We start from the raw sequence: 57671 nt of genomic DNA, 5'->3' as shown, positions 1-57671 counted from the left end.
GCCAGCGCCCTGGCCGAGGCCGGTGTTGACGTCCTTGTCGTCGACACTGCCAACGGCGGCGCCCGCCTCGCCCTCGACATGATCTCCCGGATCAAGAACGACTCCGGCTTCGTCGGCATCGAGGTCATCGGCGGCAACATCGCCACCCGCGAGGGCGCCCAAGCGCTCATCGACGCCGGTGTCGACGCCGTCAAGGTCGGGGTCGGCCCGGGCTCGATCTGTACCACCCGCGTCGTCGCCGGCGTCGGCGTCCCCCAGGTCACCGCCGTCTACGAGGCCGCCCGCGCCTGCACCCCCGCCGGGGTGCCCCTCATCGCCGACGGCGGCCTGCAGTACTCCGGCGACATCGCCAAGGCCATGGTCGCCGGGGCGGACGCGGTGATGCTCGGCTCGCTGCTCGCCGGCTGCACCGAGTCCCCCGGGGACCTCGTCTTCGTCAACGGCAAGCAGTGGAAGCGCTACCGCGGCATGGGGTCACTGGGCGCCATGAGCTCGCGCGGACGCCGCTCCTACTCCAAGGACCGCTACTTCCAGGCGGACGTGTCCAGCGACTCCAAGATCGTGCCCGAGGGCATCGAGGGGCAGGTCCCCTTCTCCGGCTCGCTGGCCGACGTCGTCTACCAGCTCGTCGGCGGCCTGCACCAGTCGATGTTCTACGTCGGCGCCCGCACCATCGGCGAGCTCAAGACCAACGGCCAGTTCGTGCGCATCACGGCGGCGGGCCTCAAGGAGTCCCACCCTCACGACGTGCAGATGACGGTCGAGGCCCCGAACTACTCGGGCCGCGGATGACCACGCCGCCGGTGGGCGACGCCGGGGCCCCGAGCGACGCCGACGCCTTGGACGGGCCGGAGTGCCCTGCTGCCCCCGCCCGTCCACTGCCCGCCAACCACCTGCGCACCGACGCGATCGCCGCCGCCGGGCTGGCGCTGCTCGGCGCCCTGATGTCCTGGCTGTCCCTCACGGGCGGGGCCAGTTTCTTCAAGCAGGAGATGCACCTGCAGGTGCTGGGCAGCGTGCTGCTGGCGGTGCCGCTCATCTGGCGTCGGCGGTGGCCGCTGAGCGTCGGGCTGATCCACGCACTGGTCTACGGGGTGCTCAGCTACCTCACAGGATTCGAACCCAACACCTCTCAGGTGCTGCTGTTCATGTCCTTTTTCTCGATCGGCGCCTGGTCCGCGCAGCGTGAGTGGGCCACGCGCGTGCGCGTGATCATCTGCGTGGGCATGGGGGTGTGGCTGGCCGCCGTCGGCGTCTGGCTGTACTTCGAGGCCGTGGGCTCGACGGAGGCCTTCGCCGTCCGCTCGCTCCTGGCGGTCTTGGCGTATCGGCTATTCATCAACGTCGCCTTCTTCACCGGGGCCTGGTACTTCGGTAACCGGGAGTGGGCGCGGGCCGTGGCGCTCGCCGAGCTCGAGCACGCCTACGCGGACATCCGCGAGCTGCGCGCCGAGCTCGTGGACGCCGCCGTCGGGCAGGAGCGGCTGCGCATCGCCCGCGAGCTGCACGACGTCGTCGCCCACCACGTCACCACCATGTCCGTCCAGGCCGCAGCGGCCAGACGTCTGCTGGAGCGCAGCCCCCAGGCGCATGAGCCCCACCAGGCGGTCGACTCTCTCAAGCAGATCGAGTCCGCCGCCCGCCAGGCCGTGGCCGAGCTGCGCACCCTGGTGCTCACCCTGCGCAGCGACGGCCAGGAGGGGACACCGCCCACCGTCGACGACATCCCGGACCTGGTGGAGCAGTCCCGCCTGGCCGGTACCCGCACCACCTTCGAGCAGATCGGCGGCGAGGTGCAGGTCAGTCCCGTCATCGGGCTGGTCCTCTACCGGGTGGCGCAGGAGGGCCTGACCAACGCGGCCAAGCACGCGGGTCCCAGGGCCAGTGTGGCGGTGCGCCTGCGGGTGCGTCCCGACCTCGTGGAGCTGGAGGTCTCCGACGACGGCTACGGTGGTCCCAGCCCCGTACCCGGCACCGGCACGGGCCTGGTCGGCATGCGCGAGCGGGTCGTCGCCGTCGGCGGCACCCTGGAGGCGGGCGCCAAGCCCCGCGGCGGATTCCGCGTGCGCGCCCGGATCCCGGTGGGAGAATCCCAGACCCCGATGGGAGCGGCCGCATGACCCGGGTGCTGCTCGTGGACGACCAGATGCTCATCCGGGCCGGCTTCCGCACCATTCTGGAGAGCGAGCCGGGCCTGGAGGTCGTGGGGGAGGCGGCCAACGGGGCCGAGGCCCTGGAGCAGGCGATGCGGCTGGAGCCTGACGTCATCTGCATGGACGTGCAGATGCCGGTCATGGACGGCATTGCCGCCACCCGTGAGCTCGTCGCACGCAGCTGCCGGGCCGCCGTGCTCATCCTCACCACCTTCGACAGTGACGACTTCCTCTTCGAGACCCTGGACGCCGGGGCCAGCGGCTTCCTGCTCAAGACGGCTGAGGCGGAGAAGCTCATCGAGGCCGTGCAGGTGCTGGGGCGCGGTGACGCCCTGCTCATGCCCGAGGTCACCCGCCGGGTCCTCACCCGCTACGCCGGCACCCAGGGGGCGGGTGCGGGCCGGGGTGCGCCGACGCCGTCGGAACTGACGCAACGGGAGGTTGAGACTCTGCGGTGCCTGGCACGAGGCCTGACCAACGCGGAGATCGCGGCCGAGCTGTACGTGAGCACCGAGACCGTCAAGACGCACGTGTCCAACATCCTGGCCAAGCTCGGCCTGCGCGACCGGGTGGCCGCCGTCATCTGGGCCTTCACGCACGGCATTGCGGCCTGATCCCCCGCACGGGGGAGGGGAGTTTTCACCTTGCTGCGGGAGGTGGCGGGGCAGGGCCCCACCTAGCCTGATGCCATGATCAGCGTACGTAACGTTCACCGGTATTACGGTGACAAGCACGTCCTCAAGGACGTGTCCTTCGATGTCCACCCCGGGATGATGACCGGCTTCGTCGGCGGCAATGGCGCAGGCAAGACCACCGCCATGCGCATCATCCTGGGTGTGCTGGCGGCTCAGAGCGGGCAGGTGCTCGTCGACGGGGCGCCCATCACCGCGGATCAGCGCGCCGCCATCGGCTACATGCCCGAGGAGCGGGGCCTGTACCCCAAGATGAAGGTCATCGACCAGCTCGTCTACCTCGCGCGCCTGCACGGGCTGGAGGCCGCGGATGCCCGCAGCCACGCCCTGGACCTGCTCGAGCGCCTCCAGCTCAAGGGTGATCCGACCGACACCCTGGAGTCCCTGTCCCTGGGCAACCAGCAGCGCGTGCAGATCGCGGCGGCCCTCGTCCACCGGCCCGCAGCCCTCATCCTCGACGAGCCCTTCTCCGGGCTCGACCCCGAGTCCGTGGACGCCACCGTCCAGGTGCTGCGCGAGTACGCCGCCGCCGGTGCCCCCGTGCTCTTCTCCTCCCACCAGCTCGACGTCGTCGAGCGCCTGTGCGACCGGCTCATCATCATCCGCGAGGGCGAGATCCGGGCCATGGGCACCCGTGCCGAGCTGCTGGAGGCCGCCACCACGAATGAGTGGGAGATGGAGACCGGCTCGGACACCGGGTGGGTGCGCGCCGCCGGCGTCGAGGTGCTCGAGTACGACGGCGGTTACGCCCGCTTCCGGGCCGCCGACGTCGCCGCCGCCAACCGGGTCCTGGCAGACGCGCTCGGGCGCGGCTCCGTCACGGTCTTCCGCCGCGTGACCCGTTCTCTGCACGAGATCTACAAGGAGATGACCAAGTGAGCACCCGACCCAGTTTCCGCACCACCGTTGCCGTCATCGCACGCCGCGAGATCACGGCCAGGTTCCTGTCCAAAGCCTTCATCATCTCCACCGTCATCACCGTGCTGCTCATGCTCCTGGGGGTGGTGCTGGGCCCGCGGATCGGCGACCTCATCGTCGGCGGGTCGACCACTGTCGCGGCGGCACCCAGTGAGGCTGCCGTGCTGCAGCACCTGCCGGATGTGGAGGTCCTGGCGGTGGACGACGCCGAGGCCGCCCGCCAGGCCGTCCTGGATGAGAGCGCCGAGGCCGCCGTCGTGCCCGAGGCGGACACCCCCGTGGGCCTGAGGATCCTCGCGCTCAGCGAGCCGCCGAGCGCGCTGGTTCGGGGGCTGTCAGTCTCCCCGGCGGTGGAGCTGCTCGATCCCGACGCCCCGAACCCGGCGATCCGCTACCTGCTGCCGCTGGGCTTCGCCCTGGTGTGGATGAGCGCCTCCCTGGGCTTCGGCATGACCATCGCGCAGTCGGTGGTGGAGGAGAAGGAGACGCGCATCGTCGAGATCCTGCTGGCCTCCATCAGCTCCACGGCCCTGCTCACCGGCAAGATCCTGGGCAACTCTTTGGCGGCGCTGGTGCAGATCCTCCTCATTGCGGGGGCCGTGCTGCTGGGCTTGGCCATCAATGACGAGGTCCTGCCCGCGGGTGACCTGGTGGGGCCGGTGCTGTGGTTCATCCCGCTGTTCATCATCGGCTTCGTCATGATCGCCTCCATGTTCGCCGCGGGCGCGGCCCTGGTCTCGCGCAACGAGGACCTGCAGAGCGTCTTGCAGCCGATGATCTGGCTGATCATGCTGCCCTACTTCGGGGTTGTCGGCGGCGGCTCGAATGCGACCTTCATGACGGTGCTCAGCTACATCCCCTTCAGCTCGCCCATCGCGCTACCCGTGCGGATGTACCTGGACGACTCCGTCGCCTGGTGGGAGCCGGTTGTGTCCGTGGCGCTACTGATCGCCACGACGATTGCCATCATCATCCTGGGCGCACGCGTCTACGACCGCGGCCTGCTCCACACCGGCAAAGCAATGGCCTGGAAGGAGGCCCTGGCCAAGGCGTCCTGAGCCAGGGGAGTCCCGAGCGACGGGTCGGTCAAGCCTCCGGGCGTGGCCGACCCGTCAGTTTCTGCCCGAGGGTCTGCCCGGCCAGAGGCCGGAGGGGTGGCGTCGTGGGGTGTTGGTGCCGTCTGCCGTGTCGTCGTCGGGTGTTGGTGCCGTCTGCCGTGTCGTCGTCGGGGTGGGCGGGGGTGCTAGCGCGGAGTACGGCCGGCATGTGTGGGGCGGGCGGGCTGACGGCGGGGCTGCGGTCTGGCTGGGTGTCGACGGCGGCCCCGCTGCCGTCCTCTTGCGGGAGTGGGGTGCTGGTTGTCGGGTTGTTGTTGGTGTCGTCGATATCGGGGGCTTGGTGGTCGGACCGGCTGGCCTCGGCGGCCTGGTTTGCCTGGAATTGCTGTGTTTGTGGGGTTTCGTGGGTGGCGTCCACGTTGTATACTGTACATATGTTCGATGAGTGGTTAGGTGGGGGTGAGGCCCCGGCGGGTGCGGAGCCCGTGCCGCCTGCCGCGCATGGTGCGCCTGCCGGGCCTGGTGCGTCTGGTGGGTTGGATGAGGCGGTGGCTGCTGTTGATCGTCGTGACGCGCTTGTCGAGCGGCTGGCTTGCATGAGCCCGGGTGGGGACCTGGCCCTCATGCTGGAGAGGGTGGTCTCCCAGCTGCTGGTGGCGGCCAGCCCGCACGAGGACTGCCCGAACAGGCACTGCCCGCACGGGGCGGGCTCGCACGAGGGTTGCCCGAGCGGGGGTTGCCGGGGCGGGGGCTGCCCGGCTGGCGATGTCTCGGATGGGGCGGGTGTGGGGGTGTTGTTGTCTGGTGTGTGCCACCCTGGGGAGCGGTGCCTGGTTGAGGCGGCCTCTTGCCTGCGGCTGGACGGCTGTGGCGAGGGTGCGGGCCTGGTGGCGGGTTTGGATGCTGTGGTGGTCAGCGAGCTGCTTGCGGCCGCTTACAGGCTTAAGGCGTGGGCCAGCTGGGCTGAGGCTGTGCTCGCAGGGTTGTTGGTGCGAAGTGCTGGCATGTCTGCCCGGGCTGAGGGGTGGAGTGCTGCGGCGCCGCGTGCGGGTCGTGATGAGCGGGTGTTTAACGCCTGTGGTGAGATCGCCTGCCAGCTCGGTGTGTCGCGTGCCCGGGCCATGCAGGTCATTGAGCGTGGCGAGGCGCTGCTCGACAGCAGGCTGGCTGGGGTTGAGTGCTTGAGCCGTGCGGGTCTGGTTGATGAGGCCAAGACGTCCCTGATTGCTCGTCGTCTGCGCTGTGAGGATGCCGGTGTCGCTCGGGCGGTGCAGGAGCGGGTGCTGCCTGGTGCGGTGCACCGCACGCACTGTCAGCTGGCCAAGGACATTGACCGTGCCTTGGCGGCCCTGGATCCTGAGGGTTCGGGGGCACGCAGGCAGCGCAACCAGGCCGGCCGGCACGTGTCGCGTCCCCGCCCCGCCGGGCAGGGGGTCAGCCGGATGATGCTCCTGCTGCCCACACCCGACGCCTTCCTGCTTGACGCCACCCTCGACGCCATCGGTGCCTCGGCCCGCAGCGCCGGTGATGAGCGCAGCCTTGGCCAGCTGCGCGCGGACGCGCTGACCACGATGGTCCTTGCCACCCTGCGCACCAGCCAGGCAGCCGCGGCCGCCACCGCAGCCCGCGCAACAGCCAGGCCCATCACCAAACCCGCCACCCAGCCCGACACCCGGCGTGACACCCAGTCGGTGGAGCGGTGGGGTGCTGGGTCCGCTGCCAAGTCCGCGGTGCTCTCCGCTGCCCGGTCAACGGACGAGCCTGCCGCCCAGCCCGCCGCCAACTCCACGACCCAGCCCGCGCACCTCACGGGCGCCGCGAGTACCACAGGCGCTGTGGACGGCGTGGGCTCGGCTGACCCGTGGGGCGCGTTTGGCTCGTGGGCCTCGGTGGACGCGGTGGGCTCAGCAGGTGCTGCGGGTGGTGCTGAGGTGGGCGCTGTTGTTGGTGCGGGTGTGGCCGAGGCGTGGTCGGGTGGCTGTCGTGAGGCTGGGTTCTTGCCTGATGGTGTGCCGCTTGAGGGTCTGCTGGCCACGCTCAGCGGCCTGATGAGCTCAACAGGGCCGTGGTGGAGCCCGTCGGGCAACGACCCGGTCTTCCCACCACCAGGCCTGAGCGTCAACGTCGACGTCACCGTCTCCCTTGACCAGCTTGTCAGCCTGCTCGACGACCCCGACCCCACCGGCCCTGGCAGCAGTGCGCCCACCAGCCGGGGCGGCAGCGCGCCCACTGGCGCTGGCGGCAGTGTGTTCACTGGTGCTGGCGGCAGTGTGTTCTCAGGTCCGGACCCGGGCGCCCCGGCGGCCGGTGCTTCGGCTGCCAGTAATTCGGTGGTCAGTGGCTTGGTGGCCGGTGCTTCGGCGTCCGTCGGCTTGGGCGCCATGGGCTCGGCAGCCGGTGGTTCGGCGGCGTCCTTGGCCATGGGTAGGTGCTGTGCACCGGTGCCGGCTGTGGTGGCGCGTGCGCTGGCTGCTGGGGGCAGCTGGCGGCGGCTGGTGACCGACCCTCTTAGCGGCACGGTCGTTGATGTGGGGCGTTCTCGTTACCGGCCTCCAGCCGGCCTGGCGGACCTGGTGCGTGCTCGGGACGCCTCGTGCACCTACCCGGGTTGCCAGGTGCCTGCGGTGCGCTGCGACATCGACCATGTGCGCCCCTGGGCTGAGGGTGGGACCACCTCGTGGCAGAACCTGGCCTGCTTGTGCCAGGCCCACCACCGTCTCAAGCACACCCCCGGCTGGTTGCTGACCCGCACCCCTGAGGGCTCGTTGACCTGGCGCACCCCCACCGGGGCTCGCTATGAGCGCCGTGCCGACGGCAGCGTGCGACGCCTGGCCCAGCGTGTGGGGCCCAGGGGCATGACCCGCCCCGGCGGGCGCGTGCCCGCCTGGCTCGAGCGCGCCGTGACCGCCCCCGTCATCGCCCGCCTGGACAAAGGGCTAAAGGACGCAGCCGAACACACCCGGACCCAGACCCAAGCCCAGGGCTGGGCCCAGACCCAGACGCCGACCGGCGCCCAGGCCTGGACCGAGAGCCAAGGCGAGCCCCAGCCCCAGCACGGGCCCCAGACGCAGAGCTCACCCCAGTACCAGTCCGAGGGCGGGCCCCAGACGCAGGTGCAGGTGCAGCCGGTTCTGGAGTCCCGCGGCCCGCGCCCCGGCGAGTGGGCCGGAGCCTTCGAGACCGTGCCCTACGACCGGGCCCTGCACATCCTGGGACTGGCACCCCTGCTCGACGAAGTCATCCCCTACTGACCCCCAACAGACCCCCAGAACCCCCAGCTATCCGCTGCCCTCTCCCATCCCGCCCGGTGCAATGAACAGACAAGAACGCCCCAACCACACCGCCGGGGAGCACCAGGGCCGGTGGTCAATGCGCGAAGAGGTCCTACCTTTCTGCCTCCTACTGGCCCCCACCTCCCGGGCCCACCGACAGAGCTGGCATCTTCACCAACCGTGACGCTATGAACCGCGACCGGAAAACGCCATCAGAGGTCCACGTCAGATCGGAAGGCCTTGCCCCCTACCCGGTCAAATGGGAAGAGCCAAGAAAGACCGTTCACCTCATACCTGCTCCGTAGAGGACGTGGGCAGCGTCGTAGCGCTCCACGGCGACCCAAACTGTGCAGCACGTCGCCTGCGTTGAGCAGGCAGCCGGCTCGCTCGCGCTGGGTGCCGTCGAGAGTGGTGTAGAGGGTGTGTGCGGCGTCGTAGTACTCGAGCGCAGGGGCGTACTGTTCCATGGCTGCCAGTACATCGCCTTCGTTGAGCAGGCTGTCGGCCCGCAGGCGCTGAGCGCCTGGTTCGCGGGTAGTCCGGATGCCGGCGCCCATCGCTGTCGGCCCGCAGGCGCTGAGCGCCTGGGCCGATGACATGTCGTTGGGGACACGGAAGACGTCATCAGCCGTCGTCTGCTCCTGTCGGTGATGGCCGGTTGGTGAGAGCTGGAGCCGGCCTGCTGGGAGGGTGAGGGACACCCACCGCCACGATACCGGCCTGGCGGCTCCTCAGCGAGAAAGGCCTCCACTTGTGAGAAGAACTAGTCTTTCGACCCGAGTACGTGTGCAACGCGCGCCTTGTGCTTCTCGAAATCCGATTGAACGCTGCGATCAACACCCCATATGACGAACGCGGCGATCGGGAACCCAAGTATGAGTAACAAACTCAACCATGCCACCACACTGAAGAAGGCGTAGGGTGTCGCCCAGGCTAAAAACCCGGTCGCCAGCAACGTGGAAAAGAGTGCACCGTAGGAGTCCAGAAATCTCCATTCTCGAATCCAACGAATAATGAAATTCTCGTTCTCTTGCTCCGGCAGGCGGGTTCGGGCGACAGCCTCCTCGACGAGGGCCTCGCCTAGATTCGGCGGACAGTTTGCCGATAGAGCGGCCCTTCTTACCTGTGCCGGGTTCAGATTCTTTGCGGCGCGTTCGTATAATTCAGACACGTCCACAGAACCGGGGAGGTGAGGTGAGGTGGCCATGAGGAAGTAACGAGCCGCGTCGTACGAACTCGATCGAAGAAATTCCTCGCCGACTTTCAGGTAAGCCACCTTAGTGAACGCGCCACCTTCCGCCTCTGGGAAGTCGGCTTGGTACTCGGCAAGGAGCTTGGAGTCCCATCTCTGCATAGTGTCGGAGTACGCCCGAAGGAGTTCAGCGCGAGCCTCGTTCTGCTCCTCGCCCGAGAGAAACTCGATGGCCTCACGAAAATAGGCCAGCTTCTGGTCGAACTCCCAACTTTCAGTGAGCATGCGGCCCTGAAGCCAGGCGAGTCGCCCACGCCAAGCGCCACCTTCATTGAGCAGTCGCGCCTGCCCAACATACGTCCCTGTCCCGTAGAGGTCGCCCCGCCCGTCGCCGTAGGCCACCCAGGCCGACACCACGTAGGCGCCGGGCTCACTGGGGTCCACACTCCGGGCTTTGGCCGCTGCCTGACCTGCCGCATCGGTCTCTCCACGAGCGAAATACTGCCAGGCCTCATCAATCCAGTACGAGACAGTCTGCTGCGGGTCTGCCGCTGGCGGCTCGCCCGCCGCCGCGTGGCCCTCAGGCTGCATGGGCTTGGAGACCGGGGACTCTGAGGATGGGGAGTCCGCGGCCGGGGACTCCGAAGACAGTGGCGTTGGGGACAATAAGGCATCATACTCAGTACGCTCCTCGTCAGATGAGAAGACGTCTAGGGCTGTAAGCACCAGCTCGAAGCGGCGTTCCAGCTCTGGGTCCTCGTGTGCCTCGAGGCGATCCTGGTACTCCAGCATCTGCTTTTCAAGCGTCGAAAGAATTTCTCCTCGAGAGGAATCGCGGTCAAGTCGCAGCTCCGCATAATAGTCGACAACACCGTCTGGATTCTTACTCATGTTCTCCACCTTACTGGGAGTGATGTAGGTCGGCTGCGACATCAAGATATCTGCGTGCTGTTTCAGGATCACGCTCGGCCAACTTTGTCCCAAGAGACTCAAGTGCGCTCCCCATTCCGTAAGCAGTCCAATCGCCTGCCAGTCTCCGCTGCTCCACAGATAGCTCAAGCAAGCTAATCGCACCGCCGGGATCGTTGAGTTTCTCGGACGCCGTGGCTGCGGAGTGAAAGCTGCGCGCAGCCTCATAGCTGAACCCCGGTTGGGAGGCGTACAACTGTGCAGCATCGAGATGGCTGGCAAGGCTCTCGCTGTAAGCACCCTCCTCGGCCTGGATGTCTCCGATCTGCGCGAGATAAGTAGCCCGTGTCACCTCAGTGCTGCCCTCAGACTCACAGATACTGAGGGCAGCCTGCAGCGTTTCGATCGCGCCCGCGAGGTCCCCGGCTCGACGCTCCTGGCTCGCATAGCCGGCGAGTTCTTCGGCAACAACGGAAACCTCCTGACGTCGCGCATCTTTCTCATGTTCCTCCTGCGCCGTCCGCTGGCACAGATGCGCGCGGAACAGAAGCGCGGCCTGCTCCACCCGTTGTCTCAGAAGGACACGATTGGCAGAGACAACGTGTGTCTCTGGCTTAGTGCGGCTCCTCACCCCTATCGTCTCCATTAAAGCCGAATGTCTTTGCGACTCAGCCCCCACAGGATCGGGTCGAGGGCACGGAAGGGCGAGATACCGCGCTCGGTCAGCTGGTTCGCGTGCTGGGGTGTCTCTCCGATCGCGGAGACGGCGAAGCGGCGTGTAGCCGCCACCTGCCCCGACTCCGCCGCCTGCGTGGCCTGGACGGCCACAGAGTCCTGTCCGAGAATCTGGTAGATCGACGACAGTTCGGCGTCGAGGAGCTGGAGGTCGCGTTCCAGGTCCTTAGCCGCGTCAGCCGGGCTGAGATGCTGTCGCGCCATCGTGTCGTCCTGGTTGAGCCGAGCACCGGGGTTGGCGAATGCCTGGGCCAGTGGGCTACGCACCTTGGTCACCTGGTGCAGCGTGTCGAACTTCGAGATTGTGAGAGCCAGCGGGGTGTGTCCGCCCCCGACCTGCCCGAGTACCTTGGCCAGCACCTGGTCGGCGGGCAAACCAAGCCGGCTCTCGTCGGGGTCCGGGATGACGCCCGACAGCAACTGTTTGATGCTGTCGAGCTGCATCGGGTCGAACAGGAATATGAGCAAGTCCGCCTGACTGAGATAGGCGAAATGCTTCGGGTTACCGGCGATACGCTCAACGTCCTCGCCCGCGACGTCGCGGATCACCACGAAGACCGTGCCGATATGCTGCCCCGAGAGCTGCCAGATGAGCGGGTCCTTCTGGTAGGAGCCGCCGGAGCTCACTTCCGGGGTGCCGTCGACGACCATGTTCTGCTGGTACAGAGGGTGGTAATAGTACTTGTTGTAGTTGTCGATCGTGCCCTGGGTGTAGGGGCGCAAGGTGCATTCACGCTTCTGTGCATAGCGCATGAGCTGTTGAAGTGCGACGGCGATGTAGACCGACTTGCCAGCGCCTCGCGCACCGGTCACTGCAATCGTGAACACGGTGGCCTGACGCCAGCCGGCGGGCAAGTCGTAGCAGCACGTCGGGCAGACCTCCTGCGTCGCTGGACGACGACAGCCACGGCACGGTACCGACTGGGGCAGAGGCTCGTCGCTCGAGGAACGCATCCGCGTGAATGTGGGCCTGGTCATGACAGACGTGCCGGCATATTCCGACGCGGACTGGTTGGGCTGCGGCTCGCAGGTCGGCGTCGCGCACCGGTAGGAGATCGTGTCGTCTGGCAGTGCGTTGAAGCAGGACGGGCAGACCGAGGTCATGACAGTGCTCCGATCATGGTGGCAGGGCGGGAGACCCACTCAAGGAGCGGGTCGAGAGTCCGAAGGGTCTGGTCGGTGAAGGCCTTGTCCTCACGCTTGAGCTCGGCCCACAGCTCCTCGGAGGGGCAGAAGGCCAGCGCTGACGGCAGGGCACGGAGGAGCTCAGGGGCACCGAGGACGAGCGACTCGCCGTCGGAATCGAGCAGCGGCAGGTCCGTCACCGTCACGGTCCTTCCCGAGCCGCTCGGTCCGACGACGTAGCCGACACCGCGCTCGGTGTGACCGTCGACGTGCCCGGAGCGCACCTCTGGGCGTTCCGTACCGACCGTGTCGTAAAGGTCCTCCACCCATGTGAGGAGTGCCCGGACCTCGTCGTCGTGGAAGCGCATCGACGAGGAGGTGTCGACGACGATCCGGGTGATCGTCGGCACGACGGGACGGTTGTCCTCCTCACGGCGCTTGGCGCACCAGCCGCCGAGGCCGAGTGTCGCGATGCCTCCCTCGCCGGGGCGCAGGACGAGGCTTCCATCCCCTCGTTCGATGGTGGCGATGCCAGCCTCGATCTGGCCGGCCACGGGAATCCCGCGCAGAAGTACAGAGGTGGTGCCGGCCGCGACTGCAAGGTCGACAACGTGGTCCGCGGGAAAGGGCTGACCACCGCGCGAGACAGCACGCACGACAACCCGTCCGGACTGCGGGACGAGCTGCGGCGGCAGTACGAGGCTCTCGCGGTTTGCTCCGAGGTAGCGCGGAGCGACAGTCCCGCCCTGGACGGTGAGGTCGCAGTCCGCCCCTCTGCTCACGATGGTCAAGGTCACCTGGCCCACCTGGGGCATCGGGATGCTCTCCCACGTGCCGTGGTCCCGAATGCTGTTTGTCATACTTTTCGCCTCCATGTCGTCATATCTTCGTCAACGGCCGCCACCGAAGCGGCTGAAAAGGCCCGAGCCTGGGCGGAGGATCTGCTTGTCCAGCCATTTGGGAAGGTCGGAACCCGGCAGACACCTGTCGACCAGGTAACTGGTCCAGTTCTCACGCTGAGCGTCATCCCACCCGGCCGTCCACGTCCGCAGGACCTGCGTGACAACAGCGGCGCGATCACGGGCCCACGGCGGTGAAGAGTCCTCAGCCGCCTTCAAGATGCCTGCCTCATCGGGGTAGGCCTTAGCGCCTGCGGTCCCCAGGTAGAGGCCGATGGCACAGGCGTCGAGAAGCGGGCCCGTCACGTGGTCTGAGGGTGTTCTGAGGAAGACAGAATCAGACACGCGGGTGCTGAGCCACTCGGCACGTGAGGCAGCGAGTTCCCCTGTGCGCGGGCTCAGACCGCTGAGGTCAACAGGCTGGTGTGTGCCCCACAGCCCGAGGATCATCACGAGTACGGCAAGGTCGACAAGAATTTCCTGCTCCTCGGTGGCGCCCCAGGCGTCGAGGGAATACTCAGCGTCGCGGGAATACCTAGCGTCGAGCACATCGAGTGACATCAGCATGTTGTACGCGTACGTCACCGACTCAGTGAGGCCGACGCCGGTCAGGAACGGGCAGCTGCGGCCCAACGCGAGGACGGCCGCCGCCGTCGGAGGACTCACTCTCTGGTACCTGCGCGCGAGCATCTCGCTGTCGCTGTGGTTCTTCAGAGCGAGCAGCCCCGCCGCCAGCGGCACAGCTCCTTCGCCCAGGGGGTGCCGCACAAGCGCCTCGGTCCAGATCTCCTGCCTGTCCGCGCACGTACGTGTCAGCGCCGCCACCTCGACAGGCGTCGCTGCGCGGGAGAACAGCGAGCGGATCTTGGGCCTCAGCGTGAACGGCACTGGGAAACGTGCGAGGCAGCCAGCGGCACGGGAGGGCGTCGGCACCTCACCACTGAGTGTGGCGAGCGCGGCCTCCGTCTCCAGCAGCTCGGGCAATGCGTGCGGCGTGTCCAGCCAGGAGGCGACGCGGGGATCGAGCAGCGGAAGTGTCACATGACTGCGGCCCACAATTTCCCGTAGAGAGTCGTTGACGAGCGTGCGCACGGTCGCCATGACTTGAGGACATGGGCGGCCCGCCAGGATGGCATCGCGCGCCTCTGGGCCCGTCGCACTCACGAGGACATGCACGGCCGGCACGACCAGTCGGGTGAGTTCCTCCTCGTTGAGCCGCAACCCGTCACGAGTCAGCCTGTCAGCGAGTCGCAGTGTGGAGACGGGATCGTCGGGGACGAGCCGCTCAGCCTCACGGACGGCATCGCGGACAACCGTTGACTGTGCGGGGTCCAGGCTCCACGTCGCCAGGCATCTGACAACCGACGGGCTGGTCTGCCGGACGTCGTCCTGGAGCCAGGCGAGGTCACGCACGGCAGATTCCACGAAAGCGCGCACCAGCCCCGTGACGACGCCGGCGACCGGGGCGTCTTCTGGGACTGCCATCACCTTGGCGTACCACGCCGCGGCATCCGCGTCGGTGGAGCTGAGGAGCCAGTCACCGATGAGTTCGGTCAGGTAGTCGCTCTTCGCCACGGCCGCGGGCATGCAGCGGATGAGCTCGCGGTCAATGGCCCGATCGAGGTTGGCATCACCCGTTGACGTCAGCAGCCCAGGCTCCATGATCTCGGCGACGCACAACGGCCAGGCAGCTGTCAGCCCATGGTGGTCCTCGAGCATGCTCAGTGCGGTGTGCAGGGCGTCCTGGGCCGCGACCCAGGTGGCGATGTCGGACACGGCCGCAGCGACGGCCAGCCCCCACGTCGTCACCGGGGTGACGGGCCCCGTCTGCCTGGAGTCGATGACGACGACGTCCTCACGACGCGGGTCATACCCGCGCAGCACCTCGTGCGGCACGAAGGCGAGGTCCGTGCTCGAGCTGACGACGGCGTCGAGATCCGTCGGTGTCGCGATGACCTCTGCGGTCGAGTATCCGAGGAACCGCGACGTGATGGGGGCGCAGCAGTGCTGCACGGCACTGAGCCACAGAGCCGCCTCATCCGTTGAGCCCACGCCCATGAGGACAGTGGGGGACGTGCTCCCCGCGGCGAGAGACGATCGGTCGCCGTCGGCCAAGGCTCGCGCGTCAAGGACCGGAGCCAGGACGTCAGCGAGCGCCACCAGGATCTCCGCGCGCCCGTCCTCCGTGAGGAACTCGGCGACGGCGTCTCCACCGGCGGCAGTGCCGGGCACAAGGGCACGTAGGTCCGGCAGAGCCGCTTCACGGACAGCCGTCGGTCCGAAGGGCGTGACCCAGCCCGGCGATCGCCACAGCTCAGCAGTCCGCAGGGCGGGTGCCGCCTCAGTGTCCGGGAGGATGACCGCGTGGGTCATCGAGTTCGTCCGCCCCGTCGTGTCGACGCCCGCGGGCGCCGTGTGGAGCAGGAGGACACCGTGATCAAGCGGCACCTGACGCAGTCGGCGCTCGGCCTGCGTGATCTGCTCCGGCGTCGGGAAGCCCGGGAGGACACTGAAGCCTGAGAGGTCGGAGTTGACGAGGCTGCGGATCCAGTCCGCCATCGACTCCGTCATGGTGTCGCTTGTGGCCATGATCTGCCAGCCACTGCGCTGCTGCCCGCCGACGACACGGTCGACGTTCGTGTAGAGCAACTGGGCCGACGACGTCACTCCGGACGGGTGCAGCCCCTCTCCTTCGGCCCTCATGGTCTCGTCCTCACCTCGCCGCGATCATCAGATCAGGCAGTGAGGGGTCGATCAGCGCGTAGGACTCAAGTGAGTGGGGCTGGGCACCTCCCTGCGCTGTCGCCCGTGCCGGTGCGTCGATCAGAAGCCGGAGGTACCCGGTCTTCAGCCCCTTCGTCTCAGCCCACAGGGAGAGTGTCGTGCCGTGGGCCGGCAGCGGCGCGGAGCGGTAGGACTCCTGCCCACCCTCACGGCTCGGCTTCTGCGCAAAGACCTCAAGTCGTTGACCGTCGGCCGGGTGGAGGGGCAGGTGGGTCTCGTTGTAGACGAGCACCATCTGCGCCACATCCTCCTGGCGGCGCACTCCGACGCGCGGAGTAATCGCGATTTCCACGACCGTTTGGCCGAAGGCCCGCACGGCCCTCCTGATCACGCTGCCCCCGACGGGTACTTCACCCGGCCAGCGCACCTGGTAGTCGTAGATCCACAGCGGGTCGACGTCGAGCCGTGTGGGCACCGAGGGGATCGGGACGCCACCGAGGTAGGTGACCGAGTTGATGTAGATCGTGGCGCCTTCGGATGGCAGGCCTCCGGAGATGATGCAGCCGCCCTGCTGCTGGTAGGTCTCCTTATCGACCGTGAGCTGAGGGCCGACGGCGTCGTCGACAGGTGAGCCGAGCGGCAGGATACGTAGCTCGACGGAACCAGCATCACCGGGCCAGGTGAACGTGAGCAGGTCCCGGCTCACTCGACGCAGGAGGGTGAGGTTCGTGATCTGGCCCGCCCGCTTGAGACGAACCGGCTGGCCGACCGTCGAGGTCCCGTCCTCATGGTTCGTCACCGGCGTGAAGTGGATGGTGTCCCAGTCCACACCGTCAGGCCAGATGACGTGCCGCAGCGTCCTGCGCTGGCGTCCGTCCTCCAAGGGCTCAATACCGGCCGCGCTCGTGATCGCCTCGCTCTCACGTAGGCCCGCTCGCTCCAGCTCCGTCGTCGGGATCTCACCTTGCTCGAGTGCCGCCGGGTCGACGGCAACGGCCGAGCGGTAGACGGTGACGGCAGACAGGGGGTGCTGGGTCCAGCTGATGTGCAGGGAGGCGCCACGCCCCTCTCCCTGGTCGGGATCGTGTTCGACGGTGAAGTCGGCAACGGCCTCATGGGCGACATCGGGCACGATCGACAGGACCTGAGGCGAGGAGGTGTAGGTCTCCCCGCCGACACTCACCTCGACGGCGGCGACGTAGTCCTGCTTCTGCCCGCCGCGGACATCGGCGTCCTGGAACCCCGCGCCGTTGTTCTCGATGAGATGGCTCATCCAGGCCATGCCGCGTAGGAGACGTCCCACTGGCTGTCCTGCCGGGATCTTTGCACTGCGCACCGCCACGACAGCGCCGATCGGGGCGGTGGGCGGCACCCACCTGCCCTCGACCGTCCGCGAGAGCGAGTCGAAGGACACCTGCCATCCCGCGAGAGGGTGGACAACGGCCTGGCTCGCCACGCGCCGGGGCTGGCCGAGCACGGTGGAGCCCGGTGCGGACCGCTCGTAGGCCCATACGGTGACGAAGCGGATCGCCGTCGTCGTGGGCAGCGTGTCGAGGGCCTCGCAGGCCTCGGTCACCGTGACCTCGTCGAAGTCGTCCGGGCTGTACGGGTCCTCCGTGTCAGAGACGACAACGCGGTAGACCTCCGTCTCGCTCGACGCCGGCCATGTGTAGCGCAGGCCCTGCGTCGAACGGGAGACGGAGACCGGGACCCGGTTCTGCCCCGATATGTCAATGTCCTCGTCAGCGCGGGAAAAGTCGTACAACGGCAGCTCCCAGACACGCCGCTCCGGTGCGGGCGGCTCAGCAGGAGGCGCCGAGGGCGCCACTGACTGCCCCGGCCCACTCTGAACATCCTGGGCATTCTGGGCACTCGGGGGCTGGGGCGGAGCGGGGTGGGCCGCAGCAGCAAGTGGTGTCGGCCCGCTGGGAAGCGGCGGCTCCGGATTCCACTCGGCCAGTGCGGACTCGCCGTCGGACTCGCCGTCGGACTCGTAGTCCGGGCGGCTGAAGCGGGCGTTGAGCGCAGCGACGAGTGAGCGGACCGCGCTCTCGTCAAGATCCGGGGTCAATCGGCGCACTGCCGCTTCACTGAAGGAGAGGTGCGCATCATCGTCCGCGACACCGGTGTTGAAGATGGGCTTCCATGTCGAGGGACGGACCACCGTCTTCACGCCGGCCCCCTCCTGGTCCAGCCATGTCTGAATCGCCTTGGTGAAGCTGGCGAAAGAAACAGTCATGTCGTGTCCTTCAGATGATCTTTGGTGATGGCGGGGCTCAGAAGACGACAGTGTCGTTGCCCAGAGAGAAGAGCTCGGGCTCGGGATAGATGAAGTCATCCGCCGCGATCGGTGGTGTCGCCGCGAGGAGGACCATCGTTTGGGACAAACCGTCGTTCTCCTGGTCGAACCAGGAGTGGTCCTGAGAGGTCAGGACGCTCGTACTCGTGCGAACACGTGCCCCGAGCATGTCCTGAACCACGGAGTGGTGGGCGGCGTGCTCGAGGTCCGAGCGGTAGTCCTTGAGAGTGCGCCGCTGGCCGTCAGGCATCGTGATCATCAGCTCGAGGCGAGGACCCGTCGGCTCCTGGAGGAGGGCAAGGCACCGTTGCCACCGGTCGGCCCCGGCCCGGGAGGTGACGCCCTCGCGCCTCAGGCCCTCGGCCCAGCGAGAGAGGGCTGAGTCCTCCCGTCCGGGCTCCGCGGTGATGTCGAGCTCACGGGTGAGGCGACGCTGACGCTGATCGGGGGTGAGGTGGGTGTCCATTCCCTCCTCGAAGGCATTCCATGCCTCGGTGAGCCAGCCCACCGAGAAGACCTGCGTGCGCAGAGCGGCGGCCACGTTCGCCAGGTGCTGCTGGTCGGCGTCCGCCACCACACGCTGGAATCCCGCCGGGAATCGGGTGACGTGGTCGCGAGCCGTGCGCTCGGTCGCGCGCTCCCCCAGAGGGTCGGAGAAGAAGGATGTCAGGATGCTGCCCCACTGGACGAACTGGTCGTAGGCCTCGCCCTGCGCCGCCAGGTCCTCGACTGCCATGCGCAGGTTGGCCAGGACCTGAGGCAGGGCCTTACCGAGCGTCTCGGCGCGATGACGGATCCGGAAGAGCTCACGCTGCTGGGTCCAGAAGGTGGCCAGCGAGACAAGAAGCCACAGGACGACGACGACCGCGGCGACGATCCCGACGACCGTCCAGGTGATGGCCTCGGTGGAGCCGCCGATGATCAGGCCGGTGATGACCACGAGCATGAGGATTGCCAGGCCGAGGAGGATGGTGCGCAGGCGGCGCTGCCGCGACTCGATCCCGGCGAGCGTGTCGTCCGACTGAAGGGCACGTACCTGCTCCGACATCGTCACGATGTCGCGGCGCGTCTGCTCGAAGATGGTGGCGAGCCCGTTGCCGATCTGAGGCAGCAGACGTTGGCCGTTGCGGCCCTGCCAGGCGTCGATCTCAGCCAGGACACGGCCCGCGGTGGCAGCGCGTGGGTCGTTCGAGCGTGCGAGAGCGGTGAGCTCGGCCTGCACGCGGTGGATCTCGAGCTGATCCCAGGCCATGAGGCGTGTTCCGGCCGGGATCGGTCCAACGGCCTCGGTGAAGAGGAAGCTGCCCTCTGCGTCGAGCGGTGGCGCGATGAGACTCGTGTCCGTCACAACGCCGGCGTACGCGGGCAGCGTGAGGTTCTCACAGCTGGAGCCTTGAGCCAGGCCGATGGCCCCGTCGCGCAGGTCCCTCCACAGCTCAGTGAAGCTGCGGCGCACCTGCACCGGCGAGGAGGTGATCTCCTGGGGCATCGTGTTGCTCGCCTGGAGCGCGGCCTGGCTCAGCTGACGCCAGCCCATGGTCACCCCGCTCTGATCGACACCGCCGACGACGACGCTCACGGGGCTGTTGGGCCCGAAGACGACATTGGCCGTTGTCAGCGCGACGCTCGTCTTGACGCTATGCACCACGCCTCGCGCCCAGGCCGCGGGAGCCCCCAGAAGCGCCTTGAACATGAAGGAGAAGAAGAGACGCAAGGCGTCGAGGAAACCGATGGAGCGCTCGTCAGCGCCTGCCACTGAGGCAGCAGGACGGCGCAAGGACGCGGCGTGCCGCTCGCCCCAGACCCGGCTCAGCCAGGCGACACGGGCTGCGGGGTCCGTGTAGGCGTCAACGGTGGCTCCGCCCATGGACCGGGTGGGACGGGGCAGGGAACCGGTGACGGTCAGGACCTGGCGCCGCACGTCGTCCTCGACAGCACGGGCATCGGTGATGCGAGCGAAGCTGCGCACGATGCGCACCGCGGTCGAGACGTCCGTAGGCGTGTTGTCGTAGGGACCGCGCGTGACAGCGCCGACGAGACCGCCGTGGATGGCGATCGCCACGGCCGCGGCACCCGGGATGCTCGCGGGGTCGTTCCACCATGGAACCTGGCTGAAGGCGGGGTCGGCCGTGGACTCGGGCGAGACCATGACGTCCTCCCAGCCGTTGCGACCGAGCTGCGCTTCCACAGGTTCCTTAGACCACGGGATGAGCAGGCGCAGGCAGTCCTGGCGCGTGCCGGTAGGAAGGCCGCGCAGCCGGTAGAACTGCTCTGCCGGACCTGACAGAGCGTCGTCAGCCGGGTGCCCGATAGGCACGACGGCGAGAATGCGCTCGCGCTCAAGTCCATGACGGTTGACCGCAGCGCTGAAGGTGGAGGGGCGGGCGATGCCCCTCTCCACCTCCACGGTCACGGGGTCGTCATGGTCAGGGGCGTGCTCGGGATCCGCTGGTGCCTCGATCCAGACGAAGGGTGAGAGCAGCCCCGAGGCCGATAGGTCGGTCAGGGCCGCCAGCACCGGGCGCTGGCTCTGAGGAGCGACAATGATGACGACAGTGCTCGGCATGTCAGAATTCCATCCCGCCGTTAACAACGGGAGCGGGATCCGCACCGGCCGTCGACGTTGCCTCGGTGACGTGTGCTGGGAGTGTGGCGAGGTCAGAGCGGACCTTGGCCAGCTCGTCGTGCATCTCCTGGGCGAGGTCGACCGTCAGCGGCGTGGTCTCGATGAGCTCACGCTTCTTGTAATTCGTGAACCAGCCCGACTCGTCCCTCTTGCCGGGCCCGGGCAGGTAGTGTTCGTCGATGTAGGCGAGCAGCTTGTCGCAGTGTGCGAGGAGCTCGGTGCGCCGCTCCTCGACGCTGGTGCACGCCGACAGGTCGACCGCGCCCGTCAAACCGTCGACAGAGCCGGTGGCCAGCAGCGCCCCCAGGTTCTTCTGCGCGGCGGAGAGCACACCGAACATGACCAGCGGTTCGTTGACGCCGTCGTCGACCCACCGCCGTAGGACCGCCCAGGGCCTGAAGGCATCCAGCCCCTTGGCCGGGACCTCCAGGTAGGCGAGTAGGACGGACTCGAGCAGCGCGGGCAGCATCGCGTTAGGTGCGCGCATCTGCGAGGGCGGCGTGAGCAGGGGACAGGGGAAGGCCACCCACTCCTGCTCCTCGCGGTCCCAGACCCTGACTGGCTGGTAGTCCGCCTGCCGGTCGCCCCACACCGGGCGGTCGATGCCGCCGCACAGTGAGGCGATCCACCAGCCGCGCACGATCGCACGACGCTCGGCGTCACCCAGCGGCACGCAGGCGGCCAGTGGGCGCGCACGGCGCCACTGCCAGAAGTTATTGCGGGCGCCGGGGCTGGAGGCGGCCTGGTGCCATGCCTGGCCCACGGAGTCGAGCAGGCCCCGGTAGGCCACCGGCAGGGTCCGTGAGAAGGAGCCGAAGACATCGATCCGGGAGACGTCGCTGGTCGCCGTCCCCTCCTGCAGGTCGGACAAACGCGTGGACAGCTCCGCAGAGTCCACGTCCGGCATGCCACCGTTGGTCACGTGGTCAATGAGCTCCTGCACGACGGAGGCCGTCACCGGCAGCGCCGAGAAGCGGTAGTCCCGTTGGAACGTGGCAGCTGAGGTGCCGGCGTGCAGGCGCGCGTAGAGGTCCTTATCGATATCCGCCAGCGGCCGGGCCATCTCCATGGCCTCCTTGAGGCCTGCGAGAACGGCGTCCTCACGCACAGTCAGCTCATGGGACCCGGCACCCGGATCGGCGAGGAAGCCACGCAGCGACTGCGAGCAGAAGGACTGGAAGATCTCGCCGGTACGCCACACCCAGGCCCGGGCGCGGCTGAGCACGTCCTCGCTGCTCAGACGTGCGTCGAATGACGCCGCAGTGACCATGGCGGCACCGGTGTACTGCGTCATCCCTGCCGGCACCCACTGGGTGCGCGCCGTGAGCATGTTGTCAGGAGCAGGAGCACCGGCCCCCTGTTCCCACGCACCGGTGAGGACCTCACGCACCACCTGCGCGTAGGCGGAGCGGAGATCCGGCGCTTGGGCGACCGAGTCCCGTACGTGGCGCTCGAAGGAGCCCGGGTACTGCGACACCGGCATGAGCACGACCTCGTTGTGGGCCACGGCGAAGCGCCCCGGCACCGAGGCCACAGGGTCCTGGCCGGGGTCAGGCTCACCAGGCCACGCCTGGTAGACGCTGGTCGCCACGCTGGCGACGCCGGCACCCTGCGGCGTCTGGGCGCGCTCGCGCTCGAGAACCCGACGCGCGTTCTCAAGTGTGTCGCTGAGCGAGCGCACGACCCCGGGGCGCAGGTCCGCCAAGGACGTGCCCAGCAGTTCGCTCGTGCGGGCGCACAGCCAGTCGAAGACCTGCTGGCGAAGCCCCTCTTCAAGCGAGGCCATGAGCTGTTCCATCCCAGCCCCGGCGAGGTTGGCCTTACCCATCTGGGCGACAGCGCTCGACACTGAGGCGGGCAGGGCCAGAGGACGTGCAGACGGATCGGGCTGCAGGGCGACGAGACTGGCGACAAGCCCCTCGACCAGGCCGCCTGGGCCGCCAACACGGTCCAGGACCGTGCGCCCGTAGGGCAGACCGAAGTCGGCGACGGTCTCACGTGTACCGGCGACGATCGCCTCGGCGATCTCATGAGCGCGGCCAAGAGCCAGCTCCCCGGCCACGCGGTCCATCTCGCCGCGGACACCAGCCTCGCGGCCCGCAAGCCACTGTCCCACCTGGCCGGCCCACTCGGCGACCGGCATCCCCTCGGCTCGCGGCAGCTGCGCGAGCACACTCGTCACCACGGAGGAGGCGCTGTTGCGCAGGGTCTCACGGTTGGTGACGGCGCTCATCGAGGGGTCGAGGAGCCAGTCGATCGTGCCCTGGTCCACCGCTGAGCCGGTGGCGGTGACGGTGCGGCGCCCCGAGGGGGAGACGAGACACATCCGCTCGGTCTCCAGCGCGGCACGCTGGCCCCAGAGGTCGGCAAGGCGCTGGGTGTCCGGGGTCGGGTCACCGGGGAGCCGGAAGCCCTCAACCAGGTGGTCGAGGACTCGCCGCGCCAGGCGCTGCGAGACATACTCCGCGTAGCGGTCGCGGCCCATCGACAGTGAGGCGTAACCGAAGGAGCTCCAGACCGTCCGGTCGGCTGGAACGCCCCAGGAGACCATGCTCCGGTTCGGTACGTCCACGGGGTTACCGATGTCGAAGGACACGAAGCTCTGGAACACGGGGCTGGAGATGTAGCGGGCCAGACCACGGCCCATCCCTCGGAAGACGCCGTCCGTTGTGCCGTCACCGAAGACCGCCCCGGTGCCGCCGGCCGTCAAGCCGATCGGGGTGACGCGTTTGAAGGCTGCGCTGTGCACCTGGACCCCGAAGCGGTCGTACAGGTCGACGTCGACCTGCGCGCAGGCGCCGGCCGGCTCCGCCTGGGCGGCACTCATCTCGCCGAGCATGGCAAGCGTGTTGCCCGGCATGCCCTGGCGTGCGTCCGACGGGACGTTGTTGAAGACCTCAGCCGTGTACAGGAAGACGCTGATGTTGTCCGAGCTGATCGGCGTGGCGAGCGTCTTCCCGGCTCCGGCGATGAGGCGGCACACGTCGAGCGTCATGGAGGCTCCCGAGCCGCCCGCCATGGATGAGACGACCAGGACCATCGGCGCCGCGTTCGGAGCCGGCGCGGAGCCCATACCTGGGACTTTCGCGGCTGTCTGCGCCGCCGAGCGAAGCGCCTCCGGTGAGCCCATCGCCTCGACCGCCTGCCTCACGGCGCTGGTGATCTCGTCGAGCTTGGTGAGGATGACGAGGCGGCCGATCTGGCGGTACTGCCCGGCTCCCAGGTGGATAGGCACTGTCACGTCCGCGGCACGCCGCGGCACCCAGGTGGCCAGGTCACGCAGGCCGCTGGAGCCGCGCGCCTGCACCTTCTCGACCAGCGCGCTGTCGACGACCGAGTACTGGCCAGTTGTGACGCCGCAGGAGACGTAACGACCACCCTGTGCGCTGACCGGAGGCACCATCTTCGGGCGTTCCTCCTGGATGGGGGTGTCGACGTGAATAAACTGCCAGCAGCCCGGGATCTCCTCGATCCCGTAGACGGCCAGATCGGCGCGCAGCTGGTCCATCATGTACGCCAGTGTCTGGGCGCCAGAGCCGCCGCAGCCCACAACGAGCACGCGATACATCGTCTATCAGTCCTTTCCGCCGGCGGTGCCGGCGTCTCCCCGGGGACGGGGCTGGTCAAGTGGTGAGGTGAGGGGGCGCGACGCACGCCCGGTGGGCCGTCTGGTGAGCGTGCTCAGAACGGGGAGCGTGGCTCACCTGGCGGCGGCGGGGCGTCGTCTGATCCGCCGAAGCTGCCGAAGCTGCCGAAGGTGGAGGAGGAGCCGACACCGCCTGCCCCCGGGTCACTGCCGGACCCGAAGACGCTGCCCGGCGCAGCCGCATCGCTGTCGGCCGTGCCGAAGCCCGCCGCCGCGGGGGGAGCGGCCTCCGCGGCGGGCGCCGATGTCCCCGTGGGCGCGACGAGCGCGAGGCGCGAGGCGAGTCGATCGGCGGCGTCCTGCTGGACGCGTGCGATGTCGTCGTCGGCACGGCTACCGCCGGAGGCCAGGAGGATGAGGGTGACATGGCGGGGCGAGTCGGGCTGGTCCAGCACGGCCACCCAGTTGCCGCGCACGGCGAGCGGAAGGAGAGCACGACCCTTGACTGTGCTGGTCGGAGACCCCGAGATGGAGGGAGCCTCAGGGGACACCAGACGCACATAGGGGGAGGCCGTGGGTGAGGCACCGGCAACCGCCTTGAACCGGTAGGGGCCCACCACCAGTTCGCGAGCCCCCTTGGGGACTGACTTCATCTCCCACTGGTTGCTCGGCACGTCGATTGTGGGATGAGAGCCGTCGGTCGGAACCTCGACAACGGTGGTCGCCCACAGGAGGGTGCCGCCGGGCATCCGTGCGGTGAGGAGCTTCATGAGGTAGAGCAGGCCGACGGGAATGGCGATGCCCGCGATGAGGACGAGGGCGAACACCGTCCAGGCGGTGCCGACGTCAAGCGGGCGCAGCATCTCACCGGTGAAGGAGACCTCGACGACCTGGGCGCGGTCGTAGTCCTCGGCCGGGGCGATGTAGACGCCGATCGTGCCGGTCACGGCACCGTTGGCGTGCTCCGACGCCGTGAGCGTGAGCGGGAGGGTCCCGCTCGCCCCCTCGGCCACGGTGAGGCACGAGTCCTTGCTCGAGGCGCTCGAGCTGACCGAGACGTCCCCGGCGTCGGCGGGCACACCCGTGAGGGTGAGCGCGGACTCATCGACCCAGACGCAGCCCGGTCCGGTGACGGGCAGGTCGACGGTGGTGCTCAGCTCCTCCTCGAGGAGCCCGAAGTCGACACGTGTGCCGACCACGGGAAAGTCGAGCGCAGCATTGATCGTCACGGCCGTCGTCGCCTCGGTCGGCGAGAGTGTTGTCCCCTCAACCGTCGAGCCGTCCGCAAGCGTCGCGGGTGCCGTCGTCACGGTCAGTGAGGTGGTCACCGTGGCCTGTCCGAGGGCGAGGTCCTGGGGGATGGTGAGGGGCACCGGTCCCTCGAGATCGGCAGGGTCATCGGTCTCGAACAGGATGTGGGTCTCGCCTGCGGCGCTGGTCGCGCGCACCTGGGCCTTCACCCCGCCCACGATCCGGCCGGCTTCGATGTCTTCGCCGTCCTTCTTGTCGCGCAGCACAAGCCTCGCCTCGACGTCCTCGCCCTGGCGCAGCGTCGTGTTGGACAGGTCCTGCCACTCGAGCCTGAGGGGCGAGGTGAGGTGGATATTGACGTGCGCCTCCTGACCGGGGGAGGAGGACGTCGTGTCGACGAAGGCGAGACGCCACTGACCGTCCCAACTGGTCGCGGTCGCGGCGTCAAGGTCCGCCTCGAGCGTGCGCGGAGTCAGCCACTCGCCGGTGACGCCCGCCGAGGTCTGCGTGCCTGAGGTCGCCCCGGAGATGATGATCGGCTCCGTGGAGCCGGGGGCGTAGAGGTAGGCGTCGAGGCCCGCAACGTCGGAGGAGGCCAGGATGTGCACGGCATCGATGCTGCGGTCCAGGACGAAAGTCGATTCTCCGGGTGTGCACACCGTGCCCTGGCAGATCGTCACAGTGTCGGACATGACGGTCCCGCCAGGCGCGGAAATCGAGTCGAAGGCCAGCAGGAGGGAGTCGAGGTCGGACACCGGGTAGAAGAAGCCGACGTTCGCCGACACGTCGCCGCACTGCTCGACCCCGTGATGGGTGGCGTTGGTCCCACCGCCCAGGGTGATGCGCTTCATGAGTGTGAAGTCGACGGGTTCCCCGTTCGGCGAGCTCAGACCGATGCCGAGCACAGTGATGCCGGAGGAACGGAGCTGGTCAGCAAGACCAGTCGCACGGCACATGTCCATCAAGCCCGCCTGCTCGGCCGCAGTGACACCCGACTCGGACGCCAGGTTCTGATCAACGGCGTATGGCTTCTCGGCACTGGAGTCGCGCACGTCAAGGTCGAAGGCGCCGTCGGACAGCCAGGCAACGGCCCGGCAGCCGGAGGTGTCGTGCGCTGCGAGGTCCTGGCGGGCGCCGTCGAGCGCCGTCCAGTAGTCGGTGTCGTAGTCGTGGATGTCGTCTCCGACGGCGGTGACCTGGCTCTTCAGCTGGGTGCCGCTCGTGGCGTCAAGGGCGGCCCACTCTCCGGCAGGTGTGTAGTCGGCGGCGAATCCGACGACACGCACGTCAAGCGCGACGCCGCTCGAGGCGGTGAAGGCCGTCAGCCGACTGATGAGGTAGTGGGCCGCCTGGACACGGCCCTTGTCCGGGTCGGTGTCGCGCAGGGAGCCGGACTGGTCCATGAGGATGACGAGGGAGCCGGAGCCCTCACCGGACAGGCAGGCGCCGAAGTCGGCGAGCGCCGTCTGCTCGGAGTCCTCCTCGGCGGACACGGCCAACGGGATGGCGGGCAGTCCGGCGACGAGGAGAGCGAAGGTCAGGACCGTCAGGAGGCTGCCTGCGAGCACACGGTGCACACGGTGGCGCATGGTCACATCCTTCCCAGAACGAGGGCGAGGCGGCCGGCAGCCACGACGACGGCGACGAGGGCGACGACGACCGAGGCACGGTAGACCACCGTGTGCCAGCCGTAGTAGAGGTACCAGGGGTTCGCCTGGCGCTGGGCGTTCCTGACCGTGAAGAAGGTCGACAGGCCCAGGCCGACAAGAGCCGCAAGGACCCAGCCGATGGCGCCACCCACGAGCGTGGGCAGGAGGAGGGCGACACCGATGCCGACGACGCTGGCGGCGATCGAGCCGTAGAGGAGGGCAACCGGCGCCGTGGTCGGCGTCGTGGCGGTGGCGCCGAAGCCCGCGCCCGGTTGGGAGCCGAAGCCGTCGGCTGAGGTGGAAGATGAGCCGAAGGCGCTTGTCGCGGGCTCGGACGAGCCGAAGGCGCCGGCGGCCGGACTGCTCGACGCCGACGCGGTGACGGACGGGAACCCGGCACTCACGGAGGTGGACTCGGGTACCGAACCGGCTGGTGCACCGGTCCCGGTCGGAGGGCCCCAGCCGGCAGCGGAGGAAGGGAAGTGGGAGGAGGACATCTGGGTTCTTTCGGTCTTAGGGCGCTGGAAGGCAGAGCGGGGACGGGTCAGGTCTCTTCAGCAGTCATCTCGTCATTCCGGGTGAGGATCTCACGGACCTCGTCACGGCCGGGAAGTGAGATCCCGAAGCGCTCGAAACGCTCGTAAAGACGGTCGACCGCCTCGGCGTCGATGTCCTCGACGACATTGACGTCGCGGGCAAGGTTCTGGGCCTGGATGATGGTACGGTCAGCGAGCTCCTGGCCTCCCGCGGCCAGGGCGATGACGGCGACTGGCAGCGGCAGCACGAGGCTGAGGACCAGGACGGTGATGGGCAGCCAACGGGGACGGCTGACGACGGCGCCGCGAATGCTGAGACCGACGGCCGCAAGCACGGCCAGCGTCCCCACGACCACGAGGGTGACGAACTCACGGTGAACGAACGGCTCACGACCGACGGCTGCCTGGAAGACGTCGATGGAGACGAGCAGCTCGTAGCAACCGACGCCAACCGCGGCCAGCCCCAGGAGGCCGATGACGATGGCCAGGACCGTCGCCCGTGAGCGGCGCGTCTCGGCGTGCGGGCCGGCTGAGGCCAATGACGCGGTGCCCGACGCGAACCGCGCTGGTGGCACCACCAGGCCTGCCGACGACGCGCCCCTGGCACTGCGGGGCCCCGGAGAGCCGGTCCGGAACGGGGACGAGGGCTCCGACGACCCTCCGAAGGATGGGGTCGCGCTCGTGCCGCCGGGTGTCATCGGTCCCGAGGCACCTGACGCACTGCCGAACGGGCTGGGCACACCATTGCTGGACATGGGATCTACCTCACCACGTGCTGTATCCGCTGCGCGAGATCGTGAAACCGTTGCCCGTGTACTGGTTCCAGCAGGTCATACCGTCCTCGGCAGAGCTGCAGGCGTAGCCGTCCGTGGCAACTGACTGCCCGTACTCGAGGGTGGTCACCGAGTCTCCTTCGTTACCGAGGTACTCGTTGCCGCACTGAAGGTCAACGGTCTCAGTGACCGAGATGGAGAACAGGGTGTCTGAGCAGTCCTGCAGGCCCGCATCGGCGTAATAGCGCTCATAGATCGAGCAGTACACACCGGATTCGTAGATCTCGCAGGAGATATTGAGCGAGGGCGACTGGATGAGGGAGGCTGAGATCGCCTCGTCAGGGGCCGGAGAGACCTTCTCCTGGGCCGACTCGACCGGCTCCGCGGCATCGTCACCACCTGAGGAGAGGCTGATCAAAAATGCGACGATGGGGACGACGACGAAAATGATGATGAGGACAAGGCAGCCGCACCCACAGCCTTTGCCGACGATACCGGAGGACCGTGCGGGCTGGGGGACCGGTGTCGTCATGCTGGTCGTGCTGGGGCCGCGCATGGCCGCTGCCCGTGAGGCGGCAGCCTCGCGCTGCGCCTTCGCCTGCTCCTCCGCCAGGTGGCGGTTCCAGGCGTCACGCGCCATGGGTGAGGACTCGATGAGGTACCCGCGCAGGTCCTCGGGGAGCTCGGGGTTGAGGATAAGGACGTCGTGGACCTCAGGCGCATTGTCAACCAGGGCCTCAAGGCGCTCGCGCGGCGTCTGCGGGTCCATCGCCTCCTGGCGGAGCTCCTCGCGACGCATAGCAACCTCCAAAGGAACCTCACGCACGGGACATGGGGCATTCCGAGCCGAGGATGGGCGGGAAGAGGCTCCAGACGTACTGGATCAACGACGAGGGGAACCCCTGACAGCGGTGAGAGGGGCGCCCCGGGGGCAACTGTACATATGCGGCGTTCTCGATCAAGTACAAGATCTGACCCCTCTGATATTTACCGCCTGGCCGACCCGTCAGCTATTGCTGGCCAGGGGCCAGGAGGGGTCGGCGTCGGGGGTGCGGCCCTGGCGGGTGAGCCACTGGTTGAAGGACGTGGCCCAGGCGCGGTGGGCCTCGGCTTGCATGCCCTGCAGGGCCGCCAGGTCCGTGCCAGCCACCTGCGGGTGCACGCGGGCCATCGCCTCGAGGACGTCGAGCGTGGCGGCCACGTCCACCTCCGCCGTGTGCAGTGCCTCGTCCACCTGCACGCCGTAGACGGCGCACATGTCCCCCAGGCGGCGCTTGCCCTTGCGCCACCGGTCCACCGCCCGGTCCAGGACGAGTGGGTCCAGCACCGGGGCGATCTCACCGCCCAGACGCTGGCGCAGGGTGGCCAGGCCGTGACGGGCCAGCTCGGCCTCCATGAGCGTGAGGTCGAAGGAGGCGTTGAAGGCGACCACCGGCGTGCCCTGGGCCATCGTCGTGGCCAGGGCCCCGGCGACCTCCTCCAGCACCTCAGCCGCAGGCCGCCCCTCCGCACGGGCGCGCTCCGTGGTGATCCCGTGCACGGCCGCCGCCGCGGCGGGGATCTCGACGCCGGGGTCCGCCAGCCAGGTGCGCACCTGCTGCCGCCGGCCGCCGTCGGAACTTAGTGGACCCCGGAACACGAGTGCCGCCGTCACGAGACGGTCCCGGGTGGGGCTCACGCCGGTGGTCTCCGTGTCGAAGCCCAGCAGTGGTCCGGCGACCCAGGTGGGGGAGGAGGTGCCGGTCCCGGTGGAGGAGTCGGAGGAGCGAGGACGAGGAGTGCTGTGGCTCATGCCCCGAGTGTGCCACCGCCCTCGGACGCGAACGGCTGCCCGGCATACGGGGGGCGGCCGTTCGCGCGGGCCTTCGGTGGCCGCTGCCACAACGGCTGCCCGGCATACGCGGGGGCGGCTGCGGGAGTAAGACGCCAGCGGCGCGTGCGGCCGGGCTGGTGACGCATAGGGCGCCGGGTGCGGATCACCTCCCCGCGGTATGGACCACTTTCCCGCAATACGGACCACCTTCTGAAGTTTGGACCACCTGGTTGGTACAACCAGGTGGTCCAAGCTGGGAGAGGTGGTCCAAACTGGGAGAGGTGGTCCAAACTGGGAGAGGTGGTCCGAACTGGGCGAGGGGGCGCGCCAGGGAAGGTCGCCCGAACCTCGCTCGCAGCGCCCACCGCTGCCGTCTCACCGCCCACCGCTACCATCACCCCATGAGTGGTGAGATCGAGATCGGACGTTCCAAGCGTGCCCGCCGGGCCTACTCCTTCGACGACATCGCGCTCGTGCCCGCCCGGCGCACCCGTGATACCCAGGATGTGCGCGTCGGCTGGCAGCTCGACGCCTACCACCTCGACCTGCCGGTCATGGCCGCCCCCATGGACTCCGTCATGAGCCCGGAGACCGCCGTCCTCGTCGGTCGGCTCGGCGGCGTCGGCGTGCTCGACCTCGAGGGCCTGTGGACCCGCTACGAGGACCCCTCCGAGGCGTATGCCCGCATCCGCCAGGCCGGCCCCGGCGAGGCCACCCGGGCGATGCAGGAGGTCTACCGGGCCCCGATCCGCCCCGAGCTCATCACCGCCCGCCTCACCCAGGTCCGCCAGGCCGGCGTCGTCGTCGCCGGACGGCTCAGCCCCGCCCAGACGCAGCGCCACTGGCGTACCGTCGTTGATGCCGGCGTCGACCTCTTCGTCATCCGCGGCGCCGCCGTCTCCGCCGAGCACGTCTCGGGCACGGTCGAGCCCCTCAACCTCAAGCGCTTCATCTACGAGCTCGACGTGCCCGTCATCGTCGGCGGCGTCACCACCTACACCGCGGCCCTGCACCTCATGCGCACCGGCGCCGCCGCCGTCCTCGTCGGCCAGGGGGGTGGCGCCTCCTCCTCGGTACGCCAGGTCCTCGGGCTGCACATGCCCATGGCCACCGCCGTGTCCGATGTCGCCGCCGCCCGCCGTGACTTCCTCGACGAGTCCGGGGGCCGCTACGTCCACGTCATCGCCGACGGCTCGGTCGGCAACTCCGGCGACGTCGTCAAAGCGATCGCCTGCGGGGCCGACGCCGTCATGCTCGGCGCCGCCCTCGCCCGCGCCGTCGAGGCGCCCGGCGGCGGCTACCACTGGGGCGACGAGTCCCACCACGAGCGCCTGCCCCGCGGCTTCCGCTCCTGGGTGGGCACGGTCGGCTCCCTCGAGGAGATCCTCAACGGCCCCTCCGACCGCGCCGACGGCACCCTCAACATCGTCGGCGCCCTGCGTCGCACGCTCGCCACGACCGGCTACTCGGACGTCAAGGAGCTCCAGCGCGTCGAGGTGGTCCTGGCCCCTTACGCGGCCACCCCGAGTCGCTGAGCCCACCTTGCGGGGGTGTCGGCACGGGCGCGGCGGTCCGGTAGGGTGATCGTGTTCGGACCCGCTGCCCGCACCCGACACGGACAGGGGACCGGGTGCCGCGACCGTGGCACCAACTCTGACTCTCAAGGAGATCTCATGGCACAGGTCACCGCAACTATCGCCTCCCGCGTCGGTCTGCACGCCCGCCCCGCCGCCACCTTCGTCAAGGCCGTCGCGGAGAAGGGTGTCCCGGTCACGATCGCCAAGGAGGGCGGCGCCCCCGTCGACGCCTCCTCCATCCTCGGCGTCATGACTCTCGGCGCCGGCTTCGGCGACGTCGTTACCCTCTCCTCCGAGGCCGAGGGTGCTGAGGCCGCCCTCGACTCCCTCAAGGCCCTGCTCGAGACCGACCTCGACGCCTGAGGACCCGACCGACTGACTGACGACGGGGCACGCACCACGCGGTGTGTGCCCCATCGTCGTCGGTAGGCTCGCGCCATGACGATCATCGCCGCGGCGGACGGCTCCGCCCTCGGAAACCCCGGCCCCGCAGGCTGGGCCTGGTACGTCGACGAGTCCTGCTGGGCCGCCGGAGGCTGGCCCGAGTCCACCAACAACCGGGGTGAGCTCACCGCCGTCCTGGAGCTGCTGCGCGCCACCGCGCACACGGGTGAGGACCTGCTCATCCAGGCCGACTCTCAGTACGTCATCAACTCCCTCACCACGTGGATGCCGGGCTGGAAGCGACGCGGCTGGCGCAAGGCCGACGGCAAGCCGGTCCTCAATGACGACCTTATGAAGGCCCTTGATGCCGAGCTCGCCGGCCGCAAGGTGCGCTTCGAGTGGGTCAAGGGCCACGCCGGCCACCCGGCCAACGAGCGGGCCGACGACTGCGCCCGGGCCGCCGCCACCGCCTACCAGCGCGGCACGCCGGTGCCCTCGGGCCCGGGATGGACGCGCGGGGGAGGGGCCCCGCAGTCGGTCCGTGGATCCGTGCCGTCCGACGGCGCGGCCACCTCAGTCCCGCGGGCCGATGTCGTGCCCGGCGCGACCGCCGCGCGCCGCGCCCGCCTGCGCGCCCAGCAGGAGTCCGGCGGCACCCTCTTCTGAGCCCACGCGCTTCTGAGCCCACGTGCCCGGAAGCGGGTCGTGTCCACCGCTGTGCGCGAGGTCGAGGGTTGCGTCGCGAGGTCGAGGGTTGTGTCGCGAGGTCGAGGGTTGCGGGCTCGAACTCGGCGCCGAACCCTCGAACTCGTGGGGGGATGCCGCGCTCGACCAGTCCCGGAAGGCCCAACAGACGAGCGTCGCGGTTCCCGCGGGGCCTGCGCGGTGGGGCTTGCACGCTCATGCTTTTCGACCTCTGTCGAAAACGGCGGAATTCCGCGGTTTCCGAGATCGGTATTGTCGAGTGCTTCGGCTCCCATGTGCATGGGCAACCTCCACGCACATGGGAGCCAAGAAGGCCGTTTTGGTCAAGAGGGCCCAATCGGCGGAATACCAACGAAAAGTCCGAATCGGCCACATCACACCAGTCACATGAGCGTGCAAGCCCCCTCTTGGCGGGGTCAGATGAGGGTCAGGGCCTGGCGGGCGATGGCCAGCTCCTCGTTCGTCGGCAGCACCGTGACCACGATGGAGGACTCCGGCGTCGAGATCGTCACCGGCTCGTCCGAGCGGCGCGCGTTGGCCTCGGCGTCGATCGTGACGCCGAGATAGGCCAGGCGCTCGCACAGGGCCGCGCGCAGGCGCGCGTCGTTCTCGCCGATGCCGGCGGTGAAGGTCAGGGCGTCCAGACCACCCATGACTGCCGTGTAGGCACCGACGTACTTGGTCAGGCGGTGCAGGTAGATGTTCATCGCGTCGATGGCGTCCTGGTTGCCCTCGTCCATCATGCGCGTGACCTCGCGCATGTCCGACTCGCCCGTCAGGCCCTTCATGCCGGACTCACGGTTGAACAGGTGGTCGATCTCGTCGATCGACATGCCCCCCACGCGCACGAGGTGGAAGACGGCCGCCGGGTCGATGTCACCGGTGCGCCCACCCATGACCAGGCCCTCCAGCGGCGTCAGACCCATGGAGGTCTCCACCGCGTGAGCGCCGACGACGGCGGACACGGAGGCGCCGTTGCCCAGGTGCAGGACGATCTGCTTGAGGTCGTCGCGGCCCAGACGCTTGGAGATCTCTCCCGAGACGTACTGGTGGCTCGTGCCGTGGGCGCCGTAACGACGGATGGAGTAGCGGTCCGCGACCTCGCGGTTGAGGCCGTAGCGGGCGGCCTCCTCCGGCAGGTCCTGGAAGAAGGCGGTGTCGAAGACGGCCACCTGGGGGATGTCGCTCATGAGGGTGCGGGCCACCTCGATGCCCTTGAGGTGCGCCGGGTTGTGCAGCGGGCCCAACGGCACCAGCTCCTCGATGGTGGCGACGACCTCATCGGTGAGCAGCGCCGGGCCATTGAAGAACCTGCCGCCCTGGACCACGCGGTGGCCCACGGCCACGATGTTCGCCTCGGACAGGCGGGGCCCGTGCTCGTCGAACAGACGCAGGACCTCGGACAGGCCGAAGCCGTGGTCCGGCACCGGCTCCTCGACGACGTGCTTGGCATCGTCGACCTTGTGGATGATCGCGCCCTGGACGTCGCCGATGCGCTCGACGAGGCCGGAGGCCAGTGCCGCACCGGAGTCGGGATCGACCAGCTGGTACTTGATCGAGGAGGAGCCAGAGTTGATAACGAGAACGGTGCGCGAGGTCATGAGGGTCTTTCTACGAGAACGTCTGGTGGGGGATTGGGAGAGGGGAGCGGAAAAGGAGGTGGGGACGGGCGACGGGGGCGCCATCGGACATGACCGACGGCGCCCCACGCGCCTCAGCCCTGGGCCTGGACGGCCGTGATGGCGACGGTGTTGACGATGTCCTCGACCAGCGCGCCGCGCGACAGGTCGTTGACGGGCTTGTTCAGGCCCTGCAGCACCGGGCCGATGGCCACGGCGCCCGAGGAGCGCTGGACGGCCTTGTAGCCGATGTTGCCGCTGGACAGGTCCGGGAAGATGAAGACGTTCGCACGCCCAGCCACAGCCGAGTCCGGGGCCTTCTTCGCGGCCACGGTCGGGTCAATGGCGGCGTCGTACTGGATGGGACCCTCGACGGCGAGCTCGGGCGCCTTGGTGCGCACGATCTCCGTGGCCTGACGGACCTTGTCCACGTCCGCGCCCTTGCCGGAGTCGCCGGTGGAGAAGGACAGCATGGCCACGCGCGGCTCGACGCCGAACTGGCGGGCCGTCTGTGCCGAGGAGATCGCGATGTCCGCCAGCTCCTCCGCGGTGGGCTCAGGGTTGACGGCGCAGTCGCCGTAGACGAGCACGCGGTCCTGAAGGAGCATGAGGAAGACGGAGGAGACGATGGAGGTGCCCGGCCGGGTCTTGATGATCTGGAAGGAGGGCACGATCGTGTGGGCGGTCGTGTGCACCGCGCCGGAGACCATGCCGTCGGCGTCGCCCATGTGGACCATCATCGTGCCGAAGTAGGACACGTCCTGGACCTTCTCACGGGCCTGCTCCAGGGTGACGCCCTTCTTGGCACGCAGGCGGGCGAACTCGGCGGCGTACGTGTCCAGCAGCTCGGGGGTGTCGGTGGCGACCACGCGCGCGGCCGACACGTCCAGGCCCAGCTCGGCGGCGCGGGCGCGCACGGTGGCCTCGTCGCCCAGGAGGACGACGTCGGAGATGCCGCGGCGCAGGATCGCGTCGGTGGCGTGCAGGATGCGGTCGTCGTCGGGCTCGGGCAGGACGATGGTGCGGCGCTGGGCCCGGGCGCGCTCAACGAGCTCGGCCTGGAACATGATGGGGGTGACCACCTCGCTGGGCTCGACCTCGAGCGCGGCCAGCAGCGCCTCGACGTCGGTCTCCTGCTCGAAGGTGGTGACAGCGACGTCGATCTTGCGCTGCGAGGCCTTGCCCAGGTCCCCAGTGACCGCGCCGGCCGTCTGGGCCGCCTCGAAGGTGCCCAGCGGCGTCGTGATGACCGGTAGGGCCTGATCCAGACCCTTCATGAGGGACAGGGCGTAGGGGGCCGGGGCGAAGTCGCCGTTGAGGATGAGGGCGGCCAGGGCGGGGAAGCTCGCCGAGGCGTGGGCGGCCGCCAGGGAGACGACGACGGCGGAGCGGTCCACCGGGACGATGACCGCCTGGCCGTCGGCGAGGCGCTCGACGACGTGCGAGACGTCCATGGCGCCGACGAGTAGGCTCTCGGCCTCGCGGTCCATGAGCGCCTCGTCACCCAGGATGAGCGTGCCTCCCAGAGCGTCGGCGATCTCCCGCACGGTGGGGGCCGAGAGCAGGGCCACCTCGGGCATTGTCGTCGAGGCCACCCCGGGGATCCCGGTGAGGGCTGCTGCGACGGCATCGCGCGTGGCCGGCGCGCAGCGGTTGGCGACGACGGCGACCGTGCGTGCGTGGTGCTCAGCAACCTCGGCGATGGCCACATCCACGGCCGAGCGCACGTCCTGCGGGCTCTGGGTGCCGGAGACGACGAGCATGACGGGCACGCCCATGTCGGCGGCCACGCGGGCGTTGAGGCCCAGCCGGGGGGTGCCCGACTCGTCGCCGTCGGAGCCGTCGATGACGACGACGTCGTGCTCCCGGGCGACGGCGCGGTAGGCGTCGACGATGCGCGACAGGGACTCCTCCGGGGCGGCGTGGTACTCGTCCCAGGTGACGCCCACGGCCTGCGCCGCCGGCGTCGTGGAGCCGGCGCGGGCCAGCAGCAGGTCGAGGGAGGGGTCTGCGTGCCGCGAGCCGACGAAGGGACGGAAGACACCGACCTTCGCGACGACCTTCGTCAGCGATGAGATGAGACCGAGAGTGATGGTGGACTTGCCGGTTCCGGCAGTGGGTGAGGCGATGTAGATGCTGCGCGCCACGTTGAGCTTTCCTTTGCGGTTCCTCGTTGTCGAGCAGGGCGGCCTGGTCGGGTCGTCGCTCCACAGCGATTCTGCCTTGAAACATGGTCCATGTGCGACCAAAGGCCCGCATGGGGGTGGATGGGGCATGTGGGGACTCGCTCAGCGATGCCCCCTGCCGCGCCCCCTGTGGGATAGCGTGCGACCACGCGACCGGTTGACCATCCGGGGCCCGGTGGCCGGCACAGGGGAGAGATCATGGGGCAGATGGTGACGCAGGCTGACGTGGCGCGTGCGGTCGGCGTCTCCCGGGGGCTCGTCTCCCTGGCGCTCAACGGGTCGCCCAGTGTGGCCTCCTCCACACGGGACCGGATTCTCTTGACGGCGCAGAGACTTGGCTACCGCCCCAACGCGACCGCCGCCTCCCTGGCATCGGGGCGCTCGGGACTCATCGGGCTTCTCCTGCCGGACCTGCGCAACCCGTTCTTCGACTTCGTCGCCCACGCGCTCCAGGAGGCCGTCGCCCAGCGGGGCATGACACTGCTCGTGACCGTCGGCACCGGCGCCCGGGCCTCGCGCCGCTCGGTGGACGCCCTGCTGGCGCTGAGGGTTGAGGGCCTGGTCCTGGTCTCTCCCGGCCTGCCGGACGAGGATCTGCGGGAGCTCGGCGAGGTGTGCCCGGTCTGCCTCATCGGACGGGTCAGCCCGGGTGGGCGCGTCGACACCATCCGCCTGGACGAGAGGGCCGCCGCGGAGGTCGTGATCTCGCACCTGGTGCAGGCCGGCGCCGGGCGCCTGGTGTACGTGTCCCCGGACTCCGAGGAGGACCCCAACGCCATCGAGCGGGGTCACGCGCTGGCGGACGCCGCCCGGCAGCGGGGGCTGCGGCTGGACACGGTGGTGGACGGCGCCTCGGGCGTGCCCGGCCTGCGCGAGCAGCTGGCGCTCGCCGACGCACCGGGGGTCGTGGCGCACAACGACCTCGTCGCCCTGGACGCGCTCGGCGTCATCGGCTCCGCCCGGCACGGCCCGGGCGCACCCCTTGTCTCCTACGACGACACCTACCTGGCCAGCCGTCAGGAGTTCTCGCTCACGAGCGTGGAGCAGCCGGTGGAGGTGATGGCCCGGGACGCGGTGCGTTTCGTGTGCGAGCGCTCGGGCCGTGAGGGCGACGGCGAGGTGGGCGGGGCCCGCAACGTCACGGTGGCGCCGGTGTTGGCGGTGCGGCGCTCATCCCGCCTCCCGTCATAGGGGGTCGTGAGCCGTGGCCCGTGGGGACGACGACGGTCACGGGCCGACGGCGGTACTTACAGGCCGGCGGCGGCCGCGAGCAGGTTGGTGGCTGAGATGGTCAGGCCCTCGACGTTGCCGTACTCGGCGTCCTCGTGCTCGATATTGACGTTCATGTCGGGGTCGGCCTGCTGGATTGCTGCGAGGAACTCGGTCCAGTAGGCGATGGCGTGGCCCAGACCGAGGGCGACGAAGCGCCAGGCGGGGTCCTGGGGCCATGCGTTGCACCAGTAGCCGTAGGCCACTGGGACTTTGCCCTCGGCCTCGGCCGGGACGTGGCCGAAGTCGGTGTCGAGCACGCCGCGGTAGGCGACGCCCGGGAAGATCTTCGTGTCCTTGGCGTGGACATGGCCGATGAGGCCGCCCAGGCGCTTGGTGGCGGCGATGGGGTCCATCTGCTGCCAGAACAGGTGGGACGGGTCCATATTGACGCGGATGTTGGTCGCGCCGGTCTCCTCCACGAGGCGCTCGAAGGAGGGGATGTTGAAGACGAGGTTGCGCGGGTGCAGCTCAAGGCAGACCTTGACGTCGTTGTCGCGGGCGAGGGCGTCGACCTCCTTGAAGAAGGGCACGACGACGCTCCACTGGTAGTCGAGGATCTCCATGTCGATGCCGTTCCAGGGGTTGACGACCCAGGTGGGGTACCTCGCCGTCGGATCCGTGCCGGGGGTGCCGGACATCGTGACGATCTCCTTGACGCCGAGCAGCCCGGCCAGCTCGATGGCCTTGCGGATGTCCTCGGCGTGCTTGAGGCCCTCGTGGGGCAGCGGGGAGGTCGGGTTGCCGGAGGTGTTGAGGCCGGACAAGACCATGCCCTTGTCCGCAAAGACCCCCAGGTAGTCCTCGCGGGCGGTGGCGGAGGCGAGCAGGGAGTCGACGGGGCAGTGGGGCGAGGGGATGAAGCCGCCGACGTTGACCTCGGCGCCGGTCAGGCCGGCGGCCTTGAGGGTGTCGAGGGCCTGGGGCAGGGTCTGGTCGCCGAGGCAGGCGGTGTAGGCGCCGTAGGTGAGGGCCATGGTGTTCTCCTGTGATTGTGCTGAGTGTGCGTGCTGGGTGGTGGTGGGGTGCCGGTCAGAACCCGGAGACGTCGACGGTGGTGCCGCCCGTGGCCGCGGACTCGGCGACGGCCGCGGCGATGCGCATCTCGCGGTAGCCGTCGGCGAAGGTGGCGCAGCGGGGGAGGGCCTCGGCCTCGGGCACGCCGGCGACCTGCTGGAGGAAGGCGTAGGCCTGGTAGGTGAACTGCTCGATCTGGGTGGCGCCGACGCCGCCGAAGGCCATGGAGGATCCGCGCGCGAAGTAGGGGAAGGTGGGGTTGACGAGGACCTGGCGGGGTCCGGCCAGGCCCGCGGGGGCGCTGGCGTCATCGACGAGGATCTCGCCGGTGCGGGCGAGGTCCCAGTAGGCCCGGCCGCGTGAGCCGTGGACGTCGATCATCATGGCGTTGGGCATGTTCCACGCGATGCGGGAGGCGGAGAAGGAGCCGATGGCCCCGTTGGCGAAGTGGCCGGTGAAGGTGGCGACGTCGTCGTTGGTGACCTCGGCCATCTCGGCGTCGGCGACGTCGAGGGCGGTGCCGCGGGTGACGTGGCCCGCAGCTACGGGGCGCTGGGTGATGAGGGTGGCCAGGGCGCCGCCGGAGACGGCGACGAGTGGGCCGCAGATCGTCTCGGCGGTGTCGATGAGGTGGGAGCCGACGTCGCCCAGGGCGCCGGAGCCCATGGGGCCGGAGTAGCGCCAGGCCATCGGCGTGCTCGGGTCGCAGCCGTAGTCGCACCAGTAGCGGGCGTTGATGTGGCTGATGTCGCCCAGGTGGCCGGTTGTGACGAGCTGTGCGATCTCCGCGACGGCGGCGTTGCGACGGTAGGTGAATCCGGTGGAGGTGACGACGCCGGGACTGGCGGCCTCGGCCTCGGCCATGGCCTTGGCGTTCTCGAGGGTGTCGGCCAGGGGCTTCTCGCACAGGACGTGCTTGCCGGCGCGGATCATGGCCTCGGCGATCTCGCGGTGCAGGGCGTTGCCGACGACGATGGAGACGATGTCGATGCTCGGGTCGTTGGCGATGTCGCGCCAGTCGGTGACGGCCTTGGCGTAGCCGTAGCGCTCGGCGGCGTCGACGGCGAAGGGTTCGTAGGCGTCTGCGATGGCCGCCAGGTGGACCTTGGGCAGGCCGAGGTCGAAGACGGTGCCGACCTGTCGCCAGGCGTTGGCGTGGGTGGTTCCGGCCATGCCGGCGCCGATGACGGCGACGGCCAGGGGTGCGTGGGTGGTGCTCATGGTGGTGCTGTCCTGTCGTCGTTGACATGCGTCACGCGGATTAACGCGCGTTAAACGTGTCTGTGAAGGTACTCGTCGCCGTCGGCAAATGTCAAGACTAATTGGGACTGAATCAGTGACGTCGGGTGCGCGGCCCCACCCGACGTGTGGGTGCGGGCCCGGTGGGCGTGAGACGATGCCTGCGCGTCGGCACGCGTCGGCGCGCGAGGACTGAGCAGCGCGAAGGACGGTGACGGTGGGCTCCCAGGGGCGTGTGACGATCTCGACCGTGGCGCGCCGTGCCGGCCGCTCCATCTCGACGGTCTCCGCTGCCCTCAACGGTGGCCCCGGCGTGTCCCAGGCCACCCGCGAGGAGATCCTCGCCATCGCCCGCGAGCTCGGCTACGTCGCGGACCCCGCCGCGCGCCTCCTGCGTGCCCGGCATACCGGAGTCATCGGGGTCAGCTACATGCCCGGCCAGGCCTTCCAGGTGGCCCTCGTCGACGGCCTCTACGCCGCCGCAGCCCGCCACTCGCACGCGCTCAGCCTGGCTGCTGCCACCCCCCGGCACGAGGAGATCCGGGGCATCGAGGAGCTGGTGCGCGAACGCTGCGAGGGCATCGTCGTCGTCGACTCGCGCATCGGTGTCACCGAGCTCATGCAGGCCTGCGGCGACCTGCCGCTGCTCACCCTGTGCCGCGAGTCCCAAGCCCCGGGCGTGGACATCGTCCGCTCGGACGACGCCCGCGGCATGAGCGCGCTTGTGGACCACCTCGTGTCAGGGGGCCGCAGTGACCTGGTCCACATCGACGGCGCCGACGCCCCCTCCTCGAGTATCCGCGCTGCCGCGTTCCTGAGCGCGACGGCCGAGCGGGGCGTCGCCGGGCGGGTCGTGCCCGGCGACGACGACGAGGCCGCAGGCGTCGCCGCCGTGACGGACCTGGTCCGCAGCGGCGCGCTGCCGCAGGCCCTGCTGTGCTTCAACGACCACGTGGCCATCGGCGCCGTGCTCGAGCTGCGCAGGAGGGGCCTGCGCGTGCCCGAGGACGTCGCCGTCGCAGGCTTTGACGACATCGCGCTGGCCGGGCTCAGCGCCCTCGACCTCACCACTGTGCGCCAGGAGGTCGACGTCATCACCGAGCTGGCCGTGCGCCACCTGGCCAGCCGTCTGGACTGCGGCACCGAGAACCCCATCACCGAGCTGCCGCCGGGCGTGCGCCGCGAGGAGCGTGCCGACGGCGCCTCGGCCTTCATCGTCCGGCCGCACCTGGTCGTGCGGGGCTCGACCGCCTGAGCCGCACGACGGGCTGGGCCGGCCCGCGAAGGAGCCGCCCCAGCCCGTGGCGCCCGGGCGTCAGCCGAGCCTGATGACCGTGCCCGTGCGGGCGGACTCGGTGGCCGCCTCGGCGATGCGCAGGGCCGCGACGGCGTCGGCGATGGTCGTCGGGGTGGGGGTGCCCTTCTCGACGGCCTCGATGAAGGCGGACAGCTCGATGCGGTAGGCGTCGGCGTAGCGCTCGAGGAAGAAGTCGAGGTACGGCTCCTGGGCGTCGGTCACCTCGGCGTTGGACAGGCGCACCGTCGTGGCGCGCACGTTCTCGGCGAAGAGCGCGCCGTCGCGGCCGGAGGCCTCCAGGCGCTGGTCGTAGCCGCTGGCGCAGTGGCGGTTGTTGACGATTGTGGCGACGGCGCCGGAGGCGGCGCGCAGGGTGACGACGGCGGCGTCGAAGTCGCCGGTCTCCTTGATGGCCTCGTCGAGGTTCTGCCCGACGGCGTGGACCTCGACGATGTCACCGAGGAAGAAGCGGGCCGTGTCGAAGTCGTGGATCGTCATGTCGCGGAAGATGCCGCCCGAGACCTTGACGTAGTCCACCGGCGGGGCCGCGGGGTCGCGCGAGATGATCGTCAGCTGCTCCAGCTCGCCGATGCGGCCGGCGGCCACGGCCTCGCGCACGGCGGCGAAGCTGGGGTCGAAGCGGCGGTTGAAACCGAACATCACGGGGGTTGTGATCGCGTCGAGCTCGTCCTTGGCGGCCTCGACGTCCGTGATGTCCAGAGCGATGGGCTTCTCGCACAGGACGGCCTTGCCGGCCTTGGCCGCGGCGAGCAGGTGCGGGATGTGCAGCGGGGTCGGTGAGCCGACGATGACGGCGTCGATCTCGGGGTCGTTGAAGACCTCCTCGGCCTCCTTGCAGGAGCGGGCGCCGTACTCGGCGGCGAGGCTTTCGGCGGCGTCGCCGAAGGGGTCGCAGACGAGGGCCAGGCGGGCCTGAGGGTGGGCGGCGACGGTGCGGGCGTGGACGTGGCCGATGCGGCCGGCACCGATGATGGCGATGTTGAGCATAAGGACCCCTCCTTGGGTCTCGTGAATGTGCGGTAGTGCTGGGGTGCTGGCGGCTCGTGCCTCAGGGCTGGGGCATGATGACGTCGCGCACGAGGGCGTCGAGGTCGGCGTCGGCCTGCAGGAAGCCGCGCAGGGTGCGGCGCGTGGCGCCGAAGGACTCGAACTCGTCGACCGTCAGGCCATCGGGCTCGTAGGCGCGCACGAACTCAGGCACGCGCAGCAGCGCGTCCATGATCCTCTGGTCCACGGGGCGGTCGATCCTCGGCTCCACCGTGTAACCGGAGTCGTTGATGCGCTTCTGCCAGGCGAAGGGCGGGGAGACGACGAGGTCGCCGCCGACGAGCTCGGACCAGTGCATGACGTTGCGGAAGGCGGCGGACAGCACGCGCGCCCGCAGGCCGCGGTCCTGGAACTCGTGGTAGGCGCGCTTGAGGGCGGCGACGCCGGCCCACTCGAAGACACCCGGGTCGATGAAGAGCCGGTCGCGGGCGGCGACGATCTTGAGCCAGTCGTCCAGGCGCCCGCCCATGAGGGTGACGACCGGGCCCATGGTGGACACGTCCTTGCCCTCGGCCTCGCGGCGCTTGAGCCCGCGCTCGATGGCCTCGCCGGCGGCGACGGCCTGGGCGACGGTGAAGGAGACGGTGACATTGACGGACACGCCTCGCCAGGTGGCGTCCTCGATGGCCTCGATGCCGGTCTTGGTGGCGGGGATCTTGACGATGATGTTCTTGGCGAGCCGGGAGAACTCCTCGGCCTGGTCGGCCAGGGCCTTGGCGCTGCGGGCCAGGCGCGGGTCGGTCTGGACGGACAGGCGGCCGTTGCGCCCGTGGTGCTCCTCGAAGATGTCCTCATACAGGCGGGCGCCCTCGATGGACAGCTCGCGCACGACCTGCCAGCCGATCTCGGACTCGCCGGCCTCAGGCCGCTCCTCGGCGATCTCGGCGATGCGGGGCAGCCAGCGCTCCTTCTTCTGGTTGATGCAGGTGTAGGCGATGGTCGGGTTGCAGGTGGCTCCGACACCGCCGAAGGCGATGGACTGGCGGATCTCGTCAGGGTCGGCGGAGTCGTTCCACAGGACGGTGGGGGTGGTCCTCGATGCCTCGAGAAGCGGCCCGGGGGTGTACTCAGTGCTCATCAGCGTGTGCTCCTGGAATCGGATCGGCCGGGGCGTCGTCGCAGCCCGGCCCGTGTCCCCATTGATAACGGGGTCACCGGTCCACTGTCAAGCAAATGTACGGACAAAGTGCGCCGGAGTGGCGCGAGAGGTCAGCCCGCGAAGAGCGTCGTCTCGAAGGAGTAGCGCGAGGCGCGGTAGATGTGCGTGCCGTACTCGACGACCCTGCCCCTGCCGTCGTAGGCGGTGCGAGTCATCGTCAGCAGGGCGGCGCGACGGGTCTCCGACAGGGCCGTGGCCTCCTTCGCCGTCGCGTTGCGCGCCCCGATGGACTGGGTGGCGGTCACCGGCGTGGCGCCGTGCGCCCGCAGGAAGTCGTACAGGCCAGTGGTCTCAATCTGCTCGCGCGAGGGGGCCAGGTCCGCGGGCAGAAGGTTGCGCATGAGGGCGATGGGCTCGCCGTCGGCCAGGCGCAGGCGCTCAATGGTCACCGCCTCGGTGCCGGGTTCGACCTCGAGCCAGGCGGCCTGCTCGGGCGTCGTCGGCGCGCACTCGTAGACCAGAACCTGGGTCTCGACCGCGTGGCCGGCATCAGTGAGGTCCGACAGCAGGCTCGACAGGTGCACGGGGCGGTGCACGTGCCGGGAGGTGACCACCGTGCCCGCACCGCGACGTCGGGACAGCAGGCCGCGGTCGACGAGGTGCTGGAGGGCCTGGCGGGCGGTGGGGCGCGAGACCTTCAGGCGCTTGGCCATGGAGACCTCGTCCTCGAGCCGGGTGCCCGGCGCCAGCGTCCCATCGAGGATGAGTCCCGCGAGCGGCGTTGAGATCTGGGCGTGCAGTGGCGTGGGGGAGGAGCGGTCGATCGTGACCTCGAGCCGGTAGGGAACGGACAGGGTCGCGGGGGGCCGGGGGGCGGAGTCGTCCATGTCGGAGGTGTTGTCGCTTCGTCGAGGATGAGGGCGCTTCATGATATAGGGGGAGGTCCCGCTGATGGGGGAATGAGCGGCACGGCCGTCCCGCAGGCCGACGACGTCGCCCCGGCCGGGTGCTCGCCGTCGTCTCGGTCGGCCGACGACGTCGCCCCGGCCGGCTGGGTGCCCCACCCCGGCCGACCGGTCGCCGTCGGACGTTAAATGTTCGGACAAAGACTTGACTGTGATTCGCGACTGAGGCAGTCTCCTCCCCATGAGGGCCGCCACGGCCCACCCTGCCAGACCCGCCCCGACGACGTGGAAGGGACCCCACGATGACAGCCTCCACCACCCCGCCGCTCGACGTCCTGACCATCGGCCGCTGTGGCATCGACGTCTACCCGCTTCAGACCGGCGTCGGCCTCGAGGACGTCGAGACCTTCGGCAAGTTCCTGGGCGGCAGCCCGACCAACGTCGCCGTCGCCGCCGCCCGCTACCGCCACCGCTCCGCCGTCATCACCGGCGTCGGCGACGACCCCTTCGGCCGCTTCGTGTGCCGCGAGATGCGCCAGTTGGGCGTCTACGACGACTACGTCGTCACCAAGCCCGACTTCAACACCCCGCTGACCTTCTGCGAGATCTTCCCCCCGAACAACTTCCCCCTCTACTTCTACCGCGAGCCCTCCGCCCCGGACCTCGAGCTCACCGTCGACGACATCCCCATGGACGCCGTCCGTAACGCCCAGATCTTCTGGATCACCGGCACCGGACTGAGCAAGGACCCCTCGCGCCAGGCCCACCACGCCGCCCTCGCCGCGCGCGCCCGCAAGCCCTTCACCATCGTGGACCTGGACTACCGGGCCAACTTCTGGCAGGACGAGGCCGAGGCCCACCGGCACGTGAGCGAGATCCTGCCCCAGGTCACCGTCGCCATCGGCAACCGGGAGGAGTGCCGCGTCGCCGTCGGCGAGACCGAGCCCGAGCGGGCCGCCGACGCCCTCCTCGAGGCCGGTGTCGAGATCGCCATCGTCAAGCAGGGCCTGCACGGCACCCTCGCCAAGACCCGCGACGAGCGTGTCGAGCTGCCCGTCACCCCCGCCACCACCCTCAACGGGCTCGGCGCCGGCGACGCCTTCGGGGGCGCTGTCTGCCACGGCCTGTTGTCCGGCTGGTCCCTGGAGAAGACCATCTACGCCGCCTCCACGGCCGGCGCCATCGTCTGCGCCCGGCTGGAGTGCTCCACCGCCATGCCGACCGAACCCGAGCTTCTGGCCGAGATGCGCACCTACCGTGACGAGATCGCCCCGAACGTGAAGGACCTGTGAGCCGCGATGAGCGCCACACCCCTGACTGACAGAGTCGTCGAGATCCGTGCCCACGACCCCGGCCGCATCGCCGAGGTCCTGGCTGAGCGCCCCCGCGGGACGCTGCCCACGGGTGACGGCAAGCTCATGATCATCGCCTGCGACCACCCCGCCCGGGGTGCGCTCGCGGCCGGAGGCGACCCCATGGCCATGGCCTCGCGCGAGGACACCCTCGCCCGCTGCGTCGAGGCCCTCTCGCGCCCCGGCGTCAACGGATTCCTCGGCACCGCCGACCTCATCGAGGACCTCGCGCTTCTAGGCGCCCTGGACGGCAAGCTCGTCTACGGCTCGATGAACCGCGGCGGCCTGGCGGGCGCCACCTTCGAGATGAACGACCGCATGACCGGCTACGACGCCCGGGGCGTGGTCGATGCAGGCCTCGACGGCGGCAAGATGCTGCTGCGCGTCAACTACGAGGACCCCCACACCGTCGACACCCTGGCCGCCTGCGCCGACGCCGTCAACCAGCTCGCCGAGCGCAAGGTGATGGCCATGGTCGAGCCCTTCATCTCCACCTGGAGCGAGGGGCGCGTGGCCAACGACCTCAGCCCTGAGGCCGTCATCACCTCCATGCACATCGCCTCCGGCCTGGGCCGCACAAGCGCCTACACCTGGCTCAAGCTCCCGGCCGTGGCCGACATGGAACGCGTGATGGAGGCCTCCACCCTGCCCGCCCTCATCCTCGGCGGCGCCGTGAGCCGGGACGCCGAGGCCGTGCGCGAGTCCTGGGCCAGGGCCCTGGCCCTGCCCACCGTCAAGGGCCTGGTCATCGGCCGGTCCCTGCTCTTCCCGCCCGACGACGACGTCGCCGGGGCCGTCGACCAGACTGTAGGACTGCTCTCATGACACTCGACCACTACGTGCCGGCCGGCACCACCGGCCACGACAACCTCACCGTCGACATCACGCCCGCCGACGCCGGCTGGGGGTTCTCCGGCCTGCGCGTGGCCGTCCTGGCCCCCGGCGAGTCGGTGAGCCTGGACACCGGTGCCAGCGAGCTGCTCGTGCTGCCCCTTGAAGGCGGCTGCACCGTCGACGTCGACGGCCAGTCCTACGAGATCGCGGGCCGCACCGGTGTTCTCAAGCAGATCACCGACTACCTCTACGTCCCGCGCAACACGATTCTGACCGTGACCTCGGCGCAGGGCGGGCGTTTCGCCTTCCCCTCCGCCGTCGCCGAGAAGGACCTGCCCGTGCGGTACCTGGGCCGCGAGCAGGCCGTCACCGGCATCCGCGGTGCGGGCGACTGCTCGCGCCAGGTCACCAACTACGCCCTCAACAACGACGTGGAGACCTCCCGCCTGCTTGTCACCGAGGTCATCACCCCGGGCGGCAACTGGTCCTCCTACCCGGCGCACAAGCACGAGGAGAACACCGACGACGAGCGCGAGCTCGAGGAGATCTACTACTTCGAGATCGCCGCCTCGCCCACCGGCGAGCCGGGATTCGGCCTGCACCGCACCTACGCCTCGTCACCGGAGCGGCCCATCAACCTGTGCGTCGAGGTTCACGACGGCGACGTCGCCCTCGTGCCCCACGGCTACCACGGGCCCTGCGTGGCCGCCCCCGGCTACGACATGTACTACCTCAACGTCATGGCCGGGCCGCAGACGGACCTCGTGTGGCTCGCCCCCGACGACCCGTCCCACCACTGGATCCGGCAGAGCTGGGAGGGCCAGCTGCCCGACCCGCGCCTGCCCATGGCGTACTGAGGCGCACTCAGGCGCACCGAAGCCCCCAGGCGCCCCCACGCCGTCGGCACACCACACACGCACAGACACCCAGAGAGAAGACACTTGTGAGCAACGAAGCCTACGCGGGCACCATCCGCCTGACCGTCGCCCAGGCGACAATCCGGTTCCTCACCAACCAGTACTCCGAGCGCGACGGCGTCGAGCAGCGGCTCATCGAGGGCGCCTTCGGCATCTTCGGGCACGGCAACGTCGCCGGCCTGGGCCAGGCGCTTCTCCAGAACGAGATCGCCCCCGACGAGGGCGAGGGCGAGATGCCCTACATCATGGCCCGCAACGAGCAGAGCGCCGTCCACGCCTCCGCCGCCTTCGCCAAGGTCAAGAACCGCCTGTCGACCTGGATGACCACCGCCTCCATCGGCCCGGGCTCGCTCAACATGGTCACCGGCGCCGCCCTGGCCACCACCAACCGCCTGCCGGTCCTGCTGTTCCCCTCGGACCAGTTCGCCACCCGCGTGCCGGACCCGGTGCTCCAGCAGCTCGAGGACCCGACGACGCTCGACATCACCGTCAACGACGCCTTCCGCCCCGTCTCGCGCTTCTTCGACCGCATCAACCGGCCCGAGCAGCTCATCCCCTCGCTCCTGAACGCCATGCGCGTGCTCACCGACCCGGCCGAGACCGGTGCCGTCGTCATCGCCATGCCGCAGGACGTTCAGGCCGAGGTGCACGACTGGCCGGTCGAGCTCTTCCGCAAGCGGGTGTGGCACGTGCGCCGGCCACCGGCCGAGCCCGCCGCCCTCGCGCGCGCCGTCGCCATGATCCGGGCCGCCAGGCGCCCGATGGTCATCGCCGGCGGAGGCACCATCTACTCCGAGGCCAGCGAGGAGCTGCGCGCCTTCGCCACCGCCACCGGCATCCCCGTGGCGGACACCCAGGCCGGCAAGGGCGCCATCAACTACGACCACCCCTGCGCCATCGGCGGGGTCGGCTCCACCGGCGGCGACTCCGGCAACCACATCGCCGACAAGGCGGACCTGGTCATCGGCATCGGCACCCGCTACTCGGACTTCACCACGGCCTCCAAGACCCAGTTCAAGGACCCGAACGTCGCCTTCGTCAACATCAATGTCCGCGCCTTCGACGCGGCCAAGGAGTCGGCCGAGATGCTCGTCGCCGACGCCCGCGAGGCCCTCGTGGCCCTGACCGAGGCCCTCGACGGCTACCACGTGAGCGAGGAGTACGCCGCCGAGGTCGAGGCCGAGCGCAGGGCCTGGCATGAGCGCACCCGCGAGTGCTACCACCTGGGTCACGGCCCGCTGCCCGCCCAGACCGAGGTCTTCGGGGCCCTCAACGAGCTGATGGGCGACGAGGACATCGTCATCAACGCCGCCGGCTCCATGCCCGGTGACCTCCAGGCGCTGTGGCAGGCGCGCACGCCCGTGCAGTACCACGTCGAGTACGCCTTCTCCTGCATGGGCTACGAGGTCCCCGCGGGCCTGGGCTGCAAGCTCGCCCGCCCGGAGTCCGAGGTCGTGGCCATCGTCGGTGACGGCACCTACCAGATGCTGCCCATGGAGCTGGCCACGGTGGTCCAGGAGGGCGTCAAGGTCATCTACGTCCTGCTGCAGAACTACGGCTTCGCCTCCATCGGGGCGCTGTCTCAGTCGCGCGGCTCGCAGCGCTTCGGCACGATGTACCGCCAGCGCGGTGCGGGCAGTCACCTGCAGGACACCGAGCCGGTCGCGGGCGTGGACATCGCCGCGAATGCCGAGTCCTGGGGGCTCAAGGTCTACCGCGTGTCCTCCATCGAGGAGTTCCGCGAGGCCTACGCCCAGGCTCACGCCGACGACCGCGCCTCGATGATCCACATCGAGACCGACCTCATGGGCCCCAACCCGCCCGCCTCCTCCTGGTGGGACGTGCCGGTCTCCGGTGTCTCGCGCCTGGAGTCCACGCAGCAGGCCTACGAGCGCTACGTCGAGGACCGCAAGCCGCAGCGTCACTACCTGTAACGGCGGTGCCGACGGCGCCGCCTTCGGCGTGGTGATGGGGGATCCGCTAGAGTCGCGTGCGCGCCGGGCATCGCTGTTGAGCCGCCGAGCGCGGAAATGGGGTGAAAGCGTGGCCTCTGGTGTCCGGGTGCGTGCGACGGTGCCCACGCCGTACAGGCTGTCCTTCGTGGTGGGTGGCCTGCTGTCCACCGAGGCGATGATCACCGCTCCCCTCTACCTCGGGCTCCATGACTGGACCGCGGTCCGCTCAGTACTCATTGCGGACAACCTGCTGCACGCGCGTACGCGCGCCACCGCGGTCCGCCTCGCCAGGGAGGTGGTGCAGAGGATGTCGACGCTCAGCGACGTCGAGTTGTCCTACCTGGCGACGGCGCTCTCGCCGGACCGCAGGCACCTCATGTGGGCGGCTGCCTGTCGTCACTACGAGATCGTGGCCGACTTCGCCCACGAGGTCCTCAGGGACCACTACCTGCGCGGCATTGATGTGCTGATCGCCGCGGACTTCGAGCGCTTCTGGGACGCCAAAGCCCTGTGGCACGGCGAGCTGGAGGAGACCACACCATCCACCCGCGCCAAGATTCGCACCAACCTGTTCCTTGCGATGCGTCAGGCCGGCCTGCTGGAGGAGGGCAGCATCGTGACGCCCCTGATGTCGCGCGACGTCCGTATGCTTCTGGAGCAGCGCACCCCGAGCGACCTGCGCTTCTTCCCAGTCAGGAGCAGCCTGTGAGCAGTCGAGACATCGTCGCTGAGGAGCGCCATGTTCTGGCGGTCCTGTCCTCCGAGCGCTTCCTCAGGATGGAGGGCCTGGGCAACGAGATCCCCTTCTTCATCTGGGCCTACCCGCCCCAGCAGGAGATCGAGGTCCGTCAGGCCACGGGGCGCCTCCTCTCGGCTTTGGGATCCGAGCATGGCCTCAACGTGCTGGCCGTGGATCTCTTCGATCTGTCCGTCACTTTGTTGGGGGAGCGGGGACGGGGGCTGCTGGACCGCCTGGAGGGCTTAGAGCTCACCCGCAGCAAGTCGGATTTTCGTCGGGACCTGCAGCGGATGCTCGACCCCGAGAAGCACATCGTGCCCGCCATCACGCAGCGGATCGACGCCCAGGCTCAGGTGGACGTCCTCGTGCTCACCGGTATTGGACGCGTCTTCCCCTTCATCCGTTCGCACAACATCCTCAACAACCTCCAGCGTGCCGCGTCCCGTATTCCGGTGCTCACGCTGTTCCCGGGCGAGTACCGCCAGTCGGCCACCATGGGATCCTCCCTGGTGCTCTTCGACAGGCTGACGGACGACCAGTACTACCGCGCTAAGAACATCATGGAACAGGAGCCAGCATGAGCCCGGCGACGATCGGTGGCCTCTTCGCCAAAGAGGTGTCCCGCCCCATCGAGGGAGTCATCAAGGCCGATGACACCGAGCACCTCGCCACTGAGATCGACGAGTATGTCCTCACGGGGGAGACGGCCGCGGCACTGTCCGACTTCCTGGAGGCGTACACGGCCCCGGTGTACGGCGGGGGCAATGGCGTGTGGATCTCCGGCTTCTTCGGTTCAGGTAAGTCCCACCTGCTCAAGATGCTCGCTCACCTCCTCGGGGACGTGCCCGGCACTACCAGTGAGCGACAGCGCGCGGTCGAGGCGTTCTGTGCCAAGGCGGAGGGCGACGCCATGCTCGGCGGCCTGCTGACCAGGGCTGCGCGCATCCCGGCGACCTCCCTGCTGTTCAACATTGATCAGAAGGCTCCGCTGATTGACAAGAACCAGACCGATGCCCTCCTTCAGGTCTTCGTCAAGGTCTTCAACGAGGCGCGCGGCTACTACGCGGGAGAGCCCTCGGTGGCCCGTTTTGAGCGGGATCTGGACCGCCGTGGCCGGCTGGAGGCCTTCAAGGAGACCTTCGCGGAGGTCGCCGGGGTGCTGTGGGAGCAGGGGCGTGAGGAGGGCATCCTCCAGGAGCACAACGTGACCGAGACCTGGTCGCGGGTGACCGGTGAGGTTGGCACAGCGAATATCCTCGCCCGCTACGAAGAGCAGTACTCGCTGTCCATTGAGGACTTCGCAGACGAGGTCGCCCAGTGGCTGGCCACCCAGAGCGCGGACCACCGCCTGCTGTTCATGGTGGACGAGGTCGGTCAGTTCATCGGCTCGAGCACCAAGCTCATGCTCAACCTGCAGACGATCGCAGAGACCTTGAGCACCACGTGCAGGGGCAGGGCCTGGGTGTGCGTCACCAGCCAGGAGGACATGGATGGCGTCATCGGGGACCGCACCAGGACCCAGGGCAACGACTTCTCCAAAATCCAGGCCCGCTTTGCCACCCGCATGAAGCTGACGAGCCAGGACGTGGAGGAGGTCATCGAGAAGCGCCTGCTGGGTAAGAGCGCCGACGGCGAGGCTGCCCTCGACCCCCTGTACGAGGAGCACCACGCCAATTTCCGCACCCTGTTCAACTTCGTGGACGGCTCGAAGACCTACCGCAGCTATGAGGGCCGGGAGGGTTTTGTCCGACGCTATCCCTTCGTCCCCTACCAGTTCCCCCTGTTCCAGGCGGCCCTGGTGGGACTGTCCGACCACAACGTCTTCGAGGGCCGCCATGCCTCTGTGGGCGAGCGTTCCATGCTGGGCGTTGTCCAAAGTGTGGTCAAGGACCGCGAGAGCAGCCAGGTGGGCACATTGGTGCCCTTTGACGCGATGTTCGCCGGGATCCGTCAGACCGTGAAGTCCGCGGCCACACGCAACATCACGACGGCGCAGACCCACCTGGAGCCCGGTCCGGTCAGTGAGATGGCGGTGCGCCTGCTCAAGGCACTGTTCCTCGTCAAGTACGTCAACGGCTTCCATGCGACGGCACGCAACCTCGCCATCCTCGTGCGCGGCGAACTCGGTGAGGATCTGACGGCGCTGGATGGCCTAGTGACGCAGGCACTCGACCTGCTGGAGCGCGAGACCTATGTTCAGCGCAACGGCACGGCCTACGAGTACCTGACCAACGAGGAACAGGACGTCGAGCAGGAGATCAAGAGCACGAACGTCGACGCGGAGGAGGTCTCCAAGGTCCTGGCGGACATCATCAAGGAGGACATCACCCGCATACTCTCCGTGCGCCACGAGCCCACGGGCCGGGACTTCACGTACGAGCTGCGCCTAGACGAGTCCCCCTACTCCCGCGCCCAGCCCCTGGCGGTGCACTACATCTCGTCGGCACTGGGCCAGAAGCGTGATGTGGTGCTGGCCCAGTCGATGGGCCGCGACGAGCTGCGGGTCCTGCTGGCGGACGACCGGCGCATGTACCAGGACCTCAGGCTCTATGTGCAGACGGACAAGTACGTCCGCCTGCGCAGTGGCACCGATCAGACTGAGACTCGCAGGCACATCCTGGAGGGCAAGAGCAGGCAGAACCGGGAGCGACGCCGTGAGCTGGTGACCCGGGTCGAGCAGGCGATCGCCGGTGCTGAGCTCATCGTGTCTGGCACCTCGCTGCCCGTCACTGCCTCGGATCCGCGCTGGCGCGTCGAGGAGGGCGTAGCTGCGCTCATCGCACGCACCTACACCCAGTTGACTCTCATCGGTGAGTACCCCTACTCCGAGTCTGATATCGCCCGTCTGATCTCCGAGGATCCGACTCTCCTGGAACGGGACACGGACACGCTCCAGCCGGCGGTGGAGGAGATGGCTGGGTGGCTCATGAGGCAGCGCGACCTCGGTGCGAGGAACACTGTCAAGCAGATCGTCGACCGTTATGAGGGCAAGCCCTACGGGTGGAGTCTTGCCGGGATCTTGTGTGTCATCGCGCGGCTGGTGGCTACCTCCCAGGTGACGCTCACACTGGACAGTCGCGCGCTCAAGCGCACGGAGCTTGGCGAGGCTTTGCGTAACGGGAAGAAGCGCGAGGTAACCATCGTGGGCTTGCAGCGTCGTTTCGACGTCGCGACGGTCCAACGAGTGCGTTCCTTCGCTCAGGAGTTCTTCACCGCCACCGATCTGCCGGGTGACCCACTGGACCTCGCTGCTGTTGTCAAGGAGCGCCTTGCCTCCGAATGGAAACAGCTGCGATTTTTGCAGGACAGTCACGCCGGGCAGTACCCCTTCCTTGCAGTGCTGGATCATCCGATCGGCCTGCTGGGTGAGACGCTCAATCATTCGACCGAGTGGTACCTCGACGAGCTGCCTGCCCATACGGATGCGTTGCTCGACGCGAAGCAGGACGCCATTGACCCGGTGAGGCACTTCCTCAAGGGTTCACAGAAGACGATTTACGACGACGCCGTCCGGCTCCTGACCGACAGCCGCGACAGCCTTGACTACCTTCCCGAGGATCACGCCAAGGCGATGACGTCGATGCTTGCTGATCCGCGTGTGTTCCGCGGGCAGGGGACCGCGCGGCTGAAGAACGCCACCGCAGCGCTGCGCTGCGCCCTTGAGGCCCGGCTTGACGAGGAGCGTCGAGACGCTGAGCGGGTCCTGCGTGAGCGGATGGAGCAGGTGCACGCCAGCGCCGCCTGGGCTGAGACCTCCGAGGAGGCGCGGGTGGAGGCCGGGCGCCGGGTTGCCCGTGTGAGGGAGCGTGTCGCGGCGGCGTCCTCCGTGCCGGTGATCCGCCAGGTTGCTGCTGATTTCGACGATGTCGGCTACACCGAGGTCCTGTCCGTGATCGAGAACGGTCGCCGGGCCCAGACGGCCGACGACGACGGTCCCGCTGCTGCGTCGAGGCCGCAGATCGTGCCGGTGCGCCGTCTCGCGCGGCCGGGCGCACGGCTCTTGCGCACGACCGCTGACGCCGACGCCTATGTTGAGGAACTGCGCGTCATCCTCCACGATGCTATCGAGTCTGGGAAGCAGGTGTCCCTGTGAGTAGCACGAGGAGGCTGGAGTCTTTTGCGGCTGATGCCCGCACCCGCCTTATCACCGAGGTGGGGGCGCGCCTGAGTGCTGTGCTGGCGCCGGCCTCGACCGCACGGGTGGACTTCCCGGCAGCCGTCAAGGCCCTGGAGAAGCGCATCCGTGAACGGGGTGGCGGTGAGGAGGGCAGGCGTCATGTGATTGAGGAGCAGGCCTATATCTGGTTCAACCGGATCATCGCCCTGCGCTTCATGGACGCCAACGGTTACACGGTTCCGGCGCTGGTGTCCCCGGACGGTGATCGCGCCGTCGGCCAGCCGGCGGTGCTGGCGGCGGCCAAGCGGGGTGATCTGGACCCGGAGGTCTTCACCGGGGCCGGCAAGAGGATTCTGGACCTGTTGGATGGGACTGTGGCGAGCCCGGACGCTCAGGGTGAGGCGTACGGGCTGATCCTGGCCGCCTACTGCGCTCACTGGAACAGCACGATGCCTTTCATGTTTGCTCCTGCGGGCGACTACACGACCTTGCTCATGCCCGCCGACATGCTGTCCCAGGACTCTGTGCGCGCCCGCGCGGTCGAGGCGCTGACGGTGCAGGACTGTGAGGACGTGGAGGTGATCGGCTGGCTGTACCAGTTTTATATCTCCGAGCGGAAGAACGAGGTCTTCGCGTCCTTCAATAAGGGCCGAAAGGCCGGTGCCGACGAGATCCCCGCGGCCACCCAGCTGTTCACCCCGGATTGGATTGTCCGCTACCTGGTGCAGAACTCGGTCGGACGGTTGTGGGTGCTGGGCCACCCGGAGGCTCGACTGGTCGAGCAGATGGAGTACGACGTCGAGCCTATGGGCCGGGCCGAGGATGCTCTGCGGATTGGTGGGCCTGAGGAGCTGACGGTCATGGACCCGTGCTGCGGGTCCGGCCACATGCTCACCTATGCCTTCGACCTGCTGTACGACATCTACGAGGAGGAGGGGTATGCCCCCTCTGAGATCCCGGGCCTCATCCTCACCCACAACCTGTATGGCACCGAGATTGACCCTCGTGCTGCGGCGCTGGCGGCCTTTGCCCTCATGATGAAGGCGCGTTCGCGCCACCGGGGATTTCTGCGCCGTCCGGTGCAGCCGCGGATCCGGGTCATCGATCCGGTGGAGTTCACTGCGGAGGAGCTCGACCGGCTCGCTGGTGGTGCCGACGCTGCCCCGGAGAGTCGGTTCTTCTGGCAGAGCTTCAGCCATGCCGACGTGCTGGGCTCCCTCATTCGCCCTGAGGCCGAGGTTCTTCCGGCGGCGAGGCAGACCCTCACGCGTCTCGACGCTGAGGGCACGGACCTCATGGACCTCATGGACTCAGACCTGTATGACCGGGCGCGCACGGTTGTTGAGCAGGCCGAGTACCTGGCGCGCCGCTACGCGGTGGTGGTGACGAACCCGCCCTACATGGGGTCAAGCAACATGGGAGCGCAGCTGAAGACCTGGGTGGGCAAGCACCACCCGGAGGCGAAGGCGGACCTCTTTGCGGCCTTTATCGAGCGTTGCCTCACACTTGCCCACGGCGAGCACGGCATGGTCGCCATGATCACCATGCAGGCCTGGATGTTCCTTGGCTCCTTCGAGAAGATGCGCCGTACTCTCCTGCGTGATGCACCGCCGACGACCATGCTGCATCTGGGTGAGCGGGCCTTCGACTCGATTGGCGGCGAGGTCGTCTCGACGACGGCCTTCGTCCTGGAACCGGGGCGAGGCGTTGATGATCTGGGGAGGTACCTGCGTCTCGTTGAGGGAGGATCGGAGGCAGGCAAGCAGGATCTGCTGGTCAGGGCGCTCGCGGGTGACGAGGCGCTGCTGTTCGAGACGACGGCGCGAACGATGCTGGCTCTGCCCGGCGCACGGCTCGCCTACTGGCTGTCGTCGGCGATGACGCGTGCCTTCACCGAGGGGCGTCCGCTCGGCGAGATCGCCGCGCCGAAGCAGGGACTCGCGACGGCTGACAACGCCCGGTTCCTACGGCTGTGGTTCGAGGTCTCCCGTGACCGCAGCTGCTTCGACGCCGCGTCCCGTGACGCAGCGAAGGCCAGCGGCGCCACGTGGTTCCCCCACCTCAAGGGCGGAGAGTTCCGCAAGTGGTGGGGCAACCAGGACTACGTGGTGAACTGGGAGCGAGACGGTGAGGAGATTCAGGATTTCCGGGATGCGGGCGGTAAGCAGAAGTCGCGTCCGCAGAATATTGACTCCTACTTCAAGCCCGCCATCTCCTGGTCGCTGCTGACGTCTGGCGCCCCTTCTTTCAGGGTAAATCCTGCGGGATCAATTAGCGGACATAAGGGACCGATTATCCCGGCCAACGGAGGGGTGAGTAACTGTGGCCTCCTCAACTCCTCCACCGTTGAGTCGCTGCTGCAGGTGACATCATCAGGTCTTGGTTTCGAGGTTGGACATGTGTCCGAGATCCCCCTGGTCGATGTGTCGAGTGCTGCGCCAGCAACGTCGGTGGTTGACGACTTGGTGGAGTTGTTCCGCTCTGACTGGAACGCCTATGAGACCTCCTGGGACTTCACCGGGTCGCCGCTGGTGCAGCGGATGCGGCCGGGGGACTCGCTGTCTGAGGCCATGGAGCGCTGGTGGCAGGACTCCGTCAGTGCGGCGCGTGAGGCCCAGTTGCTGGAGACGGAGAACAACCGCTACTGGGCTCAGGTCTACGGCCTTGAGGATGAGGTGCCCATCGAGGTAACGCTGAGCCGGGTCTCCCTCACCTCGAACCCGTGGTTCCGCTACGCCAAGACGAGTGCGAGCACCCAGGAGGACTACCGCAGGCTCTTCGTCGTGGACGCCGTGAAGGATCTCATCTCCTACGGTGTGGGCTGCATCCTCGGTCGGTACAGCCTCGATGAGCCCGGCCTCGTCCTCGCTGACCAAGGCTCAACACTGGATGACTACCTGCGCCGTGTGCCGCAGCCGAGTGTCGTGCCGGACGTGGATGGCGTCATCCCGGTCACCGACGGTGAGTGGTTCGAGGATGACATCGTCACTCGCTTCCGCGCCTTCCTCGCTGCCGCCTTCGGGCGAGAGCGGTTGGAGGCGAACGTCCGCTACCTGGAGGACGTGCTCGGCAAGTCCCTGAGGCAGTACTTCCTTAAGGACTTCTACGCCGACCACTGCAAGCGCTACTCGAACCGCCCGATCTACTGGATGTTCTCCTCACGGACGGACAGCGCGGCCACC

General features: G+C 68.7%; 40 protein-coding genes (2 of these 40 running past the window's edge). 20 read left to right on the top strand and 20 right to left on the bottom strand.

Annotation, left to right across the window (positions count from 1 at the left end; translation table 11 throughout):
• From guaB to ID810_RS09275, 6 genes are all read left to right on the top strand, one after another.
• Positions 1 to 792, top strand: partial view of an IMP dehydrogenase gene (gene guaB / locus ID810_RS09300; RefSeq protein WP_188232588.1) — the 3' portion only. The gene continues 738 nt to the left of window position 1, outside the view; only the last 792 of its 1530 coding nucleotides appear in the window; the start codon falls outside the window, past its left edge; it ends in the stop codon at positions 790 to 792.
• A complete protein-coding gene (locus ID810_RS09295) occupies positions 789 to 2120 on the top strand; it encodes a sensor histidine kinase (protein ID WP_166855983.1) in 1332 nt (443 codons plus the stop codon). Before guaB ends, ID810_RS09295 begins: the two co-directional genes overlap by 4 nt.
• Entirely contained in the window at positions 2117 to 2767 is a 651-nt protein-coding gene (locus tag ID810_RS09290) for a response regulator (protein ID WP_166855981.1), read from the top strand. Before ID810_RS09295 ends, ID810_RS09290 begins: the two co-directional genes overlap by 4 nt.
• A 75-nt stretch (positions 2768 to 2842) precedes the next feature.
• On the top strand, positions 2843 to 3724 hold the full coding sequence (locus ID810_RS09285) for an ABC transporter ATP-binding protein (protein ID WP_166855979.1): 882 nt from the start codon (positions 2843 to 2845) through the stop codon (positions 3722 to 3724).
• Positions 3721 to 4821, top strand: coding sequence for an ABC transporter permease (locus ID810_RS09280; protein ID WP_166855977.1), 1101 nt, complete (start codon positions 3721 to 3723; stop codon positions 4819 to 4821). Before ID810_RS09285 ends, ID810_RS09280 begins: the two co-directional genes overlap by 4 nt.
• 1064 nt (positions 4822 to 5885) lie before the next feature.
• Positions 5886 to 8072, top strand: a complete 2187-nt coding sequence (locus tag ID810_RS09275; RefSeq protein WP_166855975.1) for an HNH endonuclease signature motif containing protein — start codon at positions 5886 to 5888, stop codon at positions 8070 to 8072.
• A gap of 784 nt (positions 8073 to 8856) precedes the next feature.
• Here ID810_RS09275 and ID810_RS09270 read toward each other — a convergent pair.
• From ID810_RS09270 to ID810_RS09210, 13 genes are all read right to left on the bottom strand, one after another.
• Complete coding sequence (locus ID810_RS09270; protein ID WP_166855974.1) at positions 8857 to 10176, bottom strand: J domain-containing protein; 1320 nt, start codon at positions 10174 to 10176, stop codon at positions 8857 to 8859.
• Positions 10177 to 10186: 10 nt separating this feature from the next.
• Positions 10187 to 10759, bottom strand: coding sequence for a hypothetical protein (locus ID810_RS09265; protein WP_166855972.1), 573 nt, complete (start codon positions 10757 to 10759; stop codon positions 10187 to 10189).
• Between the two features lie 80 nt (positions 10760 to 10839).
• Positions 10840 to 12033 carry a hypothetical protein gene (locus ID810_RS09260; protein WP_166855971.1) on the bottom strand — a complete coding sequence of 398 codons (1194 nt, stop codon included), beginning with the start codon at positions 12031 to 12033 and terminating at the stop codon, positions 10840 to 10842.
• Positions 12030 to 12914 carry a hypothetical protein gene (locus ID810_RS09255; RefSeq protein ID WP_166855969.1) on the bottom strand — a complete coding sequence of 295 codons (885 nt, stop codon included), beginning with the start codon at positions 12912 to 12914 and terminating at the stop codon, positions 12030 to 12032. Before ID810_RS09255 ends, ID810_RS09260 begins: the two co-directional genes overlap by 4 nt.
• Positions 12915 to 12944: 30 nt before the next feature.
• A complete protein-coding gene (locus ID810_RS09250) occupies positions 12945 to 15656 on the bottom strand; it encodes a GAP1-N2 domain-containing protein (protein WP_166855967.1) in 2712 nt (903 codons plus the stop codon).
• Between the two features lie 10 nt (positions 15657 to 15666).
• Entirely contained in the window at positions 15667 to 17916 is a 2250-nt protein-coding gene (locus ID810_RS09245) for a SaeA-related protein (protein ID WP_166855965.1), read from the bottom strand.
• A 37-nt stretch (positions 17917 to 17953) separates the two neighbouring features.
• Positions 17954 to 20542 (bottom strand): hypothetical protein, encoded by a 2589-nt coding sequence (locus ID810_RS09240; protein WP_166855963.1) that lies wholly within the window; start codon positions 20540 to 20542, stop codon positions 17954 to 17956.
• Between the two features lies 1 nt (position 20543).
• Positions 20544 to 24170, bottom strand: a complete 3627-nt coding sequence (locus ID810_RS09235) for a tubulin-like doman-containing protein (RefSeq protein ID WP_166855961.1) — start codon at positions 24168 to 24170, stop codon at positions 20544 to 20546.
• Positions 24171 to 24283: 113 nt separating this feature from the next.
• On the bottom strand, positions 24284 to 27028 hold the full coding sequence (locus tag ID810_RS09230) for a vWA domain-containing protein (protein WP_166855959.1): 2745 nt from the start codon (positions 27026 to 27028) through the stop codon (positions 24284 to 24286).
• A gap of 2 nt (positions 27029 to 27030) precedes the next feature.
• Positions 27031 to 27492, bottom strand: a complete 462-nt coding sequence (locus ID810_RS09225; protein WP_166855957.1) for a hypothetical protein — start codon at positions 27490 to 27492, stop codon at positions 27031 to 27033.
• Between the two features lie 140 nt (positions 27493 to 27632).
• Positions 27633 to 28199, bottom strand: a complete 567-nt coding sequence (locus ID810_RS09220; protein ID WP_166855955.1) for a hypothetical protein — start codon at positions 28197 to 28199, stop codon at positions 27633 to 27635.
• Between the two features lie 190 nt (positions 28200 to 28389).
• Positions 28390 to 29196: a variant leucine-rich repeat-containing protein gene (locus ID810_RS09215; RefSeq protein ID WP_166855953.1), complete on the bottom strand. Its 807-nt coding sequence runs from the start codon at positions 29194 to 29196 to the stop codon at positions 28390 to 28392.
• Between the two features lie 207 nt (positions 29197 to 29403).
• Positions 29404 to 30189, bottom strand: a complete 786-nt coding sequence (locus ID810_RS09210) for an exonuclease domain-containing protein (protein ID WP_166855951.1) — start codon at positions 30187 to 30189, stop codon at positions 29404 to 29406.
• A 422-nt stretch (positions 30190 to 30611) separates the two neighbouring features.
• Between ID810_RS09210 and ID810_RS09205 the strand changes: the two genes are divergently transcribed.
• The 3 genes from ID810_RS09205 to ID810_RS09195 all read left to right on the top strand — a co-directional run bounded on the left by ID810_RS09205 (position 30612) and on the right by ID810_RS09195 (position 32837).
• Positions 30612 to 31745: a GuaB3 family IMP dehydrogenase-related protein gene (locus tag ID810_RS09205; RefSeq protein ID WP_166855949.1), complete on the top strand. Its 1134-nt coding sequence runs from the start codon at positions 30612 to 30614 to the stop codon at positions 31743 to 31745.
• 138 nt (positions 31746 to 31883) lie between these two features.
• Positions 31884 to 32150, top strand: coding sequence for an HPr family phosphocarrier protein (locus ID810_RS09200; RefSeq protein WP_166855948.1), 267 nt, complete (start codon positions 31884 to 31886; stop codon positions 32148 to 32150).
• Positions 32151 to 32225: 75 nt separating this feature from the next.
• Positions 32226 to 32837 carry a ribonuclease H family protein gene (locus tag ID810_RS09195; RefSeq protein WP_166855946.1) on the top strand — a complete coding sequence of 204 codons (612 nt, stop codon included), beginning with the start codon at positions 32226 to 32228 and terminating at the stop codon, positions 32835 to 32837.
• A gap of 455 nt (positions 32838 to 33292) precedes the next feature.
• Here the strand turns inward: ID810_RS09195 and ID810_RS09190 are convergent, their stop codons facing one another.
• Positions 33293 to 34477 (bottom strand): acetate/propionate family kinase, encoded by a 1185-nt coding sequence (locus ID810_RS09190; RefSeq protein WP_166855944.1) that lies wholly within the window; start codon positions 34475 to 34477, stop codon positions 33293 to 33295.
• Between the two features lie 113 nt (positions 34478 to 34590).
• The gene (gene pta / locus ID810_RS09185) at positions 34591 to 36642 is read right to left on the bottom strand and encodes a phosphate acetyltransferase (RefSeq protein WP_166855942.1); all 2052 of its coding nucleotides are present in this window, start codon (positions 36640 to 36642) and stop codon (positions 34591 to 34593) included.
• A 246-nt stretch (positions 36643 to 36888) separates the two neighbouring features.
• Between pta and ID810_RS09180 the strand changes: the two genes are divergently transcribed.
• Complete coding sequence (locus ID810_RS09180; protein ID WP_235931463.1) at positions 36889 to 37872, top strand: LacI family DNA-binding transcriptional regulator; 984 nt, start codon at positions 36889 to 36891, stop codon at positions 37870 to 37872.
• 56 nt (positions 37873 to 37928) lie between these two features.
• Here the strand turns inward: ID810_RS09180 and ID810_RS09175 are convergent, their stop codons facing one another.
• Together ID810_RS09175 and ID810_RS09170 are read right to left on the bottom strand one after the other, a co-directional pair.
• Positions 37929 to 38927, bottom strand: coding sequence for a sugar phosphate isomerase/epimerase family protein (locus ID810_RS09175; RefSeq protein WP_166855939.1), 999 nt, complete (start codon positions 38925 to 38927; stop codon positions 37929 to 37931).
• A gap of 55 nt (positions 38928 to 38982) precedes the next feature.
• Positions 38983 to 40188, bottom strand: coding sequence for a Gfo/Idh/MocA family protein (locus ID810_RS09170; protein ID WP_166855937.1), 1206 nt, complete (start codon positions 40186 to 40188; stop codon positions 38983 to 38985).
• Positions 40189 to 40441: 253 nt separating this feature from the next.
• Between ID810_RS09170 and ID810_RS09165 the strand changes: the two genes are divergently transcribed.
• Entirely contained in the window at positions 40442 to 41461 is a 1020-nt protein-coding gene (locus tag ID810_RS09165; RefSeq protein WP_235931464.1) for a LacI family DNA-binding transcriptional regulator, read from the top strand.
• Between the two features lie 60 nt (positions 41462 to 41521).
• On the opposite strand, the gene iolG is transcribed toward ID810_RS09165, so the two are convergent.
• From iolG to ID810_RS09150, 3 genes are all read right to left on the bottom strand, one after another.
• Positions 41522 to 42511, bottom strand: a complete 990-nt coding sequence (gene iolG, locus ID810_RS09160) for an inositol 2-dehydrogenase (protein WP_166855935.1) — start codon at positions 42509 to 42511, stop codon at positions 41522 to 41524.
• Positions 42512 to 42572: 61 nt separating this feature from the next.
• A complete protein-coding gene (locus ID810_RS09155; protein WP_166855933.1) occupies positions 42573 to 43649 on the bottom strand; it encodes a transaldolase family protein in 1077 nt (358 codons plus the stop codon).
• A gap of 131 nt (positions 43650 to 43780) precedes the next feature.
• Positions 43781 to 44557 carry a GntR family transcriptional regulator gene (locus tag ID810_RS09150; protein ID WP_166855931.1) on the bottom strand — a complete coding sequence of 259 codons (777 nt, stop codon included), beginning with the start codon at positions 44555 to 44557 and terminating at the stop codon, positions 43781 to 43783.
• Between the two features lie 72 nt (positions 44558 to 44629).
• On the opposite strand from ID810_RS09150, the gene ID810_RS12670 reads away from it, so the two are divergent.
• The 9 genes from ID810_RS12670 to pglX all read left to right on the top strand — a co-directional run.
• Positions 44630 to 44764, top strand: coding sequence for a hypothetical protein (locus tag ID810_RS12670; protein ID WP_268916213.1), 135 nt, complete (start codon positions 44630 to 44632; stop codon positions 44762 to 44764).
• A 113-nt stretch (positions 44765 to 44877) separates the two neighbouring features.
• The gene (iolC, locus tag ID810_RS09145; protein WP_166855929.1) at positions 44878 to 45867 is read left to right on the top strand and encodes a 5-dehydro-2-deoxygluconokinase; all 990 of its coding nucleotides are present in this window, start codon (positions 44878 to 44880) and stop codon (positions 45865 to 45867) included.
• Between the two features lie 6 nt (positions 45868 to 45873).
• Entirely contained in the window at positions 45874 to 46752 is an 879-nt protein-coding gene (locus ID810_RS09140; RefSeq protein WP_166855927.1) for a Cgl0159 family (beta/alpha)8-fold protein, read from the top strand.
• Positions 46749 to 47618, top strand: a complete 870-nt coding sequence (iolB, locus tag ID810_RS09135; protein WP_166855925.1) for a 5-deoxy-glucuronate isomerase — start codon at positions 46749 to 46751, stop codon at positions 47616 to 47618. The genes ID810_RS09140 and iolB overlap by 4 nt, the downstream gene beginning before the upstream one ends.
• A gap of 86 nt (positions 47619 to 47704) precedes the next feature.
• The gene (iolD, locus tag ID810_RS09130) at positions 47705 to 49612 is read left to right on the top strand and encodes a 3D-(3,5/4)-trihydroxycyclohexane-1,2-dione acylhydrolase (decyclizing) (RefSeq protein ID WP_166855924.1); all 1908 of its coding nucleotides are present in this window, start codon (positions 47705 to 47707) and stop codon (positions 49610 to 49612) included.
• 109 nt (positions 49613 to 49721) lie between these two features.
• Positions 49722 to 50342, top strand: coding sequence for a DUF1819 family protein (locus ID810_RS09125; protein WP_196781493.1), 621 nt, complete (start codon positions 49722 to 49724; stop codon positions 50340 to 50342).
• On the top strand, positions 50339 to 50953 hold the full coding sequence (locus tag ID810_RS09120; RefSeq protein ID WP_166855920.1) for a DUF1788 domain-containing protein: 615 nt from the start codon (positions 50339 to 50341) through the stop codon (positions 50951 to 50953). Before ID810_RS09125 ends, ID810_RS09120 begins: the two co-directional genes overlap by 4 nt.
• Complete coding sequence (brxC, locus tag ID810_RS09115) at positions 50950 to 54465, top strand: BREX system P-loop protein BrxC (RefSeq protein ID WP_166855918.1); 3516 nt, start codon at positions 50950 to 50952, stop codon at positions 54463 to 54465. The genes ID810_RS09120 and brxC overlap by 4 nt, the downstream gene beginning before the upstream one ends.
• Positions 54462 to 57671 carry the 5' portion of a BREX-1 system adenine-specific DNA-methyltransferase PglX gene (gene pglX / locus ID810_RS09110; protein ID WP_166855916.1) on the top strand. Its footprint extends 375 nt past the window's final position, so the window shows 3210 of its 3585 coding nt (coding positions 1-3210); the start codon lies at positions 54462 to 54464; its stop codon lies beyond the right edge, outside the window. The genes brxC and pglX overlap by 4 nt, the downstream gene beginning before the upstream one ends.

The sequence above is a fragment of the Actinomyces respiraculi genome (genome assembly GCF_014595995.2).
Classification (GTDB): Bacteria; Actinomycetota; Actinomycetes; order Actinomycetales; family Actinomycetaceae; genus Actinomyces; species Actinomyces respiraculi.
The sequence above is the reverse complement of the archived record's forward strand: the minus strand, read 5'-3'. Positions and strand labels throughout refer to the sequence as shown.

Bases quoted from the DNA above. Each gene is read 5' to 3' on its own strand.
- ID810_RS09255 (WP_166855969.1), bottom strand. From the start codon at position 12,914: ATGACAAACAGCATTCGGGACCACGGCACGTGGGAGAGCATCCCGATG.
- ID810_RS09140 (WP_166855927.1), top strand. From the start codon at position 45,874: ATGAGCGCCACACCCCTGACTGACAGAGTCGTCGAGATCCGTGCCCAC.
- ID810_RS09245 (WP_166855965.1), bottom strand. From the start codon at position 17,916: ATGACTGTTTCTTTCGCCAGCTTCACCAAGGCGATTCAGACATGGCTG.
- ID810_RS09290 (WP_166855981.1), top strand. From the start codon at position 2,117: ATGACCCGGGTGCTGCTCGTGGACGACCAGATGCTCATCCGGGCCGGC.
- ID810_RS09285 (WP_166855979.1), top strand. From the start codon at position 2,843: ATGATCAGCGTACGTAACGTTCACCGGTATTACGGTGACAAGCACGTC.
- ID810_RS09215 (WP_166855953.1), bottom strand. From the start codon at position 29,196: ATGCGTCGCGAGGAGCTCCGCCAGGAGGCGATGGACCCGCAGACGCCG.
- ID810_RS09175 (WP_166855939.1), bottom strand. From the start codon at position 38,927: ATGGCCCTCACCTACGGCGCCTACACCGCCTGCCTCGGCGACCAGACC.
- ID810_RS09235 (WP_166855961.1), bottom strand. From the start codon at position 24,170: ATGTATCGCGTGCTCGTTGTGGGCTGCGGCGGCTCTGGCGCCCAGACA.
- ID810_RS09205 (WP_166855949.1), top strand. From the start codon at position 30,612: ATGAGTGGTGAGATCGAGATCGGACGTTCCAAGCGTGCCCGCCGGGCC.
- ID810_RS09150 (WP_166855931.1), bottom strand. From the start codon at position 44,557: ATGGACGACTCCGCCCCCCGGCCCCCCGCGACCCTGTCCGTTCCCTAC.
- ID810_RS09295 (WP_166855983.1), top strand. From the start codon at position 789: ATGACCACGCCGCCGGTGGGCGACGCCGGGGCCCCGAGCGACGCCGAC.
- ID810_RS09210 (WP_166855951.1), bottom strand. From the start codon at position 30,189: ATGAGCCACAGCACTCCTCGTCCTCGCTCCTCCGACTCCTCCACCGGG.
- ID810_RS09190 (WP_166855944.1), bottom strand. From the start codon at position 34,477: ATGACCTCGCGCACCGTTCTCGTTATCAACTCTGGCTCCTCCTCGATC.
- ID810_RS09270 (WP_166855974.1), bottom strand. From the start codon at position 10,176: ATGAGTAAGAATCCAGACGGTGTTGTCGACTATTATGCGGAGCTGCGA.
- brxC (WP_166855918.1), top strand. From the start codon at position 50,950: ATGAGCCCGGCGACGATCGGTGGCCTCTTCGCCAAAGAGGTGTCCCGC.
- ID810_RS09260 (WP_166855971.1), bottom strand. From the start codon at position 12,033: ATGACCTCGGTCTGCCCGTCCTGCTTCAACGCACTGCCAGACGACACG.
- iolG (WP_166855935.1), bottom strand. From the start codon at position 42,511: ATGCTCAACATCGCCATCATCGGTGCCGGCCGCATCGGCCACGTCCAC.
- ID810_RS09195 (WP_166855946.1), top strand. From the start codon at position 32,226: ATGACGATCATCGCCGCGGCGGACGGCTCCGCCCTCGGAAACCCCGGC.
- ID810_RS09155 (WP_166855933.1), bottom strand. From the start codon at position 43,649: ATGAGCACTGAGTACACCCCCGGGCCGCTTCTCGAGGCATCGAGGACC.
- ID810_RS09230 (WP_166855959.1), bottom strand. From the start codon at position 27,028: ATGCGCCACCGTGTGCACCGTGTGCTCGCAGGCAGCCTCCTGACGGTC.
- ID810_RS09200 (WP_166855948.1), top strand. From the start codon at position 31,884: ATGGCACAGGTCACCGCAACTATCGCCTCCCGCGTCGGTCTGCACGCC.
- ID810_RS12670 (WP_268916213.1), top strand. From the start codon at position 44,630: ATGAGCGGCACGGCCGTCCCGCAGGCCGACGACGTCGCCCCGGCCGGG.
- iolB (WP_166855925.1), top strand. From the start codon at position 46,749: ATGACACTCGACCACTACGTGCCGGCCGGCACCACCGGCCACGACAAC.
- ID810_RS09240 (WP_166855963.1), bottom strand. From the start codon at position 20,542: ATGCCGAGCACTGTCGTCATCATTGTCGCTCCTCAGAGCCAGCGCCCG.
- ID810_RS09250 (WP_166855967.1), bottom strand. From the start codon at position 15,656: ATGAGGGCCGAAGGAGAGGGGCTGCACCCGTCCGGAGTGACGTCGTCG.
- iolC (WP_166855929.1), top strand. From the start codon at position 44,878: ATGACAGCCTCCACCACCCCGCCGCTCGACGTCCTGACCATCGGCCGC.
- ID810_RS09170 (WP_166855937.1), bottom strand. From the start codon at position 40,188: ATGAGCACCACCCACGCACCCCTGGCCGTCGCCGTCATCGGCGCCGGC.
- ID810_RS09180 (WP_235931463.1), top strand. From the start codon at position 36,889: ATGGTGACGCAGGCTGACGTGGCGCGTGCGGTCGGCGTCTCCCGGGGG.